Below are 57,671 nucleotides of genomic sequence, written 5' to 3'. Positions count from 1 at the left end.
GGCCCATATCCTTACCCCTTGGCAATGGACGGTTCTGTCGACGTACCCATCATGGGCTTATTCCAGCCGCTGGGCACGGCTCAGGCCGGAACATACGCCCGTCACCAGAGATGTGCGACACGTTCGTTGTCCTTAACCATACCGCCTTTAGAAGCGGAACGCGCCGCCGATGAACCAGCCTTCTATTCCCTGATCCATATCGGCGATGTCGATGGCGGCATCACGCCAGCCGGCACGGATCTGCACCGGGATGGAGGAGAACTGATAAGCCGCTCCAAGCCGGTAGTCATAGTGATCGCCGTTCTCGATGCGAGCGTCGCCGAAGAAGGAGAAACCTGTGCCCGGCAGCATCACTTCGGCGCCGGTGTAAGCCATCAGCTCACCCTCGTCGTAGGATTCGTTCAGGGTGTGGAACTTGCCGTCGTATTGACGACCGGTCAGGCCCAGATCGATCTTGAACAGGTCGTTGTTCAGCAGACGATAGTAGAGGGTCAGATCATAGGCTTCGAGATCGTTGTTGAATGAACCACCACTGGTGCTGAAATCGGTGATCTCGAACTTGGCGTTCGGTAGCAGGAAGATGTCGTGCTCGACTTGCAGATAGCCAGTCCAGTTGTACTGGTCATCATAGCTACCGTTGGCATCCACACCATGGATGCTGCCGCTGCCCTGGGAGTTCCAGCTATCGACACCCGCCGCGAAACGCCAGTCATCGGCAGCCATGGCGGCTTGGCTGAAGAGGGCCAGCAGGCTGGCGGCAATCAAAGTCTTTTTCATCATATCGTTCCCTTGTGGACTGGAAAGGCCATCATTTTACCCGGTGAGCAAGGAATACCTAGAGTAAAAAGCTGAACAAGCGTCCATTAATGTCAGTGCTGCATGCCTTTCATCGGCTCGACCGGCTTCACCGGCAGACTCAGACTGAGGGTTTGACCATCATCCAGGGTCAGCGTCAGCGGGAAGGGCGTGTCCTGGGAGAGCTCACGCACTTCGAACAACATGATGTGGAGACTGCCTGGTTTGAGAACGGCCTCACCCCTGGCCGGGATCTCGATGCTCTCGACCTGGCGCATCTTCATGACGCCATTTTCGTGCAGATGGGTGTGCAGCTCGGCACGGCCAGCGTCAGGGGAGGCAACCGCAGTCAGGGCCACCGGCTTGTCCGCGTCATTCTTGAGCACCATGAAGGCAGCGGTGTTGGGTGAACCCGGGGGAAGCAAGCGCACATAACCGTCGACGGCCTCGACCTTGGCCAGTGCGGGGGCTGCCAGGAGCAGGGCCAGGGTGGAATAAAACGCACGTTTAAACATGGTTGAAATCCTTTTATGATGTTGTTAAACGACGCAAAGCTTACCCCTGTGGCAAGCTTTTGGCAGCCCCCGAACACAAGGATTCAGACATGGCCCTCACAATTCTGGCCGAGCAGCAGGATGGCTTGCTCCTCCTGACCCTCAACCGGCCGGACAAGCGCAATGCCCTCAACACCGACATGTACCTGGCCCTCACCGGGGCCTTTCAGCAGGCTGCCCAGGACGAGAGCGTGCATGTGGTGTTGCTGCAAGGGCAGCAGGAGTGCTTCACCGCGGGCAATGATCTCGCGGACTTCATGGGCAAGAGCAGCCTGGAAGCGGATGACCCCATCCTGCAGTTCCTCCACACCCTCGCCGACTTTCCCAAGCCGGTGATCGCCGCCGTGGGCGGCCCGGCGGTGGGTATAGGCACTACCCTGCTGCTGCACTGCGATCTGGTCTATCTGGGGGACAACGCCAGGCTGCAACTGCCCTTCGTCGAGCTGGGACTGGTGCCGGAGTTTGCCTCCAGCCTGCTGCTGCCCCGTGCCGTGGGCCATCTGAAGGCGGCAGAGCTGTTGTTGCTGGCGGAGGCCATCGACGCCGAAGAGGCGCTGCGGCTCGGGCTCGCCAACCGGGTGGTGGCCGCCGATACGTTGCTCGCGTTTGCCCGCGAACAGGGGCTGAAGCTCGCGGCCAAAGCGCCGAAGGCGCTGCAAAAGAGCAAGGCGCTGCTCAAGCAGGAGCTCAGGCAGGCGGTACATTTCGTCATCGATCTGGAGGCCCGCGCCTTCTCCCTCGCCCTGCAAGGGGAGGAAGCACAGAACCGCATCGCGCGGCGGCTCGGGCGCACAGCCGCTAGTTGAGGCGGAACCGGCCTATCAGCTCGCAGCCCTGCACCTTGTCCTGCACCTGGATCAACCTGGCAATCTCGGGGTTGGGGTTGCGCTTCAAGAAGGAGAGCAGGGCGGCGCGGCAGCAGCCAAGTTCGCTGACGAGAGATTCGCACGCCCGGTTCGGGCACTGGGGCACCAGCGCCGTTACCAGCTCGGAGGCCAGCTTGAGATAGCGCAGCTCATAGGCGGGCTCCTCCATGGCGCGCCAGAAGTCAGCCATGCGGTGGCAGGTGGCGACCCGCATGCTGGCCAGTTCGTCCAGATCCCCGGACGCCAGCTCATACACCTCCCCCAGGGCCTGCTGATAGAGGCAGATGGCCGTGCCCAGTGCCCCTATGCCAAGGGCATTCTCCGCCTCCAGCATGTAGCGCTGCCAGTTCTGATTCGTCATGGTCCTCTCTCCTGCCGATACGAGTGGAGCCCATATCATGGCCAATCGAGAATAAATATCAACCAGACGCTTTGTGCAGGTTTTGACCAGACTCTCCCCCTCCCCTTGGCATAATCCCTCCCATCCCTTACCATCTGGCCTCTTCTGCCAGGAGCCCTTCTTCATGCAACGACCCCGTTCATCCCAGGCGCTGGGCTGCTCCACCCTGTGCGTGCCCCGCCTGCTGGTCTGGATCTATTAGCTGCGCCAAACCGCGCATCCAATACCTATCCATTCAACGAGGAACACAACCATGACCATCTGCCAACATTGGTCGCAGGTCGAATACCTGCACCTGACGGTGACCAATCCCAACATCTGCCTCAAGGGGCGACACAGCTACTACTCCGGCGCCTGGGACGGTCCCTTCGAAGAGGAAGTCGTACGTTACCTGCACGGCGACAGCTGGAGCCGCTCAGCCGACACCGGCTGGGATCCCATCTGGCACATAGACCGGTTACATCTCGGCGACTATGTGCAAATCGCTGCCGGGGTGAAGATCATCATGGGGGGCAACCACACCCACAACACCGACTTCATCAGCACCTATCCGTTTGCCGAGGTGGAGGCGCTCAAGCGCAGCTATAGACCCGCCGGTGATACCCGTATCGGCAATGACGTCTGGATAGGCATGGAAGCCATGATCATGCCGGGCGTCACCATAGGGGATGGCGCCATCATAGCGGCACGCGCGCTGGTGACTCAGGATGTGCCGCCCTATGCCATGGTGGCGGGCACGCCAGCCAGGGTGATCCGGATGCGCTTTGGCGACGACGAGATTGCCCGGTTGCAGGCGCTCGCCTGGTGGGATTGGCCGGATGACAAGGTGCAGGCCCTGCTGCCGCTGATCCAGCAAGGAGAGGTGGCTCTGCTGGAACAGGCCGCCGCCCGCTGGCAAGGAGCCAGCCAGGAAGAGTGACGAGGGGGCGCTTGGGCGCCCCTTCTTGATCCCGCGTCAGCTGCCGCTGCGTGGCGGGTTGAGGCGACACTGCTTGCCGGGATAGCCGGGCAAGGCACTGGCCTTGCTGTTGCAGGCCAGGCGCTTGGCCTCGGCGAGGCGATCCGCCAGATTGGCGGCATTGACCGGCTGCCACGCCATCTGCTGGCCAAGCCAGCTGGCCCAGGCAAACTCGACGAAGTAGACCTGCTCCTGCTTGCTGAAGTAGCCCGCATCCTGCAGCAGGCCCGCCAGGGTACGGTAGGGATAATCCGGCAGCTCACCGATATGGCTGGGCAGCTGTTCCGGAGTGAGCGGCTGACCCCGCTCATCCTTCAGCCAGGCCCAGTGGTTGTTCTGCATCTGGCTCCAGAAACTGCCCCTGTCCTGCAAACGGGCGATCACCTTGACCCTCACCGCCTTCACCCCCTGTTGCCACAGCGCCTTGGTCAGGTGGTGCCTGTCGACCAGCCAGTAGCCGCCATCGGGGGCGATGACGATGGGGATCTCTTTCTTTTTCATCAGCTTGTCGAGCTGCTTCTCGCTCTTGTCCGCCAATTCCCGCACCGTGGTGTCGACCTGCAACTGCCCCACCCCGCCCTGAGTCGGATGCAGTTGATCTATGCTCACCTCGCACCAGCTCCCCACCTGGCTGCCCTTCTCGCAAGGGGCCAGCGCCCAGGCACCCTGGCTCAGCACACAGGCCAATAACATCCATACTCTCATCGTTTGCTCCTCTTGCCCGCGCTCGGGGCGGACGCACATAGGGTTGCCGTCCCGGATATGATGGGACTCACTCTGGCGGTCTGACCAGCAAAGGGGATATCATGATTCCCCGTCTGCCGGCGATGAATTCTCGCCGAGTTTTCTCCTCGCTTCACACAATTTGAAGGATTCGCCATGAAAGGATGGAGCCCCCTGCTGGCCCTGCTGGGCTGTGCCTGTGTCCAGGCCGCCGATGTACCGGCTGGTACCCAACTCGCCGCCGAACAGGCCGTCGTGCGTCATCTCAAGGACGAACCGACCAGCTTGAGTCCGCTCAAGCTGGTCGGCCTGCCCGAGCTGCAAGTGCTCAGAGACCTCTATGAGGGGCTGCTGACTCAGGGGGCGGACGGCAAGGTGCTGCCCGGTGTGGCCGCAAGCTGGGAGAACAAGGACAACCGGCAATTCACGTTCCATCTGCGGCCGGATGCCCGCTGGTCCAACGGGGATCCGGTACGCGCCGCCGACTTCGTCTATGGCTGGCGCAAGCTGGTGGATCCCAAGGAGGCGGCCACCTTCGCCTGGTTTGCCCAGCTGGCCCATTTCGACAAGGTGGACGAGATAGTCGAGGGCAAGCTGCCTCCCGAGGCGCTCGGGGTGCAAGCCGTGGATGACCATACCCTGCAGGTGACGCTCTCCCAGCCGGTGCCCTACTTCCTGAGCCTGCTGACCCACCCCAGCCTGTCTCCCCTGCACAGGGCCAGCATGGAACAATACGGCAACCAGTGGACCCAGCCCGGCAAGCTGGTGGGCAACGGCGCCTTCGTACTGAGCCACCGGGTAGTGAACGAGAAGCTGGAGCTGACTCCGAACCCCTACTACTGGGATCGCGCCCATACGGTGCTGACCCGCGTCACCTTCGTCCCCATCAACCAGGAGAGTGCCGCCACCCACCGCTATCTGGCCGGGGATCTGCACATCACCGAATCCTTCCCCAAGGAGCAGTACCAAAGCCTGATGGCCCAGATCCCAGGAGAGGTCTATACCCCGGAGCAACTCGGTACCTACTACTACGCCTTCAATACCCAGCGCCCGCCCCTGAATGACGTGCGGGTCCGCCGGGCGCTCTCCTACACCATCGACCGGGCGCTCATCGCCGACAAGGTGCTGGGCACGGGGGAAAAACCCGCCTATCACTTCACCCCGGATGTGACCGCCGGGTTTGTTCCAAAGCCCAACCTGCTCTCCACCAGCAGTCAGCAGGCGCTAGACGAGAAGGCCAGGGCGTTGCTGAAAGAGGCAGGCTATGGCCCGGACAAACCCCTTGAGCTGACCCTGCTCTACAACACGGCGGAAATTCACAAGAAGATGGCGCTGGCCATCGCCAACCTGTGGAAACAGAAGCTGGGGGCTCGGGTCGAGCTCACCAATCAGGAGTGGAAGACCTACCTCGACAGTCGCCAGAGCGGCCAGTTCGAGGTGATCCGCTCCTCCTGGGTCGCCGACTACAATGACCCTTCCGCCTTCCTCGGCCTGTGGGGCTCCCACCACAGCGGCAACATGGCCCGCTTCGCCAACCCCGGTTACGACGCCTTGTTGACCCGGGCGGCCAGCAGCCGGGATGAGGGTGAACGGGCACGCCTGTTCGACGAGGCCGAAACCATCTTGCAGGAGGAGGCGCCGATCGCCCCCATCTACCAATACACCAACGCCCGTCTGATCAAGCCCTGGCTCAAGGGCTATCCCATCAACAACCCGGAAGACGTGGCCTACAGCCGCCAGCTCTACCTCGTCAAGCACTGAGTCAGAGGGGGCCGGCGCGGCTGGCCCCCTCTTCGCACTGTTCCAATTCAAGTTCCCGGCATAAAATGCCGCCTCTCTGTCGTCCATCAGCCCGTTGAATCGATCTCCCTATGCGTTGTCTGCTCCTGCTTGCCCTGTTCTCTGCCCTCCCTGCCAAGGCCGCCAATGAAACCGAATGCCGCCAGGCCTTCCTCGAATGGATGTTGGGCCAGCAGAAACAGTTCAGCGATCGCAAGGCCAGCAAGATGGAACGGCGCAACGCCGAGCGGGCCATCGATCAGGCCCGTGACGAGTTTGCCAAGCAGGAGAGCTTCTGCCAGGCCATGGCCTGGGTCTCCCGTGATCAGGGTAGGGATCCCCGCTTCCAACCCAGGACGGGAGAGATCCACGACTTCACTCCCCGCAGTTGATCCCACGCTGAAGTCGCCCCCCATCTACTACTTTTTTCAGTCGTCATAGTGTTGATTTATTGACCCAAGCCAAGATAACCACTTGGGTCGCCCCTACAATGAAGCCGTAACGACAACACACAATAAAAATAAATTTATCAGTTACTTGGCTCATTCAGGATGCGCACATGACCACCACCCGGCAAGAAGGGGAGATCCGTTTCCCCGACCACATATCATTGATTTCGACCACGGACCCCACCAGCCATATCACCTATGCCAACCAGCACTTCTGCGACGTGGCTGGCTACAGCGCCGCCGAGATGGAAGGGGTCCCCCACAACCTGGTTCGCCACCCCGACATGCCCAGGGCCGCCTTCGCCGATATGTGGCAGCGACTGCAGCAAGGCAAGAGCTGGATGGGACTGGTGAAGAACCGCGCCAAGAGCGGCCAGTTCTACTGGGTCAATGCCTATGTCACCCCCATCCTCAACGAACGGCAGCAGATCATCGAATACCAGTCGGTCCGTACCCGCCCGCAGGATCACGACATCGCCTGGGCGGAGCGACTCTATGCCCGGATCCGGGCGGGCAAGGCACTGCCCTGGCAGAGTCGCGTCACCCTGGAGCCGGGGCAACTCAGTCTGCTGCTCTCGGGCACAGCCCTGGTCGGCATGGGGGCCAGCCTGATGACGGGCCAGGCCGGATGGGGTGGCCTCACCCTGCTCTGTCTGCTGGCCCAGATGGGGCACGGATGGCACCTGCAACGGCGACTGGCCCGGCTGCTGGCCATGGCGGGCGAAGAACTGGGCACCCCCCTCTGCCAGGTGCTCTACGCCAGACGACGGGACAGCCTGGCGGCCCTCGAGCTCTTGCTGCGCATGAGGAAGGCCGAGCTCAGGGCCGTGGTGGGGCGCAGCGCCGACACCAACCAGCAGATACTGCAGGCGGCGGAGGATGACAGGGGACACATCCAGACCATAGACACCCACCTGCAGCAGCAGCGGGCCCAGAGCGAGCAGCTGGCTGCCGCCATCACCCAGATGAGCCAGTCGATCCGCGACGTGGCCGACAACGCCCATCAGGCCAACGCCCTGATGAGCGAGGTGCAGCAGGTGTCGGCCAGCGGCCAGCAGGCGCTGGCGACCACCCGCGCCTCGGTCAACCGACTCCACCAGGAGCTGGATGCCAGTCAGGGCGTGCTGGCGCGCCTGACCCAGGACAGCCAGAAGATTAGCGGGATCCTGGAGGTGATCGGGCAGATTGCGGATCAGACCAACCTGCTCTCCCTCAACGCGGCCATAGAGGCAGCCCGGGCCGGCGAGCAGGGGCGCGGCTTTGCTGTGGTGGCCGACGAGATCCGGGCGCTGGCCCAGAAGACCCGCAGCTCCACCGGCGAGATCAGCGACATGATAGGGGCGCTGCAACAGAGTACCCGGCAGCTCTCCGACGGCATGACCCAGGGCGCCCAGACCTCGGTTCTCTGTCAGCAGCACATGGGGGCCACCGCCGAGGTGCTCGACCAGATCAACCAGATGCTGGCCCAGGTGACCCACACCAGCGACGAGATAGCCCAGGCCGTCAGCCAGCAGGCGGACGTGACCAGCACCCTGGATCAGGGCATTCACCAGATCCACCAGCTGGCCAGCCACACCGCCGACAACAGCAGGCAGGCCCTCGATGGCATCACCCGGCTGGTGGAGCGGCTGCAGAACCTCTCCCGCCTGATCAACCAGTTCCACGACTGAGATTGCCCTCCGTGTAGCCAGGCGCGTCCTTGGACGCGCTGTGATGACGCTGCCACCAACCCCTGATGCCCGACGCCAGCCCTATCCGATTGCGCTCCCTCCCCCTGGTTCTTCCTCCCCATATGGGGCCTTTCATTTATTTGTAACAAAAATGTAAATGAAATAACCCCGACGCCCGCCATAACAGTCAGTTTCCATCGTGCTTCAACCAAAAGGACTTCATGATGCACAAGCCCCTCAGCTATGCCGCCCTGCTGCTGGCCAGCCAGTTTCCGTTGCAGGCGCTGGCCGATACCGATGTCTACCTCACCAACAACGGCCCCGAGCCCTTGCAACTGACGATCCACCAGAGCGGCTCCGGCGAGCTGCAGGCGGGCAGCCAGTGGACTCAGCACAGGACGGAGCTGGGCCCCTGGGAGAGCGCCATGGTGCTCAGCTTCAACCGCTACGAGGGAGTGAAGGCGGGCAAGAGCTATCTGTTCGAAACCCGGGTCACCACCGCCGGGGGCGACACCTATCGTCTCAACCAGCTGATGGAGGGCACCTGGTGGAACAGCACCCTGCAACACGGCGGCGAGACGCCGGCAGACGGCTCCGGCTGGCAGAGCGATCGCGCCATCCATCGCCTGGCGGGCCCGCAGGAGCTGGCCTTCGCCGCCAAGTTCACCGGCCGCTACGACGATCTGCACTATATGCTCACTCCACCACAAAGGCGGGAACAGCCGGAACCGGCAGAAAACAAGCTCAAGGTCGCCAGCTACAACGTCTGGGCCCTGCCGGTGATCGCCGCCAGCATCGGCGAGCGGCTGACCCTGCTGCCCGAGTACCTCAAGGGCTATGACGCCCTGTTGCTGCAGGAGGTGTTCGACGGCCGCCGCGAGGGCTTCCTGCAGGCGCTGGCCAAGGAGTACCCGTACCAGACCAAGGTGCTCGACAAGCCGGGGGTCAACATCCACGACGGTGGCGTGGTGATCGTCAGCCGCTACCCAATCGTGCGCGAGGCCCAGCTAGTCTATCCCCAGTGCACCGGCACCGACTGCTTCGCCGACAAGGGAGTGATGTACGCCGAGGTGATCAAGGGGGGCAAGGCCTGGCATCTGTTCGCCACCCACACCGCCAGCTTCGACACCGACGAGGCGAGGCGGCTGCGCCAGATCCAGTTCGGCCAGATGCGCACCCTGGCCGCCAGCCTCGAGATCCCGGCCAGCGATACCGTCATCTACGGCGGTGACTTCAACGTCAACAAGCGCAAGTTCGCCGACGACTACGCCGGTATGCTGGCGAACCTCAACGCCGACGAGCCAGTCTATGGCGGCTACACCGAGGCCACCTTCGATCCCAGGCTCAATCCCTACGCCGGCGGGCCCCTCTCGGGCGGCGCCAACGTCGAGTACCTGGACTATCTGGTGGTGAGCAGGGAGTACGGTGCCGCACGCCACAACCTCAACAGCGTCTGGATCCCGCGCAGCAGCGATGGCAGCCTCTGGCCCGCCAGCAACCTCTCCGATCACTTCCCGGTCAAGGGAGAGATCAGCCGATGAAGCGCCGCTACGGCTTTCTGGCCCTGGCATTGCTGGCGCTGTTGCTGCTCAACCTCGGCGGGCAGGATGATCCGGACCAGCCAGAGCCTGCAAGCAGACCAAGCCCTGTCACCGCAGCCCCGTCGCCACAGGCATCGGCGCCGCTGGCGCCCGCTGCCGGCCAGACTGCCGCCGCTTCTGGGCCTGTCACAACCGGGCCACTGCCCGCCAGCTGGCGGGCCATGCCGGACGAAATGAACCACCAGCTCGCCAGCGAGATAACGGACAGCGATCAGCCGCTGAGCGAGCGGCTGGCCAATCTGGAAGCGATGGAGACTGGATGGATGAGCGAGGGGGAGAGTCTGTTTCGGCTGCAAGGGCGCTACGCCCAGGCACTCGAGCAGCTGGCGCAGGAGAACGAGCAGTTACCGCTGGCCGAGCGGCTGGCGGCCCTGACCCGGCTGCAGGATGAGTGGGTGGCGGATCACCCGGATCTGGCGGCGGATCTGTTCAACCCGGATGCCCGCCTGCAGCAGGCGCGCCAGCTGTGGGGGGACGAGGAGCTGGAGACATTGGCCCGCCACTTCCTGCCGACCGGGCAGGCCGAAGCGACAGTGCAGTTTGCCGCCACCCGCCAGCAGCAGCTGGATCAACGCGGCCACTACCAGCAGCAGTTGGCCGAGCTGGAGCAGCAGCTGGCGGCCCGTCAGGGGGCCATGACCCCCGAACGCTGGCAGCAGTACAGAGAGGAGGTGCTCGGTCAGTTCAGGCGCGACTTCTTCGCCCAGACGCAAGACCAGCCCTGAGCAGACAACGGCTTGGGGAAGCTGAGATTTAAAAGAAAAGGGCCCGTCAGGGCCCTTCGCATTTTCCCGGCATCAGGCCAGCGGATAGCTGGCGGCCAGATCGTTCTCACAATGCCAGTTGGCCCACAGTTTCTGATCCGTGCCCATCTGCAGGGTGGCGAAGTTGCGGGTGCGCAGATAGACAGGAGCACCAAACGGCTTGAGCAGCTCGGCACGGACCAGCCGGCTCTCGTCGAGGTATTCGGGAGCGTCGTTGGTCATGGCGAGGATCCCCGTCCACTGGAACTGGGTGGGGCAGGGATGCACTATGCCGGAGGAGACCAGCTGGTGCACATTCATCACCCCCTCCCCCCGCCGGTCCTGGATCACCCCGAGGCAACCCACGTGCACATCCCCGGACAGGATCAGGGTCTTGGGGAGCACCTGATTCTCTCCCTTGACGGCCTGGCGCCGCAGCCTGGCATTGTCCAGCAGCCGCATGATGAGGCGGGCACGTTCCCCCTGGTGTGACTTGGCGCGCCAGTGATCCTTGAGATCGTCGGTCAGCTCCTCCTCCCAGGGGGTCGCATCGAACGCCGCCTCGGTGAAGGAGAAATCCCGATAGACCACGGGCACCCCGGTCATGACCAACAGGTGTCCCTCACCGCAATCGGCCAGCGCCCCGTTGATCTGATCCCACTGCTCCCGGCTCATCACCTGGTTCTGGCTGCGGGTCGCCCGGTTGTCCAACGCCAGGATCTGGTAGCCCCGAAAACGCAATCGCCAGGAGTGATGGGTCAGGTGCACCGGATCCAGCAGGGAGACATTGGCAGCGGAGCGCAGCTGGAACAGCCGGAAATACTTGGCGGCGGCGGCATAGATGGCCTGATAGACCTCGCAGTCCTGCAAGTCGGCGGGATAGCTGCCCCAGCCATCGAAGATGTCGTGATCGTCCCACATCATGACGCTCGGCACCCGGGCCAGCATGGTGGCCACCTCGGGGCGGCTCCACTGCCGACAGTAGAGTTCGCAATAGAAGCGATCGAGCTGTTCCACCATGGTCCGGGTCGCCTTGCGCTTGACCTTGTCCACCCGATCCAGCTCGTTCCAGGCCTTCAGGGTCGGAACCGAGGTCCAGAGGGAGTCGGCATAGACCTGATCACCGCCCATCAGCAGCAGCGACAAGGGGTGATCCCTGTGCTCGGCGGCCAGCCTGTCCCACATCACGTAAGGCTGGGTTGTGGAGGTGAGCAGCTTGAAGTCGGAGAAACCGTTGCAGGAGGCATACCCGATGCGCACCCGCTCCTCCTGCCCCGGCAGATGAAACTGCCACTGGCTGGCCCCGGCCAGATCCCGGGCGGACACACCGTCCAGCAGGATCTCGTAGTCGACCGTGCTGGCCAGGGCCTTGGGGGTCGCCGACCAGACGGCGCGCCAGAACACCCCTCTGGGGGTATCCGCCTGCTTGCTGGCGCTCAGCAGCTTGCCATTGATCTTGACGCTGGCCCCTTTGAAGCCCGCCACCGCCAGGAAACAGATGCTGTATTGTGTCTCCGATTCGAGCCCCAGCAGGGGCCCCATTACCAGGGTCGTCATCCGCTATCCTCCATGGTCCATTCCATGGAGCATACCGAAACAGGCGCCCTTTGATACTGCCCAACCGGGCAGCGTCGCCCCTAGGCCTTGCCCTTGAACTGCCTGACGCTGCGCTTGGCCTGGGTGCGGCGGTTGGCCTGCTTGTCCCGGGGGGCCCGCGTGCCCTCCCCGCTCGCAGGCTGGTCGGTCACCGGGAAGCCCTCAAGCCCCTCCAGCGGCAGCGCGCGACCGGTCAGGGTGCGGATGGCCGCCAGCGTCTCGGCCTCACCATGGCAGACCAGGGAGAGGGCGAGGCCTTTCTGCCCGGCGCGGGCGGTGCGGCCGATGCGATGCACATAGACGGGGGCATTGGCAGGCAAATCCAGGTTGATCACCACGGGCAGCGCCTCCACGTGGATGCCCCGCGCCATCAGATCCGTGGCCACCAGCACCCGTACCTTGCCCCCCTTGAAATCGGCAAGCGCCTGCTCCCGCGCCCCTTGATCCTTCTCGCCGTGCAGGGCGGCCACCGCGATGCCCGCCTTGGCCAGCTTTCTGGCCACCCCGTCGGCATCGTCCCTGGCGCTGATAAACACCAGCACCTGGGGCCAGTCTTGCGCCTTGAGCAGGCTGATCAGTGCAGGTACCTTGCTGCTCTTGTTGACCAGATGGAGCCGCTCCTCGATCTCGCTCACCAGACTGTTGAGCGGATTGGCCTCGATCCGGATCGGGTTCGTCAGTAGATCGGTAGCCAGGCTCTCCAGCTCGAGGGGCAGGGTAGCGGAGAACAGCAGGGTCTGTCGCTCCGTCGGCATGGCATTCAACAACCACTGGATATCGGGCCAGAAGCCCATCTCCAGCAGGCGATCCGCCTCATCCAGTACCAGAGTGCGCAAGTTGCTTAAGCCCAGCCGCCGCTGGGCCAGCAAGTCCCGCAGTCGCCCCGGTGTCGCCACCAGCAGTTGCGGCCCCAGGGCCAGCTCGGCCTGTTGCTGCTCCTGTGGCACGCCGCCACACAGGGTCAGGGTGCGCAGCCCCAGCGCCTCGGCCACCCCTTGCAGCGCTGCGTTCACCTGGGTAGCCAGCTCCCGGGTCGGCACCAGCACCAGCCCCTGTACCCGATCGGAGGCCGCGTCCAGCCCCTGCAGCAGTGGCAGGCCGAACGCCAGGGTCTTGCCGCTGCCGGTCTGGGCCAGCGCCAGCAGATCCTGGCCCGCCAATGCCACTGGTATTGCAAGCTGCTGGATGCGGGTCGGGGTATTCAGCTCGGCAGGCAGTGCAGCCAGCAGGGTGGGATGGAGGGAGAGTTCGTTGAAGGTCATGGGGCTACGCGGCAAGAAGAAGTGGGAGGCGAAGTCTAGCCAGAGCCATCCCATAAGTAAAAAATTCCTTCCGTCCTTCCCCATAGAACCTCAGCAAAGCACTGACCGAAGCCTAACGAAGACGCAGCAGCGACGATCCTGTATTAAAGTTCTTGGGTTGTTCCATTCAAGGAGTGAGATCGATGACAGCCGCCAAAGCCCCTACCAAACGCCTGTTGACCCTGATGATTGCGGCCTTGTGTCTTCCCCCCGGCACAGCCTTCGCCCTGGTCGATACCAAACCGGCCACCGAGAGCACCATCAAGGCCAACGAGGCCGTCAAGGCCAGCCTGCCGTTCAACGACAAGCAGGACTTCACCGATGCCAAGCGGGGCTTCATCGCCAAACCGGACACCCTGACCATCAAGGATGACAAGGGCAACGTTGTCTGGGATCTGGAGCAGTACAAGGCCTTCATAGGCCTGGACAAGGCAGCCCCCGATACCGTCAACCCCAGTCTGTGGCGCAACGCCCAGCTTTCCATGCAGTACGGCCTGTACAAGGTCACCGATGGCATCTATCAGATCCGTGGTTTCGATCTCTCCAACATCACCTTCATCAAGGGCGACAAGGGCTGGATCGTCTTCGACCCCCTCATTTCGCCAGACACCGCCAAGGCAGCCCTGGCCTTCATCAACGAGAAAGAGGGCAAGCGCCCTGTGCTGGCCGTGGTCTACAGCCACAGCCACGTTGACCACTATGGTGGCGCCGCCGGGCTGTTCAGCACGCCGGAGGAACGTGATCAGGCGCAGATCATCGCCCCGGAAGGCTTCACCGAACATGCCGTCTCCGAGAACGTGATCGCAGGCAATGCCATGGGGCGCCGCGCCGTCTACATGTATGGCGCCCTGCTGCCCCGCAATGCCCAGGGTGGCGTCAACGGCGGTCTGGGCATGACCACCTCCACCGGTCAGCCCTCTTTGATCTTGCCCACCAAGCTGATCGCCAAGACGGGTGAAGAGCTCGACATCGACGGCGTCAAGATGGTCTTCCAGATGACCCCTGGCACCGAAGCACCCGCCGAGATGAACACCTGGTTCCCGCAACACAAGGCGCTGTGGATGGCGGAGAACACCACCAACACCATGCACAACATCCTGACCCTGCGCGGTGCCCAGGTACGGGATGCGCTGAAGTGGTCGACCTATCTGAATGAAACCATCGAGACCTGGGGCGACCAGGTCGAGGTCAAGTTCCAGAGCCACCACTGGCCGCGCTGGGATAACGCCAACATCATCGATTACTTCAAGAAGCAGCGCGATCTCTACAAGTACATCCATGACCAGTCGGTACGCCTGATGAACATGGGCTACACGGGCGAGGAGATCTCCGAACAGATCAAGCTGCCGCCGGAGCTCGAAAACTTCTGGCCGAACCGTGGCTACTACGGCACCTTGCGCCACAACAGCCGCGCCATCTATCAGCGTTACATGGGCTGGTATTCGGGCAATCCGTCCGATCTGGACAACCTGCCGCCGGAAATGGTGGGCCCCAAATACATAGAGTTCATGGGGGGCGAAGCCGAGGTGCTGAAGAAGGCCAAGGCCTCCTTCGACAAGGGGGAATATCGCTGGGTCGCCGAGGTGCTCAAGCATCTGGTGTTCGCCAACCCCGACAGCAAGGAAGGCAAGCTGTTGCTGGCCGATACCCTGGAGCAGCTTGGCTATCAGGCCGAGTCCGGCCCCTGGCGTTCCGTCTACCTGCAGGGTGCCTATGAACTGCGCAATGGCGTACCGAATGCAGGTGGTACCAACACGGCATCACCCGATACCATTCGCGCCATGCCGCCCAGCATGCTGTTCGACTATCTGGCGGTGCGTCTGAACCCGGAAAGAGCAGCGGGCAAGAAGATGACCATCAACATCGACTTCACGGATATCAATGAGAAACACTCGCTGAATATCGAGAATGCGGTGTTGAACCACAGCACCCGCTATGCCGACAAGCCGGATACCACAGTGACCCTGACCAAGAAGGTGCTGGATGACATCCAGCTTGGACAGACCACCCTGGAGCAGGAGATCGCCAGCGGCCAGGTCACGATCACCGGGGATGCCAAGCAGTTCAGCGAGTTCGTCGGCATGCTCGACAAGTTCAACTTCTGGTTCAACATTGTGATCCCCTAGGTGGTGAGGCCATGAACAGACTTGCGATCAGGCTGCTGCTCTGCACCCTGGCCACGGGGCCTCTCCCCGTGGCCATGGCCTGTGGCTATGACGCCATCTACCCAAATCCCTTCGAGCAGCGCTGGCCTGGTTCACTCGATGTCGCCATGGCCACGGCGGCGGCCATTTCGGATCGGAAACTCGACCCTGTGCCCAAGATAACCGGGCCAGATGGGTTCAGCCGAAGCTACCAGTGGCTCAACCAGCTGAAAGGCTCGCTCAAAGATGGCGAATTGCCGGGCAATGTCTCCATCCTGTTGGTGGACTCCGGGCTCTGGTCCAGGGTTCGGGGCAAGGAGAGCCTGCTGTTGCAGACCCACACCGAGGGGCCCGCCAGGCAGGACAGGATAATGCTGACCAGCGAGGCGGGCATCAATGCCCTCTTGTCCGGCCAACTCTCTGCTGCGCAGGCAACCGAATTGGGTTTGCTGGTGATCCAGGACGATCCCGATGACGCCTTCCTGAAGCACCTGAACAATGCCCTCGCTCTGCACAACAGTTAGTCCAAGCCATTGACGACACATAAAAAAGGCCCGCCAATTGGCGGGCCTTCTCTTGTTCAGCGCTTGGCTGTCGGCACTTAGGCCAGAGCGGCCAGGGCAGCGGCGTAGTTCGGCTCGTCGGCGACTTCGGCCACCAGCTCGCTGTGCAGCACCTTGTCGTGCTCATCCAGCACCACGATGGCACGGGCAGCCAGGCCCACCAGGGGACCGGAGGAGAAGGCCACGCCGTAGTCCTGCAGGAAGGAGACGCCACGCAGGGTGGAGAGGTTCACTACCTTGTCCAGCCCCTCGGCGCCGCAGAAACGGGCCTGGGCGAACGGCAGATCGGCGGAGATGCACAGCACCACTGTGTTGCTCAGGGCGCTGGCCTGCTCGTTGAACTTGCGTACGGAAGTGGCGCAGGTCGGGGTGTCGACGCTCGGGAAGATGTTCAGGATCTTGCGCTTGCCGGCGAAGGTCGCCAGGGTCGCATCGGACAGATCGCCAGCAACCAGGGAGAAGGGCTTGGCCTGCTCACCGGCAACGGGGAAGTGGCCGGAGACGGAGACGGGGTTGCCTTGCAGGGTGACGGTATTGCTCATGTTAGGTCCTTGATTATCGATGGGGGATCCAGGGTTCCCAGTATAGGCCCAGCGGCAGGGGACAAACACCCGCTAACAAGAGGGATTTGTTGCGGCCCTGTCTCGCCTGTCCCGCCTGAGTGGGAAAGAGAAGGGCTTGACCTTGGACTTAGCACCAAGGTTTACACTGGGCTCAGACATAGGCGATCCCGCAGGGGCGGGATCCACTCAAGAGGGACTCATCATGAGCAAATCCTGCTGCAGCCATTCCCATGCCGCCCCCATCAAGGCCATCGGCAAGGCCACCCCCTATCAGCACATGCACGACAGCCACTGCTGCGACAAGGTCGCCTCTGCCAGCGGTTGCGCCAACCCGGCGCCCCAGGATCACCAGGCGCACGGGGTCGACGAGGGACCCGGGGATGAAGACCCCCCCAGGGGTCGTGACGCCGGAGGCAAGCCTTCCCATCCACACGACCATGATCATCGCGCCCATGGAGCAGTGACCGAGGGCCCTCTGCCCGCCCCGACCCGCGACAGTCGCCGCCACAGCTGGCAGGTGCTGGGGATGGACTGCCCCAGCTGCGCTCGCAAGATAGAGACGGCCGTCAACCGGGTCGAAGGTGTCACCCAGGCCCGCGTGCTGTTCGCCACCGAGAAGCTGGTGGTGGATCTCGCCCCCGGCTTCTCCCCCGACCCTGTCACCGCCGCCGTGCTGGCTGCAGGCTTCCGGCTCAAGGGGGCAATTCAACCCGGGGACGACAGCGCCAAACGCCGCAGCCCACAGATGGCCATGCTCACCAGATATTGGCAGCCTCTGTCGCTCGCCGCACTGATGGGGGTGGCCGCCCTGCTGCCGGCCCAGCTCGGCCAGCCGCTCTTTACCCTGGCGACACTCTGGGGGCTCTGGCCCGTCGCCCGCAAGGCGTGGGCATTGACCCGAAGCGGCTCCCCCTTCGCCATCGAGACCCTGATGACGGTGGCGGCGCTCGGCGCCCTCTTCCTCGGGGAGACCGCCGAAGCGGCCATGGTGCTGCTGCTCTTCATGCTGGGGGAGCACCTGGAGGCCTACGCCGCCGGTCGCGCCCGCGCCGGGGTCACCGCCCTGATGGCCCTGGTGCCCGACAAGGCGCTGCGCATCCGCACCACTGCCGAGGGCGAGGTGCGGGAAGAGGTTGGTGCCGATGAGCTGCGTCCCGGCGATATCATCGAAATCGCCCCGGGTGCCCGCCTCCCCGCCGACGCCCGTCTGCTCGATGAGCTCGGTGCGTTTGACGAGAGCGCCCTGACCGGCGAATCCATCCCGGTGGAGCGCCGTCAGGGGGACAAGGTGCCCGCCGGCAGTCTGGCGGCGGATCGGGTGCTGCGCCTGGAGGTGGTCTCCGAGCCCGGCAACAACGCCATCGACCGCATCCTGCACCTCATCGAGGAGGCCGAGAGCCAGCGCGCCCCCATCGAGCGCTTCATCGACCGCTTCAGCCGCTGGTACACCCCGGCCATGATGCTGGTCGCCCTGCTGGTGATGCTGGTGCCACCGCTGGCCTTCGGCCAGAGCTGGGACGAGTGGATCTATCGCGCCCTGGCGCTGCTGCTCATCGGCTGCCCCTGCGCTTTGGTGATCTCCACCCCGGCGGCGGTTACCTCGGCCCTGGCGGCGGCAACCCGGCAGGGGGCCCTCATCAAGGGCGGGGCGGCCCTGGAGCGGCTGGCCCACATCGATACGGTGGCCTTTGACAAGACCGGCACCCTGACGCTGGGCAAACCGCAGCTGACCGACTTCATCAGCCTCAATGGCCAGCCACAGACCGAACTGCTGGCGCTGGCCGCCGCCATCGAGCAGGGATCCCACCACCCCCTGGCCCGCGCCGTGGTGGCGGCAGCGAACGAGCAGGGGCTGAGCCTGGCCACAGCAAGCGATCTGCGCGCCCTCCCCGGCATGGGGGTGGAGGGGCGCATCGACGGCACTCTCTGGCAACTGCTGGCGCCAAGCCGGATTGACTCGCTGAGCAATGACCTCAATGCCCGGATCGCCACCCTGGAGCGCCAGGGCAAGACGGTGGTGGTGCTCGGTCAGCCTGATGCCGCCCCGGCAGCCTTGCTGGCGCTGCGGGACCAGATCCGGCCGGAAGCGGCGGCGGCCTTGCAAGAGCTCAACCAGCTCGGACTGCAGAGCATCATGCTGACCGGCGACAACCCGCGCGCCGCCGAGGCGATCGCCACCGAGCTGGGCATGGACTGGCGCGCGGGCCTGCTGCCGGAAGGCAAGGTAGAGGAGATTGGTCTGCTCGCCAGCAGCCGCAAGGTAGCCATGATCGGCGACGGCATCAACGACGCGCCGGCCATGAAGCGGGCCAGTATCGGCATCGCCATGGGGGGCGGCACCGACGTCGCGCTGGAGACCGCCGATGCGGCCCTGACCCACAACCAGCTCGGCGGCCTGGTCGCCATGATCCGGCTGTCGCGGGCGGCACTGGCCAACATCCACCAGAACATAGCGCTGGCGCTGGGGCTCAAGGCCATCTTCCTGGTCACCAGCCTGCTCGGCATCACAGGGCTGTGGATTGCCGTGCTCGCCGATACCGGCGCCACCGCCCTGGTCACCGCCAACGCCCTGCGCCTGCTGCGCAAGCGCTAAGCTGGCCGTTAACGGTACAACCAACAGCCGCCCCAGCAGGGCGGCTTTTTTATTGCCTCGCCCACCACGACAAAGAAAAAGCGCGGCTGCCGGTCGGCAGTCGCGCTTTGCTTACTCTCTCGGAGTTATCCCACCCTTGGCGAGGTGGAATTCAACCCTGGGGTGCCGAGTCAGCCCAGGGCTCGATGGGGTTGCTTACTTGGCGCTGCACTCCTGGACGATGACGGTACCCACCTCGCCAGAGGTCTTGGTCGGATCGACCTTGACCAAGAAGCTCCACAGGCCCTGGGCCAGAGTCATGCTGTTGTTGCCCATGCCGCCATCGCCGTGCTGCAGCGGATAGGACTGCTCAGGCTCCAGGGCGATCAGGGTGCCACCGGCATCCTTGACGAAGAACTGCTTGCTCCAGTTGCCGTCGTCGTTGGCAAACTTGAAGTCGAAGCTGCCCGCGTAGTTGAAGGCGGCCTGATAGATGGCGAGATTGCCCTCCATCCCCTTGTAGTTCAGCTGATAGGTCGGCTGTGCGTTCCAGTCGCTCAGACTGCCGCGCACATAGAGCGGGAAGCCGAGCGGATTACCGGCGACGGTATCCAGCACCTTGCAGCTCTGCACCGGCTCGGTGTAGCTGACGCTCAAGGTCGGCTTGTCCTTGTTCATGGCGGTGAAGACGAACTTGTAGCTGCCCGCCTTGTCGACATTGAACGGCAGATCCCCGCCATTGGCACAGAGCGCACTGACCTGGCCGGTCGCCAGCTGGTCAGTATCACTGCACTTGCCGTAGTTGACGGGACCACCCCAGTCGCTGCCGGCGATCTTCACCTGAGTCGTTCCCAGCTGATCCGTCGTCACGTCGGTGGTGAACTCATAGGTATAGTTGCCACTGAAGTTCATCTTGTTGACCGGATCCCAGGCCCCCAGGAAACCGCGGACAAACACCTCGGTATCACCGAAGGGAGGCAGGGTGCTCAGATCCGTCTTCTTGCTCACCGGCAGGCCTGCGCCCTGGGCACCGTTCTGCGGCTTGACGAAGACGGCAGCAGACCAGGCTCCCAGGGTCAGCTCACCGTTCCCCACGGCAGCGCCACTGGCGATGCTGTCGACCCCGCGATGCTTACCACTCAGCACCATGCCGGAGAGGTCGATGGGCTGATCGTCGCCGTCACGGAAGTCGCCGATGGTCTGGCTCTGGCTGGTGGCGTTGATCATCACCACCAGACCGTCGATGGCCGGATCCAGATCCGCGCCAGCCTTGCTGCCATCATCCACCGTCATCACGATGAGGCCCGGGGTCTGATCCGGCCCGGTGTTGCGGAAGTCGACCCGCTTGATCACCTCGGCACCGCTGCCCAGACGCAGCAGGCGGGAGGATTGACGCAACTCGGACAGCTCCTGGTAGAAGCTGACCATCTGCTGCATCTCGGCCGAGCCCGGCTTGGCGTGCTGGCCGAGCACCTGCTCGATCAAGGGGTAGTTGTCGCCGTCTTTATCCTTGCGTGGCAAGCCTTTATCGAAGTTGTTGTCGCCGAGGGTGTAGTCGACCCGGTTGTACCAGTCGCCGGAGTCATAGCTGTCCCGCTCCATGGACTTGGAGCGCAGCAGTTCGACCCCGGCATGGGTGAAGGGAATGCCCTGTCCCAGCATGGCGGTGGCCAGCGATACCCCTTGCATCCGCACCAGATCGGCCCCTGCTGGCGCCTTGTAGACCAGGTTGTCGAACAGGGTCTGGTTGTCGTGCTTGTCGACATAGTTCTGGATTTCGGTCGGATCCTGGGCATAGCCCGCGCTCTGACCGTTGTAGTCGATGTCTGCCCCCTTCTTCGGCACGCCATCCTTGTCGGTCAGCACGAACTCCTTGAGGTTGCCCGCCATGCCGAGGCGCACCAGGTCGGACTGGTGCAGGGCGGTGGCGAGATCGACGCCGTCCACCTCGTTGGCATCCACCAGGGCGCCGTTGCCGAAGCCCTGGGTCTTGCGGATGGCGTCACCGCCGTCGAACGGGCTGCCGCCACGCACCGCATCCCGCAGCCGGTCGGAGAAGGAGCCGATACCGGTGCCAGCCAGGTGCTTCTGGGTCGCCTGCACGAAGCGCTTGTCATCGGCAACCTCGCCAAAGTTCCAGCCCTCGCCGTAGAAGTACATGTCCGGGTTGACCTTCTTCACCTCGGCCAGGGCCTGCACCATCTGATCTTTCGGGTGGTGGCCCATCAGGTCGAAGCGGAAGGCATCGATCTTGTAGTCTCGCGCCCAGGTGACCAGGGAGTCATCCATCAGCTTGGCGAACATGGCGTGTTCCGGCGCCGTGTTGGAGCAGCAGGTGGAGTTCTCCACCGAGCCGGTCTCCGGGTTCAGACGCTGGTAGTACCAGGGCACTATCTTGTCGAGCACGGATTTGGGGCCGAGGCCGGCCTCGTTGGTGTGGTTGTAGACCACGTCCATCACCACGTTCATGCCGATGTTCTGCTTGATGGCCATGACCATCTCGCGGAACTCCTTGATCCGGGCCGTCCCTTCCGCATTGGTGGCGTAGGAGCCTTCCGGGGTGGTGTAGTGGTATGGGTCATAACCCCAGTTGAAGGAGTCCACCCCGCGCAGATAGCCATACAGCTCCTGCACCACAGGGTTCTCCTTGCTGTCGCTGGCTTGCAGATCTTCCAGCACCGCCGCGATGGTCTCACCGCCGCCGCAGTGGCTGGCGAACTTGGAGTTCTTGACCTCGGCGTTGACCTCGCACAGCTTGCTGAAGTCATCGCTGATGTTCGCCACCTTGGCCGGATCCTCGTTGACGGTAGCGATGTCGAACACCGGCAGCAGGTGCAGGTGACTGACGCCGCTCTTGGCCAGGGATTTGAGGTGAGTGACGGGGACGCTGTCGGGCTGGGTCAGCCCGAGGAACTTGCCACGCTTCTCTTCATCGGTCGAGGGGTCATTGCCGGTCAGATCCCGGACATGGGCCTCATAGATGGTGATATCGGCGGGATTCTGCTGGCTGTGGGGCGCCTTCAGGCTGTCCCAGCCATCGGGCTTCAGGGCAGGATCGTCGAGATCCACCACCTGACTGAACTCGGAGTTCATGGCCAGGCTCAGGGAGTAGGGGTCGGTCACCTGGTAGGATTCCAGCTTGCGGCTGACCGGATGATAGACCTGGATGTCATAGCGATAGTATTTGCCCACCAGATCGCTGCCCCCCTGCACGCTCCAGCTGCCGCTGGCCTCGTCCTGTGTCATGGCGCGCTCGCCGATGGCGTTGTGCTGCTCGTCGAACAGCGCCAGTTTGACCGACTTCGCGGTCGGCGCCCACAGCCGGAAGGTGACATTGCCCCCCTCCACGATGGCGCCGTAAGTCAGCTTGGTGGCCGCTTCGCTGTAGAGGGCATCGAGGGCACCGGCGCTCTGCACCAGGGTCGCCCCCTGCAAAATGCCGTCGGCATCGGTGCCGATGGCCACCAGTTCTCCCTTGAGCAGGGGCTTGAGGTCTTTCCCTGACGGCAGGGCAAAAGCGGCGGCATCCTTGAGGTGCGGATACTTGGCCTGCTGTTCGGCACTGAGGCTGGTCGGGGTCAGCTTGAGGTAGGGGAAGTCGAATACCCCTTCGCCGTTGGCGGCTATGGTGCCGGACTCGGTGTAATAGAGACGGACATGGGGCTTGTCCTTGCCCCCTTGCCAGATCAGGGTGTTGCCGTCGATCAGGTGGGCACTGGCTCCCGCCACGCCGAAGGCGGCGGTGAAGGCCTCGGCACGGCTGCCGAAGATCTCGTTCTTGCCCGCGACGATGGCCACGGTGCGATCCGGGTGATCGCTGAAGATGACCTTCATGTCGCTGCCGGTCAGGTTCGCCAGATCGCCGTTGCGGGCAATGAAGTTGATGCAGCCTTCCATCTTGCTGAGCGGCACCACCCAGGCCGGGCCGAAGCTGTCTGCCGCTGACGGCGTCTTGCTCTTGTCATCCCAGCCTGTATTGAGACCTGCCTCTGCCGTTGCGTTGCAGGCATCGTTGTTCCACAGGTGCAGGCTGTGACCCGCGAAGGGACCGTCGACGCCACGGGCCGCGCTGCTCTGGGTGTCGACCAGGGCGATCACCGCCTGATTGGGACCGGCCACCAGTTGCTCGGCCGGAGGTTGCACATTGGGCAGACGAGCGACGGGCTCATCCTGAGGAGTCGGAGGGGTGGAGGGTGAAGAACTGTTGTCGTTACAGCCTGACAAAAGCGCGAGCAGTGAGGCTGTTACCAGCGCCACCTTGGTCTTTTTCATATCCATTTTTTTATAATTCCCGCTGTAGTTGGTCTCGATACTCGAGGTACCCGGTCGTAACCGAGCGATGCCATATTAATCAGCGGAGATTGTTGTAAATGTGAGCGGCTGGGCAAAAAAAACCAACCTGTTTCAACAAGATAACGTTTTCATAACGAAAATTGGATCGCGCTCACAGACCCGCCCCCGCTTTGGGCCCATACCAGCAGAACGACGGGTTCATGCCGGAAAAAATCAATTTCCGATCAAATGGATAGCAAGGAGTCATGACCTATGAAACGGATCGAGGAGCAGGCGAAGCGGCTGGATCAGGAGTATCAGGGGATTGCCCAGCTGTTTCACCAATTCTGTCAGCAGGCCGGGGGACTCGCCGAGCAGTATCACTTCTTCAGCTGGCCCGATTACGAAGAGACGCCGCCCCTCTGCCGGGCCTTCACCCTGCTGGGTGAGCCGCGCGAACTGCGGCTGCGCTGTCAGCCCGGTGAGCGGGGAACCCTGATCGGCATCATCCAGATCCTGGATGACGAGGGAGCGACCCACGCCAGCCTGGGCTTTCGCGCCGACGGTCACCTGCTGCTGGAACCCGGCCGGCTGCTGGATGACCCACCAGGGCTGCTGCTCAAACTGATGCTGGACTCACTCTGGCAGGATCAGGCCAAAGGGGAGAATGAACGCCCGCCGCACTGAATCAAGGCCCCGGGATAGGCACCGGGCGCCATCCTACTTCCTATCCCTGAGCGATTTCGATGGTCAGGTGCACCAGCTCCTCGTGGATGGCGAGCCGTTCACGGATCGCCTGTGCCGGGATGGGGACCGCCATCCGCAGCGACAGCACGGCCGCATATTGCACCTGCCCCACCCGCCAGACGTGCAGATCGCGGATCTCGGCGTCAGGCAGCTCGGCTATCACCTCGCGGATCTCCGCCACCAGGGGGGCATCCATCTCCGCATCCAGCAACACGCGACCCGTGTCCCTCAGCAACCCCCGGGCCCAGATCGCCACCAGCACGGCCCCCACTATGCCCATCAGGGGATCCAGCCAGTCGGCTCCCCACAGCATGCCCCCCACCAGCGCGAAGATGGCCAGCACCGAGGTCGCCGCATCCGCCAGCACATGAAGATAGGCGGCACGCAGGTTCAGATCCTGATGGCCGTGGTGGTGATGACCATGATGGTCATGGTGGTCATGGTGGTCATGATGGTCATGATGATGGCCGTGACCGTGGTGATGGCCGTGATCGTCCTTGAGCAACCAGGCGCAGGCCAGGTTCACCAACAGGCCGCCGATGGCGATGCCGATGGCCTGCTGATAGTGGATAGGGCTGGGATCCAGCAGCCGGGCCACCGACTCGAACAGCATCAGACCCGCCACCCCCACCAGCAGCAGGGCGCTGCTGAAGCCTCCCAGCACCTCTATCTTCCAGGTACCGAAGCTGAATCTGTGATCCCGGGCGAAGTGACGGGCGGCACGATAGGCCACGACGGAGAGGCCGAGGGCAAGGGCGTGGGAGCTCATGTGCCAGCCATCCGCCAGCAGCGCCATGGAGTTGTAGAACCAGCCACCGCCGATTTCCGCCACCATCATGATGAGGGTGAGCAGTACGGCCCAGCGGGTTTTCTGTTCGGCCAGCGGATTCCCTTCATGAACGACGGGTTGCTGGCAGTGGGATGAAGCGAGGGATGACATGAATTTCTCCTGAGAGCGACAATGCAATATACTATACCCCAGTATAGTTTTAATGCGCGAGAGGATCCTGTATGTCACACACGGTTCACGACAAGAAGAAGCTGCTGGCACGGGTCAGACGCATCAAGGGACAGACCGGCGCCCTGGAGAGTGCCCTGGAGCAGGAGACGGACTGCGCCGCCATCTTGCAGCAGATTGCCGCCATCCGCGGTGCCGTCAACGGCCTGATGCTGGAGGTGCTGGAAGGCCACATGCGCGAGCATCTGGGGGCGGCGGAAGCGACCCCGGCCGAGCGGCTGGAGGATCTGGATCAGGTGGTGAGGGTACTGCGCTCCTATCTGAAATAAGGGCGCCCGAAGAAATCGGGCGCTCCTGTCAGTCGAAGTCCGCGTAGGGAGTCAGCGGTCGGGGTGGCATGTCGAGATCCCCCTGCCAGGGCTTGAAGGTGTAGCGCAGGAAGAGGGTGGCATGGCTGGGGGCATAGTCATCCGCTTGCTGGATGTCGATCCGCCCGCCGATGCGCCAGTGCTCGGTCAGGCGGTGCTCCACCATGGCGTTCAGGGTATAGCCGAAGCCGCTGCTGCTGCCCCCCTGCACCGGCGCATTCCTGTCCGGCAGTCCGGTGGGTAACAGGCCTTCCAGGGGGTAGCGGCGACTGTCGTCGGTACGGGAGCGGGACCAGGATCCCGATCCCCCCAGCTCCCATGACCAGTCAGGGGTGCGCTGCCGGTAGCTGACCGGCACCGAGAACGAGAAGTACCCTTGCGGGCTGTAATAGCCCCCCTGCCCCAGGGTGTAGCCGCTCAGATCCTGCTGGTAATGCCACAGCATGGTGCTGAGCCCCACGCTGGCCCGGCGGTTCGTCTCGTTGATGAGTTTGTAGTAGCCGCCCCCCATGAGCCGGGTGCGCCAGTTGTCCGGCACGTTCTTGCCCGTCAGCAGGTGTTGCTGGGCGCTGCCCCAGAAGCCGACGGCGCCCCCCAGATCATGGCTGAGATCGAGGCGAACCCCGTTCGCCCGCACCCCGCCCCAGCTGATGCCGGTCCCCGGATCCACCGTGCCCGCATAGGAGAGCAGCGAGCTGCTGACAGGCCGCCGGGAGAGGGTGAGCCCCCACCCCAGCTCGCGCCAGTCTCCCGTTACCGTCGCGCCACCGACCCAGTCCACCACCTCGAAGCCGAGCGGCGTGGTGCCGAGATCGAAGGCCCAGGCCCCCTTGTGCCAGCCCGCCGCCAGGGTGGTGCCCCGGCTCTGCTGATGTTCCTGCCCACTGCAATCACGGGCGGCGCAGGTGCCGAACTCCTCCCGGTAGGGAGAGGCCGGCAGCCGGCCCGCATCCATGTCCACCAGCTCGAGGCGGCCAAAGGCGGTGCCGCCAGCCAGGGGGGTATCCAGTTGCACCATCTGGGTCAGGGCCCGCAGGTCGGAGACGCCGCCGGTACCGCTGGACCCCCAGTAGTCGCTGTCGAGGGAGACAGTGGTCTGCTGCTGTCGATAGTGACTGTCCAGATCCCCGCGCAGCCCGGAGGCCAGCCACTCCTCGCCGTCACGGCTGCGGGCGAGCGCGGTCAGGGCGCCCTCATCCAGATCCTCGCGGGGAGAGAGGCCCGCCGCCACCAGCCCCTTGCGATCCCGCGCCAGGGCCCCCTCGGCGTCGCCGGTGGCGAAGCGCTGACGGGCGGCATCCCGCCAGAACAGGGCCGTCTGCTGGGAGGCCGGCTGCGTCGACACCAGGGGTTCGTAGCCGGTGAAGATGGCCCGCGCCGTCTCCCCCTCCCCCAGCGCCTGATAGAGGTTTGCCACCCGGCGGTAGTAGTTGAACTCGTCCGCCGGCAGCGGGCTGACCGGCCAGGCCGGCAGCCAGTGGCGAGCCTCAGCCACATCTCCCCTGGTCTGGGCCAGCTCAGCCATGCCAAGCCTGGCCTCGGGCTGCTGCGGCGCGTGCGCCAGCACCGCGCGGTAATGGCGCTCTGCCCCGGCGACATCCCCCCGCTCCGCGGCCCAGCTCGCCAGCATCAGGGTCACCTCATCATCGGGCTGCAACGGCTGCAGCAGGCGCTCGGCGCCCGCCTCATCCCCCTCCAGGTGCAGTTGCCTGGCGTTGGCCAGCCGCTCGCCACGGGCGAGGCGGCGATCCAGTTCCTGCATGTCAGCCGACCAACGCGCAGCCGGCACTTCGGCCAGCACGGCGCGGGCCTGAGATGACTGATCCTGCCCCGACAGGTAGAGGGCAGTGGCGTAGCGCAGGCTGTCGTTCTGTGGTTGCGCCGCCAACCGCCCCCGCAGCAACCGCTCCCCGCCAGCAACATCCCCGAGACGGGCCTGGGTGGCGGCGACCCGATAGGCCAGCCAGACATCATCCGGCAGCAGCCGCAGCGCCTCCTGGCGCTGGGTCAGGGCCTGGGGCAGCTTGCCGGCCTTGTCGAGCTGATCGGCCTGCTCCTGCAACAGCTCGGCCTTGAGCCGCTTGCCCTCGGCCTGCAGGGCTGCACTCCCGTGTTGATCCAGCAGGGCCAGTGCCCGCGCCGGATCCTGCCCCTTGTAGAGATCGAACAGCCGGGCCAGGGCCCGATCACGGGCGCCCGGCATGGCGAAGGCCTTGCGATAGGCGAGCTCGGCCTCGCCGTCGCGATGACGACCCCGCTCACTGTCTCCCAATCCGAGCCAGGCTTCAGGCTCCTTGCCATCCAGGGCGATGGCGCTGCGATAGCGGGTCGCCGCCGCCTCCCATTGCTGCTGCGCCAAGGCCTGGGAACCCTGGTTGACCAGCAGCCAGTAGCGGTTGGTGGTCAGCAGGCTGGCCCACTTGTCCTTGTCGGTCACATCGGGATGGCGCAGCACCCGCTCGAACTGGGTGATGGCGAGCGCGCGCTGATCGTTGCGGGAATAAGCCTGACCCAGGGCCCCCATGAGTTCGGGATCCCCGGGATTGACGGCGAGGGCCCGCTGCAGCTCGGCGATGGTGGCCCCGCCGCTGGCGGTACGGACCAGCGCCAACTGACGGGAGCGATAGGCCGGAGAGGCCCACTGCGCTTCCTGGGTCGCGAGCAGCGCCTCGGCCTTGTCGGCCTCCATCTCGGTACTGAAGAGGGGGATGTATTGCTTCAATTCGTCGATGCTCCGGGGGCCGACCGGCATGGCCTCGATGTCAGCGAGCCAGATCGCGGCCGCCTCCCCGCGGCTGTTGTCATCCTGCGCCATCTCGCGCAGCAGCCCCAGAGCCTGCTGGCGCCGCCCGTCGGCCAGGTAGTGGCGGACCAGCCCGCTGCGCACCCGTGGCTCACCCGGATATTGCCGGTTCAGGCTCTCCAGCGTCGCCATGCCCTTTGCCTTCATGGCGGGGATGCGCATCTGCAGCAGGGCATATTCCACCGCCACCTCGAGATTGGGGGGCCTGTCCCCCGCGAACAGGCTTCGATAGAGACGTTCAGCCTCCTCCAGTCGACCGGCGCTGGTCAGCAGCCTCGCCTGTTGCAACTGCTGGCGCCGGGCCGGATCGCTCAGGGCGAGATTGGCCATGCCCTGGCGATAGAGCGCAGAGTCGGGATCCTGCTTGCCGAGCCGGGCGAGCAACTCCCCGGCCTCCCTGGTCTTGCCCTGACGCAGGGCCTGGCGCGCCTGGGCCGCCAGCAGTTCCGGGTGATTGGGCTCCACCAGGGAGAGGGAGTAGAGACTGTTGCTGACGAGATCCTCCCGCCCGCGGGCCTCCCCGATCCGGACCTGTTCCAGCAACCACGACACCGGTTGCACCGCCCCCTGAGCCAGGGTACCGCCCATCAGGCCGACGAGCAGGCAACCCAGGGTCAATCTGCTTGGCATGACTCGCTCCAGCCTGGTTGCAGGGTGCCGTCCGCGGCGAAGCGATAGCGACCCTGATCCCAGCCGGCACCAAACAGGGTCAATACGCTGCCGTAATAGGCGTCGGCCTGCTCACCATGCCGTTTCACCTGCTCACGCAGGGTGGCCAGCATCGGCTGTCCCTGAGAGAGGGGCAACAGGGCGGCGGCAAAGCCGGCCGGTCCCCGCCCCTGAGCCTGGCCGCTCCGGGTGTCGACCCGCTCGGGAACGGCGCCAAGGGCCGCCGTGCTCTCCAGCATGGGGGTGAAGTGTGCCACCAGGGGCGCCTTGGCGGGATCCTCGTCGTTCAGCATGCCGAGCCAGAGGTAGACGCGGATGGCGTCATAGCTGCCCTGGGGGCCTTTGTCCGTCGTCACCTGCCACCCCTTCTCCCCCTGCCAGTCAACCCAGTCGGGGGCAAAGCCCAGGGGTGCGCTCTCCTGCAGCAGCCTCGGCAGTTGCCCACGCATCTCGCGCCAGGGCCCCTGCAGCGCCGCGAAGCGGGCCAGCAACTGGGGCGGCAGGTAGCTCGGGTTCAGGGTCCAGCGCCCCTCCCCTGTATAGCCGTGGGCGCCGGGCAGCAGCACGGGGCCGAGACCGGGGACGGTGGCGACCTCCTCCCGGGCGATGCGCCGCAACAGCAGGGTGCCGATGGATTCGTAGCTGTGGTTGTCCCACAGACGGCCCGCCTCGAGCAGGCTGTAGGCTATCCAGAGATCCGAGTCGGACGCGCTGTTCTCGTCCAGCACGCCCCAGCTGCCATCTTCTCGCTGACCCCAGAGCCAGGAGGGCAGGAAGCCGGTCAGATCCCCGCGGGCGAGCCGCCGCTCGGTCCAGTCGAGCAGACGGGCGAAGGTCTCCCTGTCGTTGTTGACCAAAGCGAAGAAGAGGCCGTAGCTCTGGCCCTCGGAGGTGGTGATCCGCCGACCGTCGGCAGGGTCTATCACTCTCCCCTCCTCGCTGATGTAGTGCTGGCGAAAATAGTCCCACTCGGGCCAGTCACAAGCCGCCAGGGCAGGCAGGGTACACAGGGCCCAGAGCAGCAGGGCGCCACAGGCATTTTTCATCTGAGTCATCTCTTAGTCTTCCTTCAGGCGGCGACGGCTGGCACCGGCCAGCAGCACCCGCAGGCCCCAGCCCAGCACCAGCATGCAGAGCAGCGTCAGTCCGGCAAGGCGCAGCGGATACTCGGCAAACAGTTGCCAGATGCGCTCCCACCAGGGCAGATAGCCCACCTCATAACGATCCCCGACCGCCAGACTCTTCACTCCGGACTCCCGGATAATGGCCACCGACCCCGCGACCTGGCCACGCAGGGTGGTGTTTTGCAGGGTGTCGTTGAGCAGCTTGACCCCCGCCGGGCCGTCGGCCAGCAGGGCTACCAGGCTGCGTTGCTCGTGGGTCGGCGACTGCAGACCCAGGATGACGGCGATGGCGCGGTTGCCGGTCATGCCGACCCTGGCCTGAGGCTGGCGATCGGCCATGCTGTGCAGCAGATCCCCCTGATGCTGGCGAGTCGGCTCGTTGACCCAGCTGCGGGTGGACTGCAGCAGGGCATCTGGCGCCAGATCCCCCTGAAACTCCTCAGGCAGGGTGCCGATGAGCAGGGTATCCAGATCAGCGGTGCGGGCCTGCTCCCAATCATCCCGGACTCGCAGGGAGAGGGCCGGATAACCGGTCTCGGCCCCGATGGCCCCCACGGCATCGAGCAGGGTAGTGATCTGCGCCGGGTGCGGCCTGGCGGGCATGACCACCTGGCTGTCGGCGAGATCCGCCATCCGGCTGAACGGGAAGCCCGCATAGGCGAAGGCCCTGAGGTTCGGCATCTCGATGAAGTGGCGATAGCCGGTGAAGTCGATGGTTGAGCCCTCATCGATGCGTACCTGATGGGCGGGGGGCATCACCAGATCGCAGCGACCGTCCTCATTCCCCCCCATCATCTCCTTGGCATATTCAAACGAGAAGCTCAGGCTGTTGGCCTGAGTGGTCTTGAGCCCGGGCATGCGCAGCGCCGTGGCATCGTTATCGGCGGCGAACCAGAGCGGCAGGGTGAGCAACTGCTCACTCTTGGCCTCACCCGGTTCGAGCGGGAACGACTTCATGAACTGGCCGTTGACCGCTACATCCAGGCGGGAGCCATCTCGCCGGGTCGGCGCCGTATTGTGGTACTTGAGTTCCGTCTTGATGCCATTGGCACCTAGCAGATAGAGATCCGGCGGCAGGCGCAGCGTCAGGTTCATGGGCCAGAGCCGGCTGCCCGTGGCCTGCAGCTGGCCCGGATAATCCGTCAGCTCGTCGAACCGCATCTTGCGATCGAGCCGCACCCAGTTGGGGGCATCATAAGGCTGGCGCGGAGCCAGTGGCTTCACCTCGTCCACCAGCACGCTCTGACCCCGCAGCAGCACCTCTCCCTGGGCCAGCCCCCTGGCCGCAGTCAGCAGATCCTGCTGATCCCGTCCCAGGATCAGCAACAGCTTCACATAGGGGTTGTCGGGGGAGCTGATCATGTCGATGGTGGGCCCCTTCACCTTGGGGTAGTCGACCAGGAAATCGGGACGCGCGTCATTGGTGGCGAAGATCACCCCGTTGCGATCCGGCAACTGGTTGATGAGCACGGGGAAGTGCTGACCCCGCCACTGCGCCTTGGTACCGAACCAGGACGCCAGCACGGCCGCCGCCTGCTGCTGCAGGAGCGGAACAGTGCCGCTGAACACCATGGGCAGGATCAGCTTGCCATCGTCCCGCACGTCGAGGAAAGGCATGGGGAAGAAGGAGAGTTCGTTGCGCACCGGCAAGGTCTGCAGTTGCAGGTTCAGCTTGCTGTCCCGGTTGACGTTGAGCCACAGGGTATCGCTCGCCGGGTTCTCGCACACCTTCTGGTAATGGCCGACGAAGCTCACCTTGATCCGGTTGAAATCCTTGGCGTAGCGCGGATCCAGCTCGATGCGGGCATGGGTACGTTCCCCCATCTGCGCCTTGGTGAGGGCGGTAACCCCCATCAGCTCGTCATTGAGGTAGACCTTGATCTGGGAGAGCAGCGGCAACAAGGAGGGGGACGGGGTGAAGTCGAGATCCAGGCTGGCCCGGGTGACCACCTCGTCACGCCGCACGGTGAAGTCCGCCTGGCCGTCCGGTGCGTTGCCGCGCAGGGAGAGGGTGCCCGGGGTCGAGGACATCTGTTCGAAACTCAGCGCCTGACTGCGCACCGGCGCGGGCACGGGTGGCAGGGGGCCGCTGGCCTCGGCGGCCAGCGCACTCTGCGTCATCAGCAGCAGAGGGACAAGGTAGCGTTGTGGTTTCATCATCCTTTCACTGTCTGTGTGGTCGGAGCCCCGGACCGAAAACCCGGCGAGACGCGACGTGGAACGAAAGAGAGCAGCCAGCGAACCAGCTTCTCAAGCAGGATACAAACAAACCCTATGGGTGAGGCGCGCGCCAGGCGCCAGTAAGCCCCCCAGCCGAGCTGCGTGATGTCGAGCAGGCTGTGTAGCGGACGATCCTTGCCGAGGCGCTGCTGCCACAGGGACCAGGTGTCGGCCCGGGCAAAGGTGCACTGGATGAAGGCGATGTGCTCGGTCTGATCCATGGGCGCCAGCTCCAGCCCCAGCTTGCGGCCGAACACCCGCTGCACCTTGGCGGCGAAGGCCTGCTCCCGCTGGCCATTGCGCAGCAGCAACCAGACCCTGTCCTTGTCGGCCAGGGGCAGGGGATCCTCGAGCAGGACACCCACCCCGCCATTGGAGTAGTCCTTGACGGTGCAGGGGTAGAGGTGGCCGTTGGCCAGCTTGATGGCCGCCGGCATCACCATCTCCACCCTGGGATTGGTGCGCACCTGACGCGACTCGAACGCCACCGCCAGAGCCCCCCCCAGTATGGTCATGTTGTAGAGGGTCCACAGCATGCTGAGGATCAGGGTCAACACCTCGTCGGCCGGGCCGGTGGCGATGCGCCAGATGCCAAAGCCCAACCCGCACAGGTTGAGCAGGATCAGGATCAGATAGGGCCTGGAGACCGCCAGATCCAGATACACCTCCTCCGTCATGCCCCCCTTGGCGGTGACGTTGAACTTGCCCTTGTGGGGTGCAAACAGTGCCACCGTGGTCGGCCGGGCTATGTACCAGGCCAGCACCGTCTCGTAGACCTCGCCCCAGAAGGAGTGGCGCACCTTGCCCTGCAGCCGGGAGTTGGTCAGGGCGCTGTGGAAGATGTGCGGCAGCATGTAGAGGGCGATGGCCGCCGCCGGGGCGTAGATGATGTAGGCGTGCAGGATCAGAAAGGCGAGCGGCGCCGTCAGGAAGATGAGACGCGGTATGCCCGACAGGAAGTGCAGCATGGCGTTGAAGTAGCAGAGCCGCTGCCCCAGGTTGAGCCCCTTGCCAAACAGGGGGTTGTCCAGGCGCAGGATCTGCACCATGCCACGCGCCCAGCGGATGCGCTGCCCGATGTGGGCGGAGAGACTCTCGGTGGCCAGCCCCGCCGCCAGGGGGATGCGGATATAGGCGGAGGTGTAGCCAAGGCGGTGCAGCCGCAGCGAGGTGTGGGCATCCTCGGTGACCGTCTCCACCGCGATGCCGCCGATCTCGTCCAGCGCCGAGCGCTTGATGACGGCACAGGAACCGCAGAAGAAGCTGGCATCCCACATGTCGTTGCCATCCTGCACCAGACCGTAGAAGAGAGCCCCCTCGTTCGGCATCTTGCGAAACCGCTGCAGGTTGTGCTCGAACGGATCGGCGGAGAAGAAGTGATGGGGGGTCTGCACCACCCCGAGCCTGGGATCCCGGTAAAACCAGCCCACCGTCATCTGCAGGAAGGAGCGGGTTGGCAGGTGATCACAGTCGAAGATGGCGACCAGATCCCCGCTCGCCTGCCTGAGCGCATAGTTGATGTTGCCAGCCTTGGCGTGCTCGTGGGTCGGCCGCGCCACATAGCGGATCCCCGCCCCTTCGGCAAATTCGCGAAACGACTCCCGGCCCCCGTCATCGAGCAGCCAGATGGTCAGCTTGTCAGCAGGCCAGTCGAGCCCCATGGCGGCATAGACGGTGCCCTTGACGATGGCGAGATCCTCGTTGTAGGTGGGGATCATCAGGTCAACCCTGGGCCACTGGGCCGGGTCCGCCGGCAGCGGCGCCGGCGGGCGGTGCAGCGGCCAGGCCGTCTGCCAGTAGCCAAGCAGCAGCACCACCCAGGCATAGGTCTCGGCGGCCAGCAGCAAGAGACCACAGGTGAGGCTGAGGGGATCGAACAAGTCCAGGGTGGAGGTGTAGCGCCACCAGATGTAGCGGCAGGAGACGGTGAGGGAGAGCACCATCATCATCAACATGGGGTAGCGGCCCGGCACGGCGCGCAAAATGAAGGCCATGGCGGCCAGCAGCAGAACGAAGACCAGCTGCGCCTGCAGGGTGAAGGGCTGGGTAATGCAGAGCAGGGAGAGGATGCCTGCCACCACGCAGAGCAGCACGCTCTTCCAGCGCGCCTCGCGGGGGGTGGCCCTGGCCGCCGCCAGCCCCCTCTCCTCCTGCCGAATCAGCAGGGTGCCGAGAGCCTGGGTGCCCCATTGCCAGGCCCGTTGCCAGGAGGCGGGCCAGTGCAGGGGGATGGGCTCGGGGCGGCGCACTATGAGCCAGAGGCTCTGCAACAGGATGCGCAGGGGATCCCCGACGCGGGGCCGGGCCAGCTGGGGATAGAGACTCTGGGCGTGGCCCAGCACCCACTGCCAGCCATGACGCTCCAGGGGGAAGAGGGTCCAGGCCAGCAGCCACACCAGGGTCAGACCGGCGGACCCCAGCCGGGAGCCGCCCTGGCGGCGCAGTGCCTGGTAGCGCTGGGAGCACCAGAGGCCCGCCGTCGGGGTCAGCAGCCTGGCTAGCATGGGTCGGCGCCCTCGATGTCCAGGCACCAGCAGGCCAGGGCGCTCAGCTCGTGGGCGATCAGGCTGGTGGGAGCATAGCGACCCACCGGCTGCTTGGCGGCCATGGCCTCGGCCATCGCCTCGTCCCGATGCAGACGCAGCCCGAGCAGGGGCAACCCGCCCGCCTGCCAGAGATCCAGCAGATCCTGTTGCAGGGCACGGCGGCTGGTGAACTGGGTCACCAGCAATCGCTCCCCGTCCCCCCAGACATGGCGGTAGAGACGCACATGGCAGTTGGCGTCGGCATTGACTATGGTCAAGCGCTTGCAGGGCAGCCCGGGCAACTGGCCCATGGGCAGATCCAGCAGCACCAGATCATAGCCCTCGATGGCCTGCAGCCAGGCTCCTGCCGATGTCCCCTGCTGGCCGCCATGGGGCAGCAGATCCAGCCCCTCCTCATAGTGATAGAGTGCCGAACGCCACTCCCGCGTCGGGTCCGCCAGCCGGCTCCAGCCTCTGGGGTCGTCATGGGACAGGCCCAGGTGGATGCCAAGCAGGTTGTCATGACACAGATCCACCGCCAGCACCCGGGCACCCTGCTCCCGGGCCGCCAGCGCCAGGCCGGCGACCAGAGAGGTGGTGCCCACACCGCCACGGATCCCCTGCAACGCGACAAGATTCATGCTGGCCTCCCTGCGTCCGGCGCTGCCGGCCCCCTCAGGTCCAGCTCCGCCAGCAGCGGGAAGCGCTCACGCAGGGCGATGAGCCGCTCCCGGAACGCGATGTCCTGGTAGGAGAGATTGACGCCGAAGGCCTGCTGCACCATGGCCACGTCGCTCATCATGCCGCCTTCTACCGGCACCCCGAAGGGGGCCTGCGTCGCGGGTCGCCGCTCACTCTGCACGTCCACCTCCGGTGTCATTGGGGATAGGGGACCCAGTCCCCCTGCCCCAGCTTGATGTGGAACTGGTTCTGATACTCGAGCACGACAGCCCCCTGATTTTCCGAAACCGAAGGGGTCTCTGGCAGACCGCTCAGCAGTGCATCCCAGTCGATGGTGTCAGTGCCAAACACGTTGCCCCCCACCAGCCGGGACACCAGCTCGGACACCGCCAGGAAACTGCTGGGCGTGTCGATGTTGCGGGTTGCCTCGTGCTGCGCCCGGGTCCCCAGCAGGGCGACACCGACGGGCACCCGAGTGATGCTCGGGCTGGGAATGTCCCGCAGCCCGGGCATCTGCATCCTGTCGCCGGCCAGCGCGGCGCCGTGCTCAGGCACCACCACCACGGCCACCTTGCGACCGGATTGCTCCAGCGTCGTCATGAAGTCATCCAGCTGATCCAGCAGGGTCTTGAGCCTGGCCTTGTAGGGCGCTACCTGGCGGGTGGCCGCGTAGCGGTTGCCGTCGTGCAGTGCGATCAGGTTGAAGAAGGTCATGTTGCGCGCCGCCTGGTTCTTCTCTCGCTCACTCAGCCAGCGCCCGAACAGGGCATCATCCCGATAGATGGGTTCCCCATCGAAGGAGGCGAGATCATGGGCCAGCCCCTCCTTGCCCATGGGCGTGATGTCCAGCCCGGCGTACTGCTGCAGATCCTTCAGGTAGTTGCCAAAGGCCCCCGAGTGATCCATGGCAATCTGCTTGTCAAAACCGAGCCGGGCCAAGTTGTCGAACAGCAGGCACTGGCTGGGGGCCGTCACATAGAGCCCCTGGTGGCTGGTCTGCCCGCAACTGGCTCGCAGCAGACGGATGGAGCTCGGTCCGCTGTAGGAGGTCGCGGAGTTGAAGTGGTTGAAACGAATGTCGAAATGGCGCCAGACCGGGTGTTCGGTCAGGCCGCTGGCCTCCACGTCGCTCCAGGCCAGGGAGCAGATGTTGATGATCAGCAGATCGAATGGCGTCGCGTCGGCCGGCAGGGCGCTCGGGAAGCGCACCAGACGATCCTGCTCTTCCCGGTAGAAGTCGTCGAGATAGGTGTTGAGGTTCTCGTTGGTCGGCGGGGCGCTCTGATCCAGCTGCTCCGTCATCGACACCTGCCGTGGTGTGGACCCGGATTGAGGGGAGGTGACCGTGCTGGCCGCCACCGCATCCCGGGAGGCAAAGGGATCACCCACCAGGGGAGAGAGCCATAACCAGAGCAGGGCAAGCAGGATCCAGGGAGTGAAGCGCAGCCACTGGGCGATGAACAGATACAGGGTCAGCATCACGAAACCGGCGCCAACCATCTCCCAGTTGATGAAGCGCCCGAGCAGCTCCAGCCAGTAATCCAGGGTGAAGGAGAAGACCTGCCCCCCCTGGGCGCGAATGCTCTCTATCCCCGGCAGCCAGGTGTCGTGATAGAAGATCCCCGCGCCGATGGGCAGCGCCAGCCAGTGCCGGATGCGCCGCAGCCCCGCACTGGGCAGGGGAAAGATCAGGAAGGCGGCAAACACCAGATTGATCAGGGGGTGGAAATTGAGGTAACCAGCCCAGAGCAGGGCGAACTTGGCAAGGAAATAGATATTCCAGCCACCCAGGCCGTGCCAGTCCAGCCAGGGGGAAGCGGCATTAGAAACGTCTCGAGTCATCGGCGATGGGTCACCCGTTATAGTGGGGCCCCGCAACGGGACCCAGGCACACTGTCATGGTTGTCAGAAAAAACTCTATTTATTATGCAACTAATCACTTATCTCAGGTGGCCCCAAATGAGATCCGGGTAACCGGGTGACCTTCATGCCCGAGTACCATATTCACGGTATATGTTATCCAGTTGACACTATAAAAGGCACCCTCAGCGGCCAAAAGGGGTGATTAATTTTATGGCTGGCATATTCTTCATGGGCGGCCGGGCCCTCTTGCTACGACAACAACTGTCATCCTTGCTGCCATGTCGAACAACTTGAGGCCACTTCCAGATTACGCCATGATAACAGCCCCGGCCCCGGGCCGGCGAAATTGGACTGTCAACTTCAAGGACCCCCCATGTTTGAACACGTCGATGCCTATGCTGGCGACCCCATACTGACGCTCGTCGAAACCTTCCACAAAGACACCCGCGAGCAGAAGGTGAACCTGGGGATCGGCCTCTATTACGACGAGCAGGGGCGCATTCCGCTGCTGCCCTCGGTGCAGCAGGCCGAAGCCCAGCGCGCCGCCGCCCCGGCGCCGCGCCCCTACCAGCCGATGGAAGGCGCCGCCAACTACCGCACTGCGGTGCAGCACCTGCTGTTTGGTGCCGACCACGAAGCGGTCAAGGCTGGACGTATCGCCACCATCCAGACCATCGGCGGCTCAGGCGCGCTGAAGATCGGCGCCGATCTGCTCAAGCGCTACTTCCCGACCTCCGAGGTGTGGGTCAGCAATCCGACCTGGGACAACCACAAGGCGATGTTCGAGGGCGCCGGCATCAAGGTGCACGACTACCCCTACTACGATGCGGCCACCGGCGGCGTGCAGTTTGACGCCATGATCGACTGCCTGAGCAGCCTGCCGGCCAAGAGCATCGTGCTGCTGCACCCCTGCTGCCACAACCCGACCGGGGTGGATCTCTCCCGTGCCCAGTGGGACCAGGTGATCGCGCTGGTGGTCGAGAAGAACCTGATCCCCTTTATGGACATCGCCTATCAGGGCTTCGGCGACGGGCTGGAAGAGGATGCCTACGCCATTCGCGCCATGGTGGCCGCCGGCGTCAGCTTCTTCGTCAGCAACTCGTTTTCCAAGAACCTCTCCTTCTACGGCGAGCGTTGTGGCGGCCTGTCGGTCATCTGCCAGGATGCCGAAGAGGCGAGCCGGGTGCTGGGCCAGATGAAGGCCACCGTGCGCCGCAACTACTCCAGCCCCCCCACCCACGGCGGCCAGATCACCGCGGCCGTGATGAGCCAGCCCGAGCTGCACACCATGTGGGTCGGTGAGGTGACCGAGATGCGTACCCGCATCAAGGCGATGCGCGAGAAGCTCTACGAGGTGCTGAGCGCCAAGGTGCCGGGCCGCGACTTCAGCTACTTCATCAACCAGCGCGGCATGTTCAGCTACACCGGCTTCACCCCGGAGCAGGTGGATCGCCTGCGCGAGGAGTTCGCCGTCTATCTGGTGCGCTCCGGTCGCATGTGCGTGGCGGGCCTCAACAGCCGCAACGTCGACTACGTGGCGGACGCCATGGCCGCCGTGCTAAAGGGGTAATCCCCATGCCCCGCTCAAGCGGGGCTTTTTGTTTGTTCCGTCTGGAGGGGCAATCCCGGCTGCCAGACGTTCCCCTCATCCTCGCCCGCACGGGCTTCATCCCGGGAGGTTTCATGGATCTCATCGCGCTCTCACGCCTCGGCGGCCGTCATCTGGTGACCCTGCACCTGCTGCTGGATACCCAGAGCGTCACCCGCAGCGCCGAGCGGCTCTGCACCACCCCCTCCACCGTCAGCAAGACCCTCAACCAGTTGCGGGATCTGCTCGGCGATCAGCTGCTCTATCGCCAGGGCAACCAGCTGTTGCTGACCCCGTTCGCCGAGCGGCTTGGACCCAGCCTGCGCCGGCTGCTGAGCGAGCTGAACGGCCTCACCAGTCCGGAGGGCTTCAACCCCGCCAGCTGGCAGGGGGAGCTGAATCTGGCGATGCGGGAAAGCAGCATGATCTGGCCCATGGGGCCCGTGCTGGGGAAGTTGATGCAGGAGGTGCCCGGGCTGGTGCCCGTCATCTGGAACAAGGATCAGCAGGGACTGGCGGCACTGGCGGCGGGCAAGCTCGACTTCGTGATCCTGCCCCACGACCAGAGCCAGCCCCTGCCCAGCCAGCCTGGCCTGGTATGGGAGACGTTGCGGGAGGACAAGCTGGTCTGCCTGCTGCGGGACGATCACCCGGCGTTGGCCGGGCCCTGGGATCTGGATGCTTACTTAAGCTGGCGCCATGTCGTCATTCGCGACAGCGAGCTGGCCGACCCCTTCTTCGAGCAGAGCCTGGCCCAGCGTCAGGTACGACGCCAGATCGGTGCCACCCTGCCGGACTTTGGCAGTGCGGCCGCCCTGCTGCGCCAGAGCGATCTCATCCTCACCGCCATCGACGGCTGGGCCGGGCAGGCCAGGCCGTCCGGGCTGGTGAGCCGGCCCGTCCCCTTCGACTACGGCGCCGTGACCCACAGTCTGGTGTGGTACGGCCCCCTGGGAGAAGATCCCGCCCTGCACTGGTTCCGCCAGCGGATCCTGCAGCTCGCACGGGAGCTGAGTACCTAGTACCCGGACGGCTCAGGGCTTCTTGGTGTAGATGGGGCTCGGGAAGGAGGCGACGTTGCTGCCCAGATCCGTGATGCGGGCAGCCCCCTGCTTGCGCACCTGATCGATGCGCAGCACCTGGTGCATGGGGATCAGGGTGCGGTTGACGTCGGCAAACTCACTCTTGAGCTTCTCATGGCTGGGATCGACGATGAGCGCCGTGTGGTTATCCCACACGAAGTTCGCTATCTCGATGAAGCCGAACAGCTGGCCCTGATTCACGTCCTTGACATAGACCTCGTAACGCTCGTTGTGACAAATAAACTGCACTCGATATAAGGCGTTGGTTTCACTCATGGGTATCTGTTGATGATGGGCGGTTTTCCCATTCTAGCCGCCACTTTCCGCGCACCAAATAGACAGACATCACAGTTGCGTCATATCGGGACTCAGGAGGAAAAACATGCCGGCCTCGTCACAATGGCGGCAGGGAGATTGGGCCAAATCCTTTCACCTTCAATGCGTTGGACAGCCCATCCAGCTCGTCCATGGCAGCCTCCTGCCAGCCCGTCGCCTCCCCGCGCACCCCGTGATGGCGAAACCCGTTGAGACGGATGGGGACGGGCCCCAGGCTCTGCAGAAAGCTGACCAGGCCCGCCTCCAGCTTGCCATCGGCATCGATGAAATCAGTGCGCCCCGGTACATGGAGCAACCGTAATTCTTCTAGCTTGCCCACCCGTGCAAGCAATTGCAGCGACGCCAGCACCCTCTCTCGGCCCTGGCCGGTGAGCGCATGATGTACGGAGCCGCGCCATCCCTTGAGATCGATCATGGCACCGTCGAGTACCGGCAGCAGCCGCTGCCAGCCCGCCTCACCAAGGGAGCCGTTGCTGTCGAGCAGGCAGCTCAGGTGAGTCAGGTCGGGCGCGGCCTTGATGGCCGTAAACAGGTCGGTCACGAACGGCAGCTGGGTGGTCGCCTCGCCGCCGGAGACGGTGATGCCGGTGAGCAGCGGGCCGTAGCGGCGCAGCAGGGCCAGCACCTCGGCCACCGACATCTGGTGGGTCTTGGGGCTGGCACTGCGGGGACAGGCATCCAGGCAGCGGTCGCAATGGGTGCAGAGCGACGCCTGCCAGCGCACTCGGCTCTCGCCAGGACGACCCTCGACGAGCGTCAGGGCCCCGCTTGGGCAGCCGGGTACGCAGTCGCCACAGTGATCGCACAGCCCTATGGTGTGCGGGTTGTGGCAACCAGGGCAGCGAAAGTTGCACCCTTGCAGGAAGAGCACCAGCCGATTGCCGGGGCCGTCCACGCAGGAGAAGGGCAGCCAGCGGCTGACCGTCGCGGTGCGCGCCGCCCCTGCCCGCCTGCCGCACTCAGTAGTCACGCAGGCTTGCCTCAAGGCCCACCACTCGCGGCGCCCGCCGGCGGATCCCGGTCAGCTCACTCGCCTCGGCGCCGAGGCAGGTGGTCTGCAGTCGCGACCCTTCGGCGGCGAAGCGGGCCACGTCGCTCTTGCGGATCATGTAGCCGGTCACCCGCACCAGATCGCTGTCCGCCACGTTGGCGCTGAACTCGCGCATGCCGAGGGCGAAAGCCCCCTTGCAGAGCTGCAGCAGCGCCTGCGGGTTCTGGCGTATGGTGGGATCCAGGGTCAGGATCTCGCTGATCCCGGAGTGGTAGTAGCCGTGGTGCGGGGCCAGGGCCAGCAGGTGGCTGGCGGGATCCGGCTCCTCCCCATAAGGGATGCGCACCCCGGGGGTGACCCCCTGGTCCAGGCTGAGCCCGCCCTGGGAGTGCAGCAGGGCACGCCCGCCCCAGGCATGGGGCTGGGGCCGGGCCGTCACCCAGGCCGAGAGCCGGGCCGAGATGCGATGGCCGAGCTGGTTGGCCCCCTCGTCGTGGCCATAGCGCCCGGACAGCCCCGCCTTATCCATCAGCAGGTTCACCGCCTCCGCCATGCCAAAGATGCCGAACATGGGGACGAAACGCGCCTCCTCGATCAGCCCCTCCTCCACCAGGAAGCTGGCGAAGAAACCGGACTCATGGTGCAGGAAGGCGGCCCTTGCCTCGATAAGCCGGAAGGCCTGCTCGCAATAGTGGGGCAGCCAGCGCGTCATGAACTCCTCGAGGTCGGCACTCTGCTCGGCCATCCCCTTGAGGGAGAGGCGCACCAGGGTATTGGCGCCGCCTCCGAGCGGCAGGGCGTTGTAGCAGCTGACGATGCCAAAGCCCCTCTCATCGAAGGTCTCCCTGTGGATCGGGTAGTTGACGATGTGAGGCTTGCCGCACAGGGCTATGTTCTGCACCCCCTGCATCAGCAGGCTGTCCGGGGTCGATGCGGGATCGTGAAACAGGCTGAGGTTCGGCGCCACCTGCTTGAGCTCGCCGTCGATACGCAGGATCAGGCGGCAGATCCTGTTGTCATCCGGGCCTATGTTGACGTGCATGAAGGCATCCGGCAGCACCCTGTCCAGGTAGATCCAGAAGCCCTTCAGCTTGCGATACAGCGTCTCGTCATCCAGCTCCCCGACGAAAGGCAGCAGCAGGTGATCGAGGCGCCCCAACCAGACCGGCATGCCGGTGACGGAGGGCACATGGTGATAGAGGATGCGCAGGGCATCCAGGGCCTCGTCGAAATCCTGTGGCGGCGCCAGCTCCAGCCAGGGGGAGCCCTGGCGCAGGAACTTCTCGTAGTCCGGCAGCACATAGCGTGGCTTGTAGGGGGCATGTCCCTCGAACATGTCGCAGAGCACCCCTTGCGCCATCGCCTCGGTCACCTCGGCAGGCAGCGCGGGATAGGGCAGCGCATTCTCGGCGGCGAGCGCCAGGGCATGGCTCTTCTGAGCGGGTGAGAGCAGGGGGTCGCGCACTATGCGCTGACAGGTTTCGGTGAAAGACATGGGGAGCTCCTTGGCGGACAGTCCCTAAATCCTCACACTTGAGAGGCCTTTTTTAAAGTGACATTCACAACATAACGGATGTTTGATAGAGACATCCGTTATGTTGGATCACGACTCAACCCAACCAGGGCAGCAGCGCCGCCAGTCCCCCCTGCCAGCGCAGCAGGAAGAAGCCCCCCATGCCGACCACCACCACCACCAGGGTCGGCAGCCGCAGAAGGGTCAGCGCGGTCACCAGCAGGGTCGCGGCCAGGTAGTCCGGATCCCAGTCCAGTCCCTTGCCCGGCTCATAGCTGAAGACGATGGGCAGCCAGATGGCGGTCAGCACCGACTGGGCCGAGAAGCTGAGGAAGGCCCCCATTTCGGCACCGGGCTGATAGCGGGTCAGCCGCGAGAAGAAGGCGAAGCGATTGAAGAAGGTGATCAGGGCCAGCAGGCCTATCATCAGCCAGCCCATGGTCATCTCCTCATCCGGTGCAATACATAGCCCACCACCATGCCGGCCAGGGCCGAGATGATGATGTGGATCTCCGCCAGCAGCGGCTTGGTGAGCAGTGCTGTGCCGCCGCTCACCACAGTCGCCGCCACCATGGGCAGGTTCTTCATGGCGGGGATCGTCATGGCGATGAAGGTGGCGGCGATGGCAAAGTCCAGCCCCATCTTGTCCAGCCCCTCGATGTACTGGCCGGCGGCGATGCCGAGCAGAGTCGCCAGGTTCCAGAACAGGTAGAACACGAAGCCCGCGATCAGGGCATAGGCGGGGTTGAAGACGCCGTGGCGCTCCCTGTCTTTCAGTGCCACCGCGAACATCTCGTCGGTCAGGAAGAAGGCGAGGCTGGCGCGCCAGCGCAGAGAGAGCGGCAGCACGTCCCGGCGGAAGGTGAAACCGTAGAGCAGATGCTGGGAGGTGATGACCATGGTGGAGCCCATGATGGGCAGCAGGGGGGTGCCCGCCCCGAACAAGGTGGTGGCCGAGAGCTGGGCGGCGCCGGCATAGACCAGCAGCGACATCAGCTGGGCCTGCACCGGACTCAGGCCCGCCTGCAACGCCAGGGCACCACACAGTATCCCCCAGGGGATCACGGAAATAGAGAGGGGGAGAATATCCAGGGTGGCGCGCCACCAGAGCACACCCGTGCGCTCGGGCGCGGGGAGGCTCGTTCCTGACATCATGGGATCATCCTTGTGACTGCCAACGCGAACCGGAAAAACTAGCACGGTGCGGGATGGGCTGTCACGCCATCCGGGGCGGAAATAAAACGCCCGCTGGGCAGCGGGCGTGAGGGGCGAGGATCAGGGCTCGATGATGATGGGGGTGCCAGGCTCGACGGCGTTCCAGATCTCGTCCATCTCGTGGTTGAGCACGGCGATGCAACCGTTGGTCCAGTTGGACGGCTGCACCCTGCGATCCCCCATGCGATTGAGCTGACCATGGATCATGATCATGCCGCCCGGGCGCACTCCCAGTTCATTGGCACGCTTGATGTCGTCCAGATTCGGGTAGTTGATGTGGATAGCCTTGTAGAAGCCGGAATTGCTCTTCTTGTAGTCGAGGGTGTAGCGCCCTTCCGGGGTACGCTGATCCCCTTCCTGCAGCTTGTGCCCCTTGGGAGCCGGACCCAGGGCGACCCAATAGCGCTTGACCGGCTTGCCATCCTTCATCAGGGTCAGGCTATAACTCGACTTCTTGACCACCACCATGTCGGCGGACAGGGTGGCAAAACTCAATGCGGGCCACAGCCCCAGCAAACACAACAATACGGCTCTCAATTTCCATCCCTCGACAAGCCTTCAGGGCTTTGTATTTAGCTAATCATCTGAATGTCGCCACTCTCTGGCGGCGAGCGAGCGCCATGATATGGGATCGCCGTGAATACTCAATATATCCAGAGAAACATATCTGTGACCCGCCTCGCCAGCGCTCAGCCAAAGCCTCTGCGCATCACCATAATTAATAGTCAAAACAGATAGATGGCGCAAAAAAACAGGCACATCTTGCGCCGCGGCAAAGATCCCGCCCCACCTGACCACGCTTGCTTCCTGCTGAAATGAACAAGCCCTGCCGAGGGGCAGGGCTTGATGGTGGAGGAGCGCCTCACAGGGCGGCGGCGGACTCACGCTGATAATGCTGGCGGATCCAGGTCTCGAAGTCGGCCAGCATGCGGCCCTCCGACTCGCGGTTGTCGGCAATCAGCTCGGCGCCGTGCATCACCCGGATGTGGGCGTCGAGCGGCGTCCCCTCTCCGGCCGGTGGGCGCTGGCGCGCCGCCGCCATGCAGGCTGCGGCCGTCGCCCACGCCTGCGCCACACTCTGGTTGCACGCCTCGGCCAGGGGAACGGCACTGAAGCCTTCGCCAGTGAGGCTCCTGAGCGTCTCGTCATGGGTCATGCCGTTGCCCGGCCCCCAGTAATGGGCGGCCAGATCCGGCCCGATGCGCGGATTGTCGGTGAGGTAGCCGTCGCGCCCCAGGAAGTAGGCACGGGTCTGCTCCACCGCCATCAGCGCCAGCAGGTAGCCGTGATAGGCGCAGGCCGACTCCTGGTTGAGCAGGTGCGGAATGGCCAGCAACGGGCGCGGGCTCTCCACTCCCAGGATGGTGCGCTCCCAGCGCCGGGCCAGCGCCAGCACCGCCTCGGGAGTGCGCTCACTGTCTGCCATGGCGTAGAGATCCCGTTCGAAGTAGGCCACCAGCGCAATCTGGCGCTCGTTGAAGGCGCGAAACGGCTGGCGCGCCTCGATCATCCCCTTGATGAGCTCGTCGGGAATCGCCTCCCCCTCCCCATTCCTGGCATAGCGCTTGAGCCAGTCCGCGTCATCCAGCAGGCTGTCGCAGAACATGGACTGGGTCTCGGCATAGGCCATGGAAGTGGGGGGAAACTCCTGGGAGAAGCAGGGGGCGTTGCCGGTGACATTGGCAAAGTGCGCCGCATGGCCACCCTCGTGGAACAGGGTGTTGAGGCCGCTCCAGCCGCTGCCTACCTGGGCCGGATCCGCCAGGCTGGTGAAGTTGACCACCGCCGGGACCCACTCCCCCTCCTGCCAGAAGCTCGGCACAGGGCCGTGGCAGAAACCGTTCTCGTATTTCCCCTCCCGGGTCAGCAGATCCAGGGTAAGGGTGGCACCGCGATACTGGATGCCGAGGCGGCGGAAGCTCTCGACCCAATCCTGCAGCGCCCGGGAGAAGGGCACGTAGGGGTCGAGCTGGCGGGTCACGTCGCCACTCACGCTGTAGCGCAGGTTGTGGGGCAGCAGGGCCGCCTCTCCCTTGGCGGCTTTCAGCTCCGCCAGGCTCTGGTGTACCCGCTGTTCGGTGCGGCTGATAAAGTCATCGAGCACGGCGAACAGCTGCTCCGGGCTCATCTGCTCGTTCTTGTGCACCTTGTAGTCGAAGTAGTCCCGATAACCCATGGCCCGGGCGAAGCGGTTGCGCAGGGCCACCACCTCGAGAAAGCCGTTGCCGACCACCCACTGCTCCAGGGTGTGGAACATGGCGAGCGCACTCTGGCGCACCGCCTCGTCGCTACTTGCGGCCAGCGCCGTGCTGGCGGCGGGCAGACTGCCGGCCACCTGGCGGCCCTGCTCGTCCAGTAAAGTCAGCTTCAACCCCTTGCGGCGGGCAAAGAGATCCGCCTCGGCGACCACCAGCTCGTCCATCAGGGCCGCGGCGGCCGGATCCTCGATGACGTTGCACTCGAAGAAGGCCACCCAGCCCGCCAGGCCGCGCCTGAGAGCGGGCTCCTCGGCCTGGGCCTGCATCTCCCGCAATGCGGGCAGCCTGGCCGGATCGGCGCAGAACGCCTTGTAGGCCTGCTCGGCGGCGGTGAAACCGGCCTGATCGTCGCTGGTACCCATGTAGGTGGACCAGAACAGATCCTCCTTGCGCCTGTGTACCCTCAGGTAGTCGGCGTTGAGCTGGTTCAAGTAATTCCTGGCAATGGAACTCATAAATTCCCTCTTTTTATGGGGTCACCCACAGGGGTGCCCACTCCTTTTTGGTGAAATGCCAACTCATTCACACTTCCTGCAAATAGGGCCGGCAAATAGTGCGCCGGGATGCGCCAGACCACGCTATCAAAAGCGAGGGTTCCTGTCTGCTGGCTATACTGGTTGCCAAAAAACTCAATTGGCGGTCAATCATCACAACCCATTGAAAGTTAAATAAATGTTAACCAAAAAAACAATCGAGACCAGCCAACTGACTGGCCCTCACCAGATCCGCACGGGAAAGAAGGAAAAGACTATGTTCAAGCTCGGTGATATCGCCGTGAGTCGCAAACTGATGCTGCTGCTCTCGGTGGCGCTGGTCGGCTTCATCGCACTGCTGCTCATCTCGGCCAGTGCCCTGCATCGCAACCTGATGAGTGAGCGGGAAGCCCGATTACAGGCGGTGCTGGATCTCGCCATGAGCCGGATCCAGACCCTCGCCGCCACCCTGCCCGCCCCAGAAGCGCAGGCCGAGGCCAAGGCCATGCTCGACAGCATGCGCTTCGATGGCGACAACTATCTGTTCGTACTGGATGAGAATCGCCGTGTGGTGGTGCACCCTGCCAAGCCCGAGCTGGTCGGCCAGCAGATGGGCGCGCCCGACGCCGCCCCCGCCGACGCCCACTGGCAACGCATGGTGGATCTGGGCAAGGGAGGCCATCAGGGTCGTCTTAAATACCAATGGATCTCCCCCTCCGGCGAGGTGGCCCAGAAGATGTCACTGGTGGCTGGCTACCAGCCCTGGGGCTGGATCCTGGGATCCGGTCTCTTGCTGCAAGACATCGAGGCCACCATCTGGTCCCAGTATGAGCTGATGGGAGGGGCCACCCTGCTGGTGATCCTGCTGATGGGATGGCTGGGGATGACCATCAGCCGCTCCATCGTCAAGCCACTGGCTGAGATCAAGGGGGCCATGGCCCAGGTGGCAGCCGGCGATCTGGTGGTGAGCATCCCGGTGCATGGCAAGGATGAGCTGGGGGCCGTCGCCACCAGCACCAATCAGGGACTGGATGCCATTCGTCACGCCCTGCTGGAAGCCAGCCAGGGGGCTCGCAACGTGGCGGATGCCGCCCTGCGCATCGCCGCCTCCGCCGAGCAGACCAATCAGGCGGTCAACAACCAGCGGGATCAGCTGGCCCAGCTCGCCACCGCCATGAACGAGATGAGCGCCACTATCTCGGATGTGGCGGGTCACGCCGAGAACACGGCTCGCGACACCCAGGACGCCACCAGCGAGGCCGGACTCGGCAACGAAGACGTCCACGCCAGCGTGCACGGCATCCAGGCACTCGCCACAGAGGTGGAGCAGGCCACCCATCAGGTCAATCGGCTCAAGGAGGGGGTGATGCAGATAGGCGAGGTGACGGCCGTCATCAGCGCCATCTCGGATCAGACCAATCTGCTGGCCCTCAACGCCGCCATCGAGGCGGCCCGCGCTGGCGAGCAGGGTCGCGGCTTCGCCGTGGTGGCCGACGAGGTGCGCCAGCTGGCCAGCCGCACCCGCCACTCCACCGAGGAGATCCAGAGCACCATCACCCAGTTGCAGCAGCGGGCGATGACCGCCGCCAGCGCCATGGACGCCAGCCGCAAGCTGGCGGAGAGCAGCGTCGGCCAGTCCGAGAAGGCGGGGCAGGATCTCTCCCTCATCGTCAATCACATCCAGCACGTGAGCGACATGGCGACCCAGATCGCCACTGCGGCGGAGCAGCAGAGCATGGTGGCCGAGGACATGAACCGCAACGTCAGCGGCATCAATGACTCGGCCCTGGAGATGTCCCAGGCCGCGTCCCAGCTGGCCCGGGAGAGCGAGCTGCTGGCCGGACTCTCCCGCAGCCTGGACGAGCGGCTGGCGGTGTTCAGGCTCGGCAATGGCCTCTCCCGGGATCTGTCGCCCGGTCAGGCTCCGCGCTCCTCGCCCTCCCGCCGCACAGACCAGTACCCGCACCACTGACCACCTGACACAGTCCCATTCCCTGCCGGCCCCGTCGGCAGGGGATTTTTTCATTGATGAAAAATGTCGCGATTTTGCATCTTTTGACAGAGAGGGCGAAGCAAAACCCAACTTGATGAATTAAATATAATTTTAAAAACAGAGTGTTAAGTGATTGCTCTACTCCGATGAGGTCAAGCTGTAAAGATTTACACTTAATAATTTAATCAAAAGAAGCCATCATGGTGGCGCCGTCCTCAAGGGCGGCACCCTGACCCTTTATGTAGTCATTTGGCAAACTGGTTGAAAGGCCAGGACGCAAAGCCTCCGGTCTAAAGACATGTCGTCCAGGATAGCGGGGTTGCCACACTCAGGTGTGTCACGGGGAATTCCCCTGCCAACTTGACTGCCCACATCACCGAACAGAGGAATGTATGGCAGCAAAAATCAAACTCAATCATGTGGCCACCGCGCTAGCGCTGCTCGCCAGCGGCGGCGTGCTCGCCCACGGCTACATCAGCCAGCCGGAAGGGCGCAACTATCTGTGCAAGACCGGCGGCAACAGCCAGTGCGGCGCCATTCAATGGGAGCCACAGAGCCTGGAGGCGCCGTCCGGCTTCCCCAATGGCGGCCCCGCCGACGGCCAGATCGCCTCGGCCGGTCATCCACAATTCGCTGAGCTCAACGCCCAGACCAGCGATCGCTGGACCAAGCGACAGGTGCAGGCCGGCCCCTTCGCCATCGGCTGGACCTTCACCGCCAACCATGTCACCCGCAACTGGCGCTACTACCTCACCAAGCAGGAGTGGAATCCGAACCAGCCGCTGACCAGGGACTCCTTCGATCTCAATCCGTTCTGTGTCATCGACGGGGGCATGGTGCAACCGCCCAAACAGGTCACCCATCAGTGCACCCTGCCGGCGCGCACCGGTCATCAGGTCATCCTCGGCGTCTGGGAAGTGGGAGATACCGCCAACAGCTTCTACAACCTGATCGATGTCCAGTTCGACGGCGGCACCCAGCCACCGCTGACCTGGAGCCAGGGCGGGACCATCTACCCGTCCACCGATCTGGTTGCCGGCGACAAGGCCAAGACCCGGGTATTCGACGCCAACGGCGAACGCACCGATCTGCAGACAGTGCTGACCATAGGTTCCGCCGAGCAGGGTCAAAAGAACAACTGGGCCCACGATCTGGCCGCCAAGATCAACGCCGAGCAGAGCCAGATCCGCGCTGGTCAGCAAGGCTCCGATGGCCAGTTCAACCCGGTCTACGGCCAGAATCCCGTCTACCTGAAGGCAGGCAGCAACCTGCAGCGGGTCGAGGTCCAGCTCGAGCAGCAGCAACCCCCGGTGAATGACGGCATCAGCGTGAGCGGGCTGGAGAACGAATACCTGCTCGACAACGGCAAGGTCACCCTCAACTTCACCGTCACGGCCGAGGGGGATCTCGCGGTCACCAACACCCTGTATGACCACGGTGGCGCCGCCAAGGGTCAAACCAGTGCCGACATCAAGGACAGCAGCCAGAGCTTCACCATGGAGGTCAGCGGTCTGAGCGCCGGTCACCACCAACTGGTGATCGAGGGCAAGCCGAAGGCGGGCGGCGCCCCTCTGCAGCAGACCATGGATCTGATGTTCAAGGATCCGGCCAGCGGCGGTGACTACCAGTACAGTTTCCCGGAGGGGCTCAAATCCTATGCGGCAGGCACCAAGGTACTGCAGCCGAAAGATGGCAAGATCTATCAGTGCAAGCCCTACCCCTACAGCGGCTGGTGCACCATCTGGACGAGCACGGCGACCCAGTATGAGCCCGGTGTGGGCACCAACTGGCAGGATGCCTGGACCCTGGTGAACTGATCCCCGCAATCAGAAGAGGCCCGAGCGGCCTCTTTTTTGTGCCTGTCATCCGGGCTCCCGGTGCCTTGCAGCACCCTGGGCCCCAGTCGGAAAAATCCCATGACGAAAGACTACTATGACCCCCTGAGCCGCCTGCTGCACTGGTTGATGGCCGCCGTCATCCTCTACGCCACCCTGGCGGGCTACCTGATGCACCTGGTGATCGACAGCCACCCCAGGCTGTTTCAGTTTCTGTCGGTGTTGAACATGTCGATGGCGACCCTGATCACCCCGCTCTTCCTGCTACGCTGGGGCTGGCGGCACTGGCGCGCACCCCTGCCCGAAGATAAGGCCGAGCCTCACCATCCCGCCGCCAGGCTGGCTCACGCCCTGCTCTACGGCCTGATGTGCATCGTGCTGTTGAGCGGCTTCCTGATGTTGGAGCAGGGTTATTCCCTGTTTTGGCTCTACCCGGTCGGCAACCCCATCGATGTACCTGAGGTCAACGCCTTCTTCTTCGGCGTGCATCGCCTCGGCTGCCTGTTACTGGCGGCGCTGCTCCTGCTGCACGTGGCCGCCGCCCTCTACCATCACAGGATCAAGGGGGATCGCACCCTGTATCGCATGTTGGGTCCCCAGAGCGGGCGCTAACCAATGAGTGAGGCTCTGGGCCTGGCTGAAGAGCCGAATAAGCAACAGGGAGCCATCGGCTCCCTGTTTTTTCAGACCATGCGCCACATTCAGATCTGGTAATCGAGCAGCGGCTCGTTGCTCATGGCCCTGGCCTGGATCTCCGCCAGCGCCAGCTCGGGGTTGCAGAGCTGGATAAACTGCCAGGTGAAGTTGTGCTGGAACTGCCCCTGCTTGAGGCCGATCCAGGCGGTGTGCGGCGCAAACAGCCGGCTGCCGTCGAGCTGCACCAGCCCCTTGTCCCGCTGGGGATCGAACGCCATGTCAGCCAGTATGCCCACCCCCATCTCCAGCTCGACATAGGTCTTGATGACGTCGGAGTCCTGGGCGGTCAGCAGGATCTGCGGATGTATCCCCGCCTCGGCGAAGGCCTCATCCACCCGCACCCGCCCAGTCAGGCCCGCCTGATAGGTGACTATAGGCCAATGGGCCAGGGCCGCCAGGGTGAGCTCCCGCTCGGCGGTGAGGGGGTGCTGCTCCGGCACCACTATATTGTGGTGCCAGCGGTAGTAGGGAAAGGCCACCACGCCTTCGCTCTTGTCGAGCTGCTCGCTGCTGATGCCGATGTCCACTTCGCCGGTCTGCACCAGCCGCACTATCTCCTCCGGGCTGCCCTGGCGCAGTTCCAGCTGCACCAGGGGGAACTGCTCGCGAAACGCCTTCACCACACGGGGCAGGGCATAGCGCGCCTGGGTGTGAGTGGTCGCTACCAGCAGCCGCCCGGAATCCCGGTTGGCGAAGGTGCTGGCCAGTTTGCGGATATTGTCGGCGTCCCCCAGAATGCGCTCGGCGATCACCAGCAACTCCTTGCCCGGCTCCGTCATGCCGAGCAACCGCTTGCCGTAACGGATGAAGATCGCGAGCCCCAGCTCCTCCTCCAGCTCGCGGATATGGCGGCTGACCCCGGACTGGGAGGTAAAGAGGGCATTGGCCACCTCGGTCAGGTTGTAATCCCGCCGCGATGCCTCCCGGATAATACGTAATTGCTGAAAATTCACCTCATCGCCTCCTGCGCTGAGTGGCGGTGGATACTGCCACCGTCCTCTTGTTATTGGGTGGCCGGATCAGGATCCGGCTGTAAGCCTGAAAGGAGTCTCGTCTTGGGCCCTCGCCCTCAAATCTGGTAGTCGGGATAGAGCTGCGCATGTCGGGCCACCAGACGCACCCCCTGGCCGGGGGCGAAGGCACGGGCGGCCTCCTTGCTCAGCTCGGCCTCGTAGTGAGCCCCCCTGGTCTCGCCATCCCCGCGCAACTCCACCCGGATCCGCGGCCCCATGGGCAACAACCGGGTGATGGTGGCGCTGATGCCACCCGGTGCATCCGCTGGCAGAATCTCCAGCTCGTGGGGGCGCACATAGGCGATGGCCGCACTGCCTTGTGCCAGCTGGGAGCTGATGGGGCCACCCAACTGCTGCTCACCTATGCCAAGCCCCTGCCCGGCCACCCGGCCGCGGAACAGGTTTACGCTGCCGAGGAAGCTGTGCACGAAGGCGGTGGCGGGCTGGTCATAGACCTCGGCCGGAGTGCCGATCTGCTCGACCCGGCCTGCGTTCATCAGCACCACCCGATCCGCCACCTCCAGGGCTTCCTCCTGGTCGTGGGTCACGAACAGGCTGGTGACATGCAGCTCGTCGTGCAGCTCCCTCAGCCAGCGGCGCAGCTCCTTGCGCACCTGGGCATCGAGGGCGCCGAAGGGCTCGTCCAGCAGCAGTACCTTGGGCTGCACTGCCAGAGCACGCGCCAGGGCGACCCTTTGGCGCTGACCACCGGAAAGCTGGGTCGGATAGCGTCCGGCCACGTGGCTGAGCTGTACCAGATCCAGCAACTCCTTGACCCGGGCGCGGATGCTGGCTTCATTCGGCCGATCGGAACGTGGCTTGACCCGCAGGCCAAACGCCACGTTCTCGAACACCGTCATGTGCCTGAACAGGGCATAGTGCTGGAACACGAATCCGACGTTGCGCTCGCGCACGTGGAGATCCGAGGCATCCTCGCCGCGGATGATGACGTTGCCGCTGTCGGCCTGCTCCAGCCCAGCGATGATCCGCAGCAGCGTGGTCTTGCCGCAACCGGAGGGGCCGAGCAGCGCCACCAGTTCACCGTCATGGAAGTCGAGATTGATGTCGGCCAGGGCCGCGTACTGATTGAAATGCTTGTTGAGTCGTTGAACCTGAATGCTCATGGCTGCCTCTCTAAACCGTTAAACCGGATTCATGGTTATCCGGGCTGGCCTACCAGCAGGCAGACCAGGCCATATCAATGGGACTGGGTGGGCTGAGCGCGCAGCCGGGCCAGCAGGGTCTCTCCCAACAGGGTGAAGATCCCGAACAGGGCCAGCAGGCTCGCCACCGCGAAGGCGGCGCCGGTCTGGTACTCGTTGTAGAGGATCTCGATGTGCAGCGGCAGGGTATTGGTCTGACCGCGAATGTGGCCGGAGACCACCGACACCGCACCAAACTCCCCCACTGCCCGGGCGGTACAGAGCAGCAGACCATACATCAGGCTCCAGCGGATGCCGGGCAGGGTGACCCGCCAGAACATCTGCAAGCCGCTCGCCCCCAGCATGATGGCCGCTTCCTCCTCTTCCGGACCACGGGCCTCCATCTGGGGCAGCAGCTCGCGCACCACGAAGGGCACGGTAATGAAGGTGGTCGCCAATATGATCCCCGGGGTGGCGAAGATGATCTTGATGTCGTGCTCGCTCAGCCAGTCGCCGAACCAGCCGCGACTACCGAACATCAGCACGAACATCAGGCCTGCTATCACGGGCGAGACCGAGAACGGCAGATCGATGAGGGTAATGAGCAGTTGCCGACCCGGGAAACGGAAGCGGGCTATGGCCCAGGCGGCCGCCAGCCCGAACAGCAGGTTGAAGGGCACGGAGCAGAGGGTCACCAGGGCCGTCAGACCAAGAGCGCTCAGGGCATCCGGCTCGCTGATGGCATGCCAGAAGAAGGCAAGGCCCGGGCTCAGGGCCTGGATAAAGACTGTGGCAAGCGGCAGCAACAGCAGGGCGGCGAACCAGCCCAGCCCGACACTTATCAGCAGCCACTTCACCCAGACGGGCTCACGGGTCACGGCAGGCTGGCGCACCTGAGTGGCAGGCACTCCATCGAGGGCCAGCTCCAGGCTTGCGTTGGATGCGTTCATATGCGGCTTCCTCCGATGCGTGCCCAGCTCCAGGCCTGCAACTTGTTGATGATCAACAGCAAAACAAACGAGATCAGCAGCATGACGGAGGCGATGGCTGAAGCCCCGGCATAGTCATACTCCTCCAGGTGGCTCATGATCATCAGCGGCGCGATTTCCGACACCATCGGCAAATTTCCGGCGATAAAGATGACGGAGCCGTACTCCCCTACCCCGCGGGCAAACGCCAGGGCAAAACCGGTGAGCAGCGCCGGGATCAGGGTAGGCCACAACACTCGCGCGAAGGTCTGCCAGCGATTGGCGCCAAGGCTGGCGGCGGCCTCCTCTTGTTCGGTCTCAGCCTCCCGCAGCACGGGCTGCAGGGTGCGCACCACGAAGGGCAAGCCGATGAAAGTGAGGGCGATCACCACCCCTATGGGGTTGTAGGCGAGCTCTATACCAAAGGGGGCAACCCACTGACCTATCCAGCCGTTGGGGGCAAAGATGGCGCACAGGGCAATGCCGGAGACGGCAGTCGGCATGGCGAACGGCAGGTCGATGAGCGCATCCACCAAGCGGCGACCGGGGAAACTGTAACGCACCAGCACCCAGGCCAGGATCAGTCCGAAAAGGCTGTTGAGCAGGGCGGCGATAAAAGCAGCCCCGAAGCTGAGGCGAAAAGAGGCAAGCACCCGGGGGGAGCCTATCACCTGCCAGAACTCGGCGGCCGTCAGGTGGTTGACCGCGAACAGCACCAGTGCCGAGAGGGGTAGCAGTACCAGTATGCTCAGGTAGAGCAGACTGAAGCCCAGGGTCGGCCCCAGACCAGGGAGGACGGAATAAGAACTTAATCGCATAACACATCCGTTTGTTATAAAAATTTTCGATACGCTGATTCTGCTCACGACCGCCAGTGACAACAAACACCAATAACGCCTTTGCTAAGCACTTTTTTATCTAACAACGACAAACCAGGGCTTTTAGAGCGATAAATAGAAAAAAAGGTCTTCTATATAAATAAAAGACCTAACAAACGGAGCGGTGAAACCTGAACTGTGGAGACAGTCACTATGGGATCAGGGTGGCGAGCCTGTCTGATATCTTGCGGGAACTCTCCTTGTCATATGGGCAGAGGATCAGCGGAAGCTGAGGGCAGCCCGCCTGTCCCACTCGGTCGAGGCGGGGTCCACCACCATCTCGGCCCTGTGATGAAGGGTGTTCAGCAGGTTGAGCCCCTGACTCCACTCCCCATGACCGGACTGGGCATTGATGTGGCCCACCTCGCCGGCATCGAACAGCGGCACCTGCCACTGGCGACTCCAATACTCGGCACGTTCGAAGCTCATCCAGGGATCGTTGCGGCTGGCGATGAGCTGGGCGGACACCTTGATGGACCCTGCCAGCGCCTCGTCCGGAATGCCGAAGCGGGACGGATCCGCAGGCGCCACTATCAGGATGGAGGAAACCTTCTCCGGCTGTAACCGGGCGGCAGCGATGGCCGTCAGGGCACCGAAAGAGTGCGCTACCAAGTGGACCCGGCTGCGCCGGCTCCTGAGCTTGCTCGCCAGTTTGGCACTCCAGACCGTCAAATCTGGCTTGTCCCAAGGCAGGCCAACCATGCGCTGCCAGTGTGGAAAGTGCTGATGCCAGCGACTCTGCCAGTGATCCGGCCCACTGTTGTGCAGACCGGGAACCAGAAGGATCTTGTTCATCATGGTGCTCCTAGCTGTTGTCACAGGGACCGGCCGGCCTTAGCCGCCCGGTTGGTAAATCTGGTCGAACAGCCCACCCTGGGCGAAGTGCTTCTTCTGTGCCTTGTCCCAATCCCCTTCCAGATCCTTGACGGTAAAGAGCGCCAGCTGCGGGAACTGGGCCGATGTCTCCTTCAGGATCGCCGGGTTGCTCGGGCGATAATGGTACTTGGCGATGATCCGCTGCCCCTCGTCGGAATAGAGGTAATCAAGATAGCCCTTGGCGACTGCCTCGGTACCGTGCTTCTTGGCTACCTTGTCCACCACGGCAACCGGGGGTTCGGCCAGGATGGAGACCGAGGGCACCGCGAGTTCAAACTTGTCGCTGGTCCCCGGCTGATTCAGCACCAGCAGGGCTTCGTTCTCCCAGGCCAGCAAAACGTCGCCGAGGCCCCGCTCGATGAAGCTGGTGGTGGCGCCCCGGGCGCCGGAATCCAGCACCTTCACGTTCTTGAACAGATCGCCGACAAACTGTTTGGCACCCTCTTCAGTGCCGCTCTTCTTCAGGGCATAGCCCCAGGCAGCCAGATAATTCCAGCGCGCACCGCCGGAGGTCTTGGGGTTCGGGGTCACGATGGCGACATCCTTGCGAACCAGATCACCCCAGTCCTTGATCTGCTTGGGGTTGCCCTTGCGCACCAGGAAGACGATGGTGGAGGTATAGGGAGACGCATTGTTGGCAAGGCGCCCCTCCCAATCGCTGGCAGTAAGACCCGCCTTGGCCACGGCATCGACATCATAGGCCAGCGCCAGCGACACCACGTCAGCCTCCAGGCCATCCACCACGGCACGGGCCTGCTTGCCGGAGCCACCGTGTGACTGGCTCACCACCACATCATCGCCCGTCTTTGCCTTCCACTCCTTGGCAAAGGCGCTGTTATATTCCTGGAACAGCTCGCGGGTCGGGTCATAAGAGACGTTGAGCAGGCGCACCTCGGCCGCATTGGCCTGGCCGAGTGTCAGCAGAGAGAGCAGGGTCAGGGCGGTCATTCGCAGTTTCATGGTGATACTCCATATCGTTGGGTTGAGTACAGAATGCCGCCTTCTACATATATCAGGAAGAAAGAAAAAGCGCTTTGCTTATCTCTTTTACGCATATTAGGCCAACCGCCAACGCACACTTACTGCCGCGAACCAGCTCCCCGATACCCCTGATCGCCCAGCTCGCCCCTCATCAACGTCAGATTGCAGGCACGAAAAAGCCCAGTCTGTTGACCGGGCTTGCTGAAGGCGCATAGCAAAAAGGCCTTCCCGTTAGGGAAGGCCTTTCAAATTAGTGGCGGAGCGGACGGGACTCGAACCCGCGACCCCCGGCGTGACAGGCCGGTATTCTAACCGACTGAACTACC

47 protein-coding genes and 1 riboswitch (1 of these 48 running past the window's edge) are annotated in these 57,671 nt (G+C 63.9%); of the genes, 17 read left to right on the top strand and 30 right to left on the bottom strand.

What is annotated here, in order from left to right:
* The 3 genes from KW824_RS17075 to KW824_RS17065 form a co-directional block, all read right to left on the bottom strand.
* On the bottom strand, positions 1-7 hold the 5' portion of the coding sequence (locus tag KW824_RS17075) for an SDR family oxidoreductase (RefSeq protein WP_218410434.1). The gene continues 674 nt to the left of window position 1, outside the view; 7 of the gene's 681 nt are visible here — the first part of the coding sequence; the start codon lies at positions 5-7; the stop codon falls past the left edge of the window.
* Positions 8-147: 140 nt separating this feature from the next.
* Positions 148-777 (bottom strand): TIGR04219 family outer membrane beta-barrel protein, encoded by a 630-nt coding sequence (locus KW824_RS17070; protein WP_041206747.1) that lies wholly within the window; start codon positions 775-777, stop codon positions 148-150.
* Positions 778-869: 92 nt separating this feature from the next.
* Complete coding sequence (locus KW824_RS17065) at positions 870-1,310, bottom strand: copper chaperone PCu(A)C (protein WP_218410433.1); 441 nt, start codon at positions 1,308-1,310, stop codon at positions 870-872.
* Between the two features lie 89 nt (positions 1,311-1,399).
* Between KW824_RS17065 and KW824_RS17060 the strand changes: the two genes are divergently transcribed.
* On the top strand, positions 1,400-2,155 hold the full coding sequence (locus tag KW824_RS17060) for an enoyl-CoA hydratase-related protein (protein ID WP_218410432.1): 756 nt from the start codon (positions 1,400-1,402) through the stop codon (positions 2,153-2,155).
* Here KW824_RS17060 and KW824_RS17055 read toward each other — a convergent pair.
* Positions 2,148-2,576, bottom strand: coding sequence for a DUF2753 family protein (locus tag KW824_RS17055; RefSeq protein ID WP_218410431.1), 429 nt, complete (start codon positions 2,574-2,576; stop codon positions 2,148-2,150). The two genes, KW824_RS17060 and KW824_RS17055, sit on opposite strands and share 8 nt — an antisense overlap.
* Before the next feature lie 292 nt (positions 2,577-2,868).
* Here KW824_RS17055 and KW824_RS17050 point away from each other — a divergent pair, with 292 nt between their 5' ends.
* Positions 2,869-3,534, top strand: a complete 666-nt coding sequence (locus KW824_RS17050) for a CatB-related O-acetyltransferase (RefSeq protein WP_043128852.1) — start codon at positions 2,869-2,871, stop codon at positions 3,532-3,534.
* A gap of 36 nt (positions 3,535-3,570) precedes the next feature.
* Here KW824_RS17050 and KW824_RS17045 read toward each other — a convergent pair whose 3' ends face one another.
* Positions 3,571-4,278 carry a ParB-like protein gene (locus KW824_RS17045; RefSeq protein ID WP_218410430.1) on the bottom strand — a complete coding sequence of 236 codons (708 nt, stop codon included), beginning with the start codon at positions 4,276-4,278 and terminating at the stop codon, positions 3,571-3,573.
* Between the two features lie 174 nt (positions 4,279-4,452).
* On the opposite strand from KW824_RS17045, the gene KW824_RS17040 reads away from it, so the two are divergent.
* The 5 genes from KW824_RS17040 to KW824_RS17020 all read left to right on the top strand — a co-directional run bounded on the left by KW824_RS17040 (position 4,453) and on the right by KW824_RS17020 (position 10,520).
* Positions 4,453-6,057, top strand: coding sequence for an ABC transporter substrate-binding protein (locus tag KW824_RS17040; protein WP_218410428.1), 1,605 nt, complete (start codon positions 4,453-4,455; stop codon positions 6,055-6,057).
* A 110-nt stretch (positions 6,058-6,167) separates the two neighbouring features.
* Positions 6,168-6,467: a hypothetical protein gene (locus KW824_RS17035; protein WP_218410426.1), complete on the top strand. Its 300-nt coding sequence runs from the start codon at positions 6,168-6,170 to the stop codon at positions 6,465-6,467.
* 167 nt (positions 6,468-6,634) lie between these two features.
* The gene (locus tag KW824_RS17030; protein WP_218410424.1) at positions 6,635-8,194 is read left to right on the top strand and encodes a PAS domain-containing methyl-accepting chemotaxis protein; all 1,560 of its coding nucleotides are present in this window, start codon (positions 6,635-6,637) and stop codon (positions 8,192-8,194) included.
* Between the two features lie 224 nt (positions 8,195-8,418).
* Positions 8,419-9,735 (top strand): sphingomyelin phosphodiesterase, encoded by a 1,317-nt coding sequence (locus KW824_RS17025; protein ID WP_218410422.1) that lies wholly within the window; start codon positions 8,419-8,421, stop codon positions 9,733-9,735.
* Positions 9,732-10,520 carry a hypothetical protein gene (locus KW824_RS17020; RefSeq protein ID WP_218410420.1) on the top strand — a complete coding sequence of 263 codons (789 nt, stop codon included), beginning with the start codon at positions 9,732-9,734 and terminating at the stop codon, positions 10,518-10,520. The genes KW824_RS17025 and KW824_RS17020 overlap by 4 nt, the downstream gene beginning before the upstream one ends.
* 72 nt (positions 10,521-10,592) lie before the next feature.
* Here KW824_RS17020 and KW824_RS17015 read toward each other — a convergent pair whose 3' ends face one another.
* Together KW824_RS17015 and KW824_RS17010 are read right to left on the bottom strand one after the other, a co-directional pair.
* Complete coding sequence (locus KW824_RS17015) at positions 10,593-12,095, bottom strand: alkaline phosphatase D family protein (protein WP_218410418.1); 1,503 nt, start codon at positions 12,093-12,095, stop codon at positions 10,593-10,595.
* Positions 12,096-12,175: 80 nt separating this feature from the next.
* Positions 12,176-13,396, bottom strand: a complete 1,221-nt coding sequence (locus KW824_RS17010) for a DEAD/DEAH box helicase (RefSeq protein WP_218410513.1) — start codon at positions 13,394-13,396, stop codon at positions 12,176-12,178.
* A 224-nt stretch (positions 13,397-13,620) separates the two neighbouring features.
* On the opposite strand from KW824_RS17010, the gene KW824_RS17005 reads away from it, so the two are divergent.
* Together KW824_RS17005 and KW824_RS17000 are read left to right on the top strand one after the other, a co-directional pair.
* Positions 13,621-15,561, top strand: coding sequence for an alkyl/aryl-sulfatase (locus KW824_RS17005; RefSeq protein WP_371316624.1), 1,941 nt, complete (start codon positions 13,621-13,623; stop codon positions 15,559-15,561).
* 11 nt (positions 15,562-15,572) lie between these two features.
* Positions 15,573-16,103 (top strand): hypothetical protein, encoded by a 531-nt coding sequence (locus KW824_RS17000; RefSeq protein WP_218410416.1) that lies wholly within the window; start codon positions 15,573-15,575, stop codon positions 16,101-16,103.
* 77 nt (positions 16,104-16,180) lie between these two features.
* Here the strand turns inward: KW824_RS17000 and tpx are convergent, their stop codons facing one another.
* Positions 16,181-16,684, bottom strand: coding sequence for a thiol peroxidase (tpx, locus tag KW824_RS16995; protein ID WP_043128839.1), 504 nt, complete (start codon positions 16,682-16,684; stop codon positions 16,181-16,183).
* A gap of 223 nt (positions 16,685-16,907) precedes the next feature.
* On the opposite strand from tpx, the gene KW824_RS16990 reads away from it, so the two are divergent.
* Positions 16,908-19,298 carry a zinc/cadmium/mercury/lead-transporting ATPase gene (locus KW824_RS16990; protein ID WP_218410415.1) on the top strand — a complete coding sequence of 797 codons (2,391 nt, stop codon included), beginning with the start codon at positions 16,908-16,910 and terminating at the stop codon, positions 19,296-19,298.
* A 195-nt stretch (positions 19,299-19,493) separates the two neighbouring features.
* On the opposite strand, the gene pulA is transcribed toward KW824_RS16990, so the two are convergent.
* Positions 19,494-23,555 (bottom strand): pullulanase-type alpha-1,6-glucosidase, encoded by a 4,062-nt coding sequence (gene pulA / locus KW824_RS16985; protein WP_218410414.1) that lies wholly within the window; start codon positions 23,553-23,555, stop codon positions 19,494-19,496.
* Between the two features lie 267 nt (positions 23,556-23,822).
* Between pulA and KW824_RS16980 the strand changes: the two genes are divergently transcribed.
* Positions 23,823-24,236, top strand: a complete 414-nt coding sequence (locus KW824_RS16980) for a hypothetical protein (protein WP_218410413.1) — start codon at positions 23,823-23,825, stop codon at positions 24,234-24,236.
* A gap of 40 nt (positions 24,237-24,276) precedes the next feature.
* On the opposite strand, the gene dmeF is transcribed toward KW824_RS16980, so the two are convergent.
* A complete protein-coding gene (gene dmeF, locus KW824_RS16975) occupies positions 24,277-25,236 on the bottom strand; it encodes a CDF family Co(II)/Ni(II) efflux transporter DmeF (protein ID WP_218410412.1) in 960 nt (319 codons plus the stop codon).
* A gap of 71 nt (positions 25,237-25,307) precedes the next feature.
* Here dmeF and KW824_RS16970 point away from each other — a divergent pair, with 71 nt between their 5' ends.
* Positions 25,308-25,583 carry a metal/formaldehyde-sensitive transcriptional repressor gene (locus KW824_RS16970; RefSeq protein WP_005326467.1) on the top strand — a complete coding sequence of 92 codons (276 nt, stop codon included), beginning with the start codon at positions 25,308-25,310 and terminating at the stop codon, positions 25,581-25,583.
* Between the two features lie 28 nt (positions 25,584-25,611).
* On the opposite strand, the gene bcsC is transcribed toward KW824_RS16970, so the two are convergent.
* Genes bcsC through bcsG form a run of 7 tightly spaced genes read right to left on the bottom strand, consistent with a single transcriptional unit; the run spans position 25,612 to position 37,486 of the window.
* Positions 25,612-29,055 (bottom strand): cellulose synthase complex outer membrane protein BcsC, encoded by a 3,444-nt coding sequence (gene bcsC / locus KW824_RS16965; RefSeq protein ID WP_218410411.1) that lies wholly within the window; start codon positions 29,053-29,055, stop codon positions 25,612-25,614.
* On the bottom strand, positions 29,040-30,149 hold the full coding sequence (bcsZ, locus tag KW824_RS16960) for a cellulose synthase complex periplasmic endoglucanase BcsZ (RefSeq protein WP_256351412.1): 1,110 nt from the start codon (positions 30,147-30,149) through the stop codon (positions 29,040-29,042). The genes bcsC and bcsZ overlap by 16 nt, the downstream gene beginning before the upstream one ends.
* Before the next feature lie 3 nt (positions 30,150-30,152).
* Positions 30,153-32,375, bottom strand: a complete 2,223-nt coding sequence (bcsB, locus tag KW824_RS16955) for a cellulose biosynthesis cyclic di-GMP-binding regulatory protein BcsB (protein ID WP_256351411.1) — start codon at positions 32,373-32,375, stop codon at positions 30,153-30,155.
* A complete protein-coding gene (gene bcsA, locus KW824_RS16950) occupies positions 32,375-34,942 on the bottom strand; it encodes a UDP-forming cellulose synthase catalytic subunit (protein WP_218410409.1) in 2,568 nt (855 codons plus the stop codon). Before bcsA ends, bcsB begins: the two co-directional genes overlap by 1 nt.
* Positions 34,936-35,604, bottom strand: coding sequence for a cellulose biosynthesis protein BcsQ (gene bcsQ, locus KW824_RS16945; protein ID WP_218410408.1), 669 nt, complete (start codon positions 35,602-35,604; stop codon positions 34,936-34,938). Before bcsQ ends, bcsA begins: the two co-directional genes overlap by 7 nt.
* A complete protein-coding gene (gene bcsR / locus KW824_RS16940) occupies positions 35,601-35,831 on the bottom strand; it encodes a cellulose biosynthesis protein BcsR (protein ID WP_371316623.1) in 231 nt (76 codons plus the stop codon). The genes bcsQ and bcsR overlap by 4 nt, the downstream gene beginning before the upstream one ends.
* An 8-nt stretch (positions 35,832-35,839) precedes the next feature.
* On the bottom strand, positions 35,840-37,486 hold the full coding sequence (gene bcsG / locus KW824_RS16935) for a cellulose biosynthesis protein BcsG (RefSeq protein WP_218410407.1): 1,647 nt from the start codon (positions 37,484-37,486) through the stop codon (positions 35,840-35,842).
* A gap of 394 nt (positions 37,487-37,880) precedes the next feature.
* Between bcsG and KW824_RS16930 the strand changes: the two genes are divergently transcribed.
* Together KW824_RS16930 and KW824_RS16925 are read left to right on the top strand one after the other, a co-directional pair.
* Complete coding sequence (locus tag KW824_RS16930; protein ID WP_218410406.1) at positions 37,881-39,077, top strand: amino acid aminotransferase; 1,197 nt, start codon at positions 37,881-37,883, stop codon at positions 39,075-39,077.
* 113 nt (positions 39,078-39,190) lie between these two features.
* Positions 39,191-40,117: a LysR family transcriptional regulator gene (locus KW824_RS16925; RefSeq protein ID WP_139751356.1), complete on the top strand. Its 927-nt coding sequence runs from the start codon at positions 39,191-39,193 to the stop codon at positions 40,115-40,117.
* A 12-nt stretch (positions 40,118-40,129) separates the two neighbouring features.
* Here KW824_RS16925 and KW824_RS16920 read toward each other — a convergent pair whose 3' ends face one another.
* The 7 genes from KW824_RS16920 to KW824_RS16890 form a co-directional block, all read right to left on the bottom strand.
* Positions 40,130-40,453 (bottom strand): DUF1820 family protein, encoded by a 324-nt coding sequence (locus tag KW824_RS16920; RefSeq protein WP_043133393.1) that lies wholly within the window; start codon positions 40,451-40,453, stop codon positions 40,130-40,132.
* A gap of 118 nt (positions 40,454-40,571) precedes the next feature.
* On the bottom strand, positions 40,572-41,483 hold the full coding sequence (locus tag KW824_RS16915) for a YjjW family glycine radical enzyme activase (protein ID WP_218410405.1): 912 nt from the start codon (positions 41,481-41,483) through the stop codon (positions 40,572-40,574).
* Entirely contained in the window at positions 41,473-42,999 is a 1,527-nt protein-coding gene (locus KW824_RS16910; RefSeq protein ID WP_218410404.1) for a YjjI family glycine radical enzyme, read from the bottom strand. The genes KW824_RS16915 and KW824_RS16910 overlap by 11 nt, the downstream gene beginning before the upstream one ends.
* A 115-nt stretch (positions 43,000-43,114) precedes the next feature.
* Positions 43,115-43,456 (bottom strand): AzlD domain-containing protein, encoded by a 342-nt coding sequence (locus KW824_RS16905; RefSeq protein ID WP_182787560.1) that lies wholly within the window; start codon positions 43,454-43,456, stop codon positions 43,115-43,117.
* A gap of 2 nt (positions 43,457-43,458) precedes the next feature.
* Complete coding sequence (locus KW824_RS16900; protein ID WP_139439611.1) at positions 43,459-44,172, bottom strand: AzlC family ABC transporter permease; 714 nt, start codon at positions 44,170-44,172, stop codon at positions 43,459-43,461.
* A 120-nt stretch (positions 44,173-44,292) separates the two neighbouring features.
* The gene (locus KW824_RS16895) at positions 44,293-44,769 is read right to left on the bottom strand and encodes a murein L,D-transpeptidase family protein (RefSeq protein ID WP_041206757.1); all 477 of its coding nucleotides are present in this window, start codon (positions 44,767-44,769) and stop codon (positions 44,293-44,295) included.
* 325 nt (positions 44,770-45,094) lie between these two features.
* The gene (locus tag KW824_RS16890; RefSeq protein WP_218410403.1) at positions 45,095-46,945 is read right to left on the bottom strand and encodes a M3 family metallopeptidase; all 1,851 of its coding nucleotides are present in this window, start codon (positions 46,943-46,945) and stop codon (positions 45,095-45,097) included.
* Positions 46,946-47,240: 295 nt separating this feature from the next.
* On the opposite strand from KW824_RS16890, the gene KW824_RS16885 reads away from it, so the two are divergent.
* From KW824_RS16885 to KW824_RS16875, 3 genes are all read left to right on the top strand, one after another.
* Positions 47,241-48,935: a methyl-accepting chemotaxis protein gene (locus KW824_RS16885; RefSeq protein ID WP_218410401.1), complete on the top strand. Its 1,695-nt coding sequence runs from the start codon at positions 47,241-47,243 to the stop codon at positions 48,933-48,935.
* Positions 48,936-49,197: 262 nt separating this feature from the next.
* Positions 49,198-49,283, top strand: a riboswitch (cyclic di-GMP riboswitch).
* Positions 49,284-49,348: 65 nt separating this feature from the next.
* Positions 49,349-50,773 carry an N-acetylglucosamine-binding protein GbpA gene (gbpA, locus tag KW824_RS16880; RefSeq protein ID WP_218410399.1) on the top strand — a complete coding sequence of 475 codons (1,425 nt, stop codon included), beginning with the start codon at positions 49,349-49,351 and terminating at the stop codon, positions 50,771-50,773.
* A gap of 99 nt (positions 50,774-50,872) precedes the next feature.
* On the top strand, positions 50,873-51,403 hold the full coding sequence (locus KW824_RS16875; RefSeq protein WP_256351409.1) for a cytochrome b: 531 nt from the start codon (positions 50,873-50,875) through the stop codon (positions 51,401-51,403).
* Positions 51,404-51,492: 89 nt separating this feature from the next.
* On the opposite strand, the gene cbl is transcribed toward KW824_RS16875, so the two are convergent.
* From cbl to KW824_RS16845, 6 genes are all read right to left on the bottom strand, one after another.
* Entirely contained in the window at positions 51,493-52,440 is a 948-nt protein-coding gene (gene cbl / locus KW824_RS16870; RefSeq protein ID WP_218410391.1) for an HTH-type transcriptional regulator Cbl, read from the bottom strand.
* 116 nt (positions 52,441-52,556) lie between these two features.
* Positions 52,557-53,624 carry a sulfate/molybdate ABC transporter ATP-binding protein gene (locus KW824_RS16865; protein ID WP_171272623.1) on the bottom strand — a complete coding sequence of 356 codons (1,068 nt, stop codon included), beginning with the start codon at positions 53,622-53,624 and terminating at the stop codon, positions 52,557-52,559.
* 74 nt (positions 53,625-53,698) lie between these two features.
* Positions 53,699-54,592: a sulfate ABC transporter permease subunit CysW gene (gene cysW / locus KW824_RS16860; RefSeq protein WP_218410385.1), complete on the bottom strand. Its 894-nt coding sequence runs from the start codon at positions 54,590-54,592 to the stop codon at positions 53,699-53,701.
* On the bottom strand, positions 54,589-55,428 hold the full coding sequence (gene cysT, locus KW824_RS16855; RefSeq protein ID WP_182310371.1) for a sulfate ABC transporter permease subunit CysT: 840 nt from the start codon (positions 55,426-55,428) through the stop codon (positions 54,589-54,591). Before cysT ends, cysW begins: the two co-directional genes overlap by 4 nt.
* A gap of 279 nt (positions 55,429-55,707) precedes the next feature.
* Positions 55,708-56,283, bottom strand: coding sequence for an alpha/beta hydrolase (locus KW824_RS16850; RefSeq protein ID WP_218410383.1), 576 nt, complete (start codon positions 56,281-56,283; stop codon positions 55,708-55,710).
* 39 nt (positions 56,284-56,322) lie between these two features.
* Positions 56,323-57,324: a sulfate ABC transporter substrate-binding protein gene (locus tag KW824_RS16845; protein ID WP_218410381.1), complete on the bottom strand. Its 1,002-nt coding sequence runs from the start codon at positions 57,322-57,324 to the stop codon at positions 56,323-56,325.
* Positions 57,325-57,671: the final 347 nt, after the last annotated feature.

The organism is Aeromonas sp. sif0611 (assembly GCF_019218845.1).
Lineage (GTDB): Bacteria > Pseudomonadota > Gammaproteobacteria > Enterobacterales > Aeromonadaceae > Aeromonas > Aeromonas media.
The sequence above is the reverse complement of the archived record's forward strand: the minus strand, read 5'-3'. Positions and strand labels throughout refer to the sequence as shown.

Coding starts and splice junctions, on each gene's coding strand:
- KW824_RS17070 (WP_041206747.1), bottom strand. CDS start 777: ATGAAAAAGACTTTGATTGCCGCCAGCCTGCTGGCCCTCTTCAGCCAA.
- KW824_RS17065 (WP_218410433.1), bottom strand. CDS start 1,310: ATGTTTAAACGTGCGTTTTATTCCACCCTGGCCCTGCTCCTGGCAGCC.
- KW824_RS17060 (WP_218410432.1), top strand. CDS start 1,400: ATGGCCCTCACAATTCTGGCCGAGCAGCAGGATGGCTTGCTCCTCCTG.
- KW824_RS17055 (WP_218410431.1), bottom strand. CDS start 2,576: ATGACGAATCAGAACTGGCAGCGCTACATGCTGGAGGCGGAGAATGCC.
- KW824_RS17050 (WP_043128852.1), top strand. CDS start 2,869: ATGACCATCTGCCAACATTGGTCGCAGGTCGAATACCTGCACCTGACG.
- KW824_RS17045 (WP_218410430.1), bottom strand. CDS start 4,278: ATGAGAGTATGGATGTTATTGGCCTGTGTGCTGAGCCAGGGTGCCTGG.
- KW824_RS17040 (WP_218410428.1), top strand. CDS start 4,453: ATGAAAGGATGGAGCCCCCTGCTGGCCCTGCTGGGCTGTGCCTGTGTC.
- KW824_RS17035 (WP_218410426.1), top strand. CDS start 6,168: ATGCGTTGTCTGCTCCTGCTTGCCCTGTTCTCTGCCCTCCCTGCCAAG.
- KW824_RS17030 (WP_218410424.1), top strand. CDS start 6,635: ATGACCACCACCCGGCAAGAAGGGGAGATCCGTTTCCCCGACCACATA.
- KW824_RS17025 (WP_218410422.1), top strand. CDS start 8,419: ATGCACAAGCCCCTCAGCTATGCCGCCCTGCTGCTGGCCAGCCAGTTT.
- KW824_RS17020 (WP_218410420.1), top strand. CDS start 9,732: ATGAAGCGCCGCTACGGCTTTCTGGCCCTGGCATTGCTGGCGCTGTTG.
- KW824_RS17015 (WP_218410418.1), bottom strand. CDS start 12,095: ATGACGACCCTGGTAATGGGGCCCCTGCTGGGGCTCGAATCGGAGACA.
- KW824_RS17010 (WP_218410513.1), bottom strand. CDS start 13,396: ATGACCTTCAACGAACTCTCCCTCCATCCCACCCTGCTGGCTGCACTG.
- KW824_RS17005 (WP_371316624.1), top strand. CDS start 13,621: ATGATTGCGGCCTTGTGTCTTCCCCCCGGCACAGCCTTCGCCCTGGTC.
- KW824_RS17000 (WP_218410416.1), top strand. CDS start 15,573: ATGAACAGACTTGCGATCAGGCTGCTGCTCTGCACCCTGGCCACGGGG.
- tpx (WP_043128839.1), bottom strand. CDS start 16,684: ATGAGCAATACCGTCACCCTGCAAGGCAACCCCGTCTCCGTCTCCGGC.
- KW824_RS16990 (WP_218410415.1), top strand. CDS start 16,908: ATGAGCAAATCCTGCTGCAGCCATTCCCATGCCGCCCCCATCAAGGCC.
- pulA (WP_218410414.1), bottom strand. CDS start 23,555: ATGGATATGAAAAAGACCAAGGTGGCGCTGGTAACAGCCTCACTGCTC.
- KW824_RS16980 (WP_218410413.1), top strand. CDS start 23,823: ATGAAACGGATCGAGGAGCAGGCGAAGCGGCTGGATCAGGAGTATCAG.
- dmeF (WP_218410412.1), bottom strand. CDS start 25,236: ATGTCATCCCTCGCTTCATCCCACTGCCAGCAACCCGTCGTTCATGAA.
- KW824_RS16970 (WP_005326467.1), top strand. CDS start 25,308: ATGTCACACACGGTTCACGACAAGAAGAAGCTGCTGGCACGGGTCAGA.
- bcsC (WP_218410411.1), bottom strand. CDS start 29,055: ATGCCAAGCAGATTGACCCTGGGTTGCCTGCTCGTCGGCCTGATGGGC.
- bcsZ (WP_256351412.1), bottom strand. CDS start 30,149: ATGACTCAGATGAAAAATGCCTGTGGCGCCCTGCTGCTCTGGGCCCTG.
- bcsB (WP_256351411.1), bottom strand. CDS start 32,375: ATGAAACCACAACGCTACCTTGTCCCTCTGCTGCTGATGACGCAGAGT.
- bcsA (WP_218410409.1), bottom strand. CDS start 34,942: ATGCTAGCCAGGCTGCTGACCCCGACGGCGGGCCTCTGGTGCTCCCAG.
- bcsQ (WP_218410408.1), bottom strand. CDS start 35,604: ATGAATCTTGTCGCGTTGCAGGGGATCCGTGGCGGTGTGGGCACCACC.
- bcsG (WP_218410407.1), bottom strand. CDS start 37,486: ATGACTCGAGACGTTTCTAATGCCGCTTCCCCCTGGCTGGACTGGCAC.
- KW824_RS16930 (WP_218410406.1), top strand. CDS start 37,881: ATGTTTGAACACGTCGATGCCTATGCTGGCGACCCCATACTGACGCTC.
- KW824_RS16925 (WP_139751356.1), top strand. CDS start 39,191: ATGGATCTCATCGCGCTCTCACGCCTCGGCGGCCGTCATCTGGTGACC.
- KW824_RS16920 (WP_043133393.1), bottom strand. CDS start 40,453: ATGAGTGAAACCAACGCCTTATATCGAGTGCAGTTTATTTGTCACAAC.
- KW824_RS16910 (WP_218410404.1), bottom strand. CDS start 42,999: ATGTCTTTCACCGAAACCTGTCAGCGCATAGTGCGCGACCCCCTGCTC.
- KW824_RS16905 (WP_182787560.1), bottom strand. CDS start 43,456: ATGGGCTGGCTGATGATAGGCCTGCTGGCCCTGATCACCTTCTTCAAT.
- KW824_RS16900 (WP_139439611.1), bottom strand. CDS start 44,172: ATGATGTCAGGAACGAGCCTCCCCGCGCCCGAGCGCACGGGTGTGCTC.
- KW824_RS16890 (WP_218410403.1), bottom strand. CDS start 46,945: ATGAGTTCCATTGCCAGGAATTACTTGAACCAGCTCAACGCCGACTAC.
- KW824_RS16885 (WP_218410401.1), top strand. CDS start 47,241: ATGTTCAAGCTCGGTGATATCGCCGTGAGTCGCAAACTGATGCTGCTG.
- gbpA (WP_218410399.1), top strand. CDS start 49,349: ATGGCAGCAAAAATCAAACTCAATCATGTGGCCACCGCGCTAGCGCTG.
- KW824_RS16875 (WP_256351409.1), top strand. CDS start 50,873: ATGACGAAAGACTACTATGACCCCCTGAGCCGCCTGCTGCACTGGTTG.
- KW824_RS16865 (WP_171272623.1), bottom strand. CDS start 53,624: ATGAGCATTCAGGTTCAACGACTCAACAAGCATTTCAATCAGTACGCG.
- cysW (WP_218410385.1), bottom strand. CDS start 54,592: ATGAACGCATCCAACGCAAGCCTGGAGCTGGCCCTCGATGGAGTGCCT.
- cysT (WP_182310371.1), bottom strand. CDS start 55,428: ATGCGATTAAGTTCTTATTCCGTCCTCCCTGGTCTGGGGCCGACCCTG.
- KW824_RS16850 (WP_218410383.1), bottom strand. CDS start 56,283: ATGAACAAGATCCTTCTGGTTCCCGGTCTGCACAACAGTGGGCCGGAT.
- KW824_RS16845 (WP_218410381.1), bottom strand. CDS start 57,324: ATGAAACTGCGAATGACCGCCCTGACCCTGCTCTCTCTGCTGACACTC.